This is a genomic window from Caballeronia sp. GAWG1-5s-s (genome assembly GCF_023631445.1).
Taxonomy (GTDB): domain Bacteria; phylum Pseudomonadota; class Gammaproteobacteria; order Burkholderiales; family Burkholderiaceae; genus Caballeronia.
On record NZ_JALQDC010000018.1, the window covers coordinates 1 to 55,420 of the forward strand.

Genomic DNA, 55,420 nt, shown 5'->3' on the forward strand with positions numbered 1-55,420 from the left:
TTCAATGCCTGTTACTGTTTTCGGTTGTTTTACCAACCGGTCGCTCACTCAACGTACTGACGATGATTAATCCGTCTCTCGACAGATAAACCTTCCTCTGATACTTCGCGTGAGACTCTTGATACTTTTGCTTGACCAATTCCGCAGAACCGGCCGCACTCCACCATCAAGCGCCCACACTTATCGGCTGTTAGTTTTTAAAGAGCAATCCGCCAAGACTTTCCACTTCGCCATCGAGCACTTTGCTCGGCACCGCTTCGTCTTGCGTCGCTGCATCAGCAGCAGAGAAACGAGATTATGAAGAATCTTTTTCTCCTTGTCAACAGCTTTTTTCTGCTTTCGCTTTCAAAACTGAGGACTTCGGAGACCGCCTGTTTCTTTGGCGGCGCTCATCTTGCGACGAGGAGCGGAATTCTAGGCCAAGCAAACGCCAATGACAAGGTGATGACGCGAGATTTTTTGCGGACCATTCCCGGACGCCTATTTCGCCGTCCCGAGGACGACGTCCAGGGGCACCGCAGCCGCCATCGCGGCGTATCCGGCGTCGCTCGGGTGAATGTGATCGCCACTGTCGAAACGCCGCTGCAGCGCGCTCGGCCGGGACGGATCGCGCAGCGCCTGATCGAAGTCGATGACGCCATCGAACGCCCGGCTCGCGCGGAGGGACGTATTGACCGCCGTGCGAATCGCCTCGCGCTCCGGTGGCAGCGACGCCGGCGTGAGCGTCGCGCCGTAGATCTTCAGCCCGCGCTGGTGCGCCTGCGCGATGAGTCGTTGATATCCCCGCAGCAGCGCGTCGGCGTTGACCTCGGTATGCGGCGCATCGCAGTCGAGGCCGCCGTGCGCCGGCATCGCAGCGAAATTAATGTCGTTGATGCCGATCAGCACGATCACCGCGCGCACGCCCGGCTGCCGCAGCGCGTCGCGATCGAAGCGGCTCACCAGCGCCTCGCCATAGCAAGGCGAATTGCTGAGCAGCCGGTTTCCGCTGATGCCCACATTGACGACCGCCGCCTGCCCGCCGTTTTTCTGAGCGATTTCGCGTGCGAGAGCGTCCGGCCAGCGCCGATTGGCGTTCAGCGTCGAGCGCATGCCGTCGGTAATGGAATCCCCGATCGCGACGACTGCCCGCGCCGTCGGATTCTCCACTGACACGTTCGTCAGCCACGCATACTGCGTGAAGCGAGTCCGGAAGGCTGCGGGAGAAGCGTCGTCCGTGCGGTCTCCGGGCGTCGAAACGTAATTGACCTGGCTTGCAACGCGATGCCACGCGACGAGTTTCTGTTCTTTCCCGATGAACATGCTGACCGCGAGCGGCTGACCGGCTGCCACGTCGAACGCGAGCGGATCACTCGTGGCTTGCCCGCCCGGCGCGACCGTCACCGTCTTGTTGCCGGCGAATAGCACGTGCCGGGCGCTGGCGCCCTGTATCGCGGGGCTGCTACCGCTGACGGCACGCGCAACGCTCATCGACTCGACAACGAGCGGCGCGGTTCCATACACGTTGCTGATGCGCAAGCGCATTTGCTTGCCGGTAAGCTGCGGATAGATCACTTGCCGGACGGTTCGGCCCCCGACTTCCGGCGCGCGATAAAGCGGCGGCAGATTCGCGAGTTGCGGAATCGATTGAAGCGCCGTGCCCCAGGCGCTGACCCAATGGTCGTTGGCGGGCGATCCGGCCGTCTCGGCGGCAACCGCAAGCGACGCGGCGGTGAACGGGAAAGCAAGCGCGGCCGCGCACAGTGCGGCGAGATACTTGGGCTTCATTCGGCGGTGGCGTTCGGAAAAGATCTAAATTGTGCCCGATCGTCACAGCGAACGCGCCGCCGAATCGGGAAGAAAACGCGCGTCACCGACCCGCCCGCATCGATTGGCCTCACAATGCAGCCAATCCTTTTCACGACGTACCTCTATGCAACCCGAAAGCTCCACGCCCCGACTCCATTGGGAAGAGGACGGCGAAAGCCGTTCTGCTCGCTGGCGCTCCGAAAGCGGTAATCAGCCGCCGAAGCGTCTCGTCATCGGTCACGATCAAATGACCGCGGATCACGCCTACCGCCTCGCCTGCGAGGGCACGGCCATTCTCTGGCGCGGCGATTTCCAGAACGCGCGGCAGCTCCTGCAGGCGATGGCCCGGCGCATCGACAACAAGCCGCGCAAGGCAAAGAAAGCGGCGTCGGACAAAGACAAACCGCTGTCCCCGATCGATACCTTCAACCTGCACCGTCTCGCGCAGTCGCAGCGGGCGCGCACCCTCGCGATGCTCGTGCTTCCGCTCGACGAGCAGTACGTCATCCCACTGCGCCGCGCGCCGGACGTGCGCGAAGCGTGCGAGGAAGCGTACGGCCCGCCGCAGGAGCCGTCCGTGGTCTCGTTGCGCGAGGTCCTCGGTCTGATCGGCGCGCACGAGTGGCGCAAGAAGGGCGTCGAGATCAAGGCGACGGGCGGCCGCATTCATCCGTACTACGGCGTCTTTTCGCCGGTGCGCGGCGAGTACATCGATCTGATCGCGAATCAGCCGTTGCCGTCGACATCGCTCGCGTTCGACGTCGGCACCGGTACCGGCGTGCTCGCGGCGGTGCTGGCGCGGCGCGGCGTGGAGCGCGTCGTGGCCACGGATGTCGATGCGCGCGCTCTCGCCTGCGCTCGAGAGAACATCGACCGGCTCGGGCTGCGCAAGCAGGTGCAGGTCGTCGAGGCCGATCTCTTCCCGGAAGGACGCGCGCCGCTCGTCGTGTGCAATCCGCCGTGGCTGCCGGCGCGCCCGAGTTCGGCAATCGAACACGCAATCTATGATCCGGAAAGCCGCATGCTGCGCGGTTTTCTCGGCGGCCTCGCCGCGCATCTGACGCCCGGCGGAGAAGGCTGGCTCATTTTGTCCGACTTTGCCGAGCATCTCGGGCTGCGCACGCGTGCTCAGCTTCAGGAATGGATTGACGCTGCCGGGTTGAAGGTCGATGGCCGCATCGACGTGAAACCGCATCATCCGCGCGCGACGGATAAGTCGGACCCGCTGCACGCGGCGCGATCGGCGGAAGTGACGTCGCTTTGGCGGCTGGTTGCGGCGTGAGGCGCGGGGTTGCCGGGATTCGGCTTGTTACTGAATGACGCTTGCGGCTTGGCCTCGTTGCATCCGGCGAGCGCTTGGTCCTGCGCGACGCTAGATTGCGTTCCTCGGAGGCGAATCGCGACGGTTCGACGCCAGAAATCCGGCAGCTTCTTGCACGTGGCTCGACGCATTGCGGCCGTTGCCGAACGAGCGTCAGAAGCCACTTCACCGCCCGAACGTTGATCGTCCACCTCGCAGCGCATGCTCGCGTCCGCTAGTCACGCTCGCTCGCGAAGCCACGCAAGCGCGCCCTTCCCCGCGACGAGCCCGCTCGCAAAGCACGCCGTCAACAGATAACCGCCGGTCGGCGCTTCCCAGTCCAGCATTTCGCCCGCGGCGAATACGCCGGGCAGCGCGGTGAGCATCGAGCGCTGATCGAGCGATTCGAACGCGACGCCGCCTGCGCTGCTGATCACTTCCGCAATCGGCCGCGGACGTCGCACGCGCAGCGGCAGCGCCTTGATGCACGCGGCGAGCGTGTCGAGGTCGGCGAATTCCTCTTTCGTCAGACATTCGCGCAACAGGCCGGCCTTCGCGCCCGCCAGATGCAGCCGGCTCTGCAAATGACTCGACAGAGACCGAGCGCCGCGCGGATGCCGCACCTCGTCCCGGACGCGCCCGGCCGACAGCTGCGGAAGGAGATCGACGAGAATGCGCGCGCCGGCGTCGCCTTGCTCCATCAGACGATCGCGGATCTGCGCCGACAACGCGTAGATCAGACTGCCTTCGATGCCATGCTCGGTCAGCAAGCATTCCCCGACCCGCCAGTCCACCGCGCCGTCCGCCCGTTCCAGCCCGATCGCGACCGACTTCAGCGGCTCGCCCGCGAAGCGTTCGCGAAAATGCGGCGACCAGTCCACGTCGAAACCGCAATTCGACGGCAGAAACGGCCGCACGTCGACGCCCCGCGCCGCCAGATGCGTCATCGCGCTGCCGTCCGAGCCGAGTTGCGGCCAGCTCGCGCCGCCGACCGCCAGCACGAGCGCATCGTGGCGCACGCGCTTTTCGCCATCGGGCGTCGCGAACCGCGATTCGCCCACGCCCGCGTCGGTCCAGCCGAGCCAGCGATGCCGCATATGCAGCCGAACACCCGACGCGCGCAGCCGATGCAGCCACGCCCGCAGCATCGGCGCGGCTTTCATGTCCGTCGGAAACACGCGGCCCGAGCTTCCCACGAAGGTTTCCACGCCCAGCCCGTGCACCCACTCGCGCAACGCGGCGGCGTCGAAGCGCGCGAGCAGCGGCGCAATGTCCGCGCGACGCTTGCCGTAGCGCGCGATGAACGCGTCGGCAGGCTCGGAATGCGTCAGATTCATCCCGCCCTTGCCCGCCATCAGGAACTTGCGTCCGACCGACGGCATCGCGTCGAACACATCGACGCTCGCGCCGCCGGCCGCGAGCGCCTCCGCCGCCATGAGCCCGGCCGGTCCGCCGCCGACGACCGCGACTTGCACGGATTCGATGTTTTCAACTGAGGTCATGCCAGGTCGCGAGGAAACGAGTAAACGAGTAAACGAGGAGCGACATTGTCGCATCGCGTTCGTTGGCTGGCGGACGAAGGCGTGCGCCCGGCCGTAAGTCATTAAATAACAAAAAAGAATTTGGTCGCCGCCCGCCAGCCGGATACGATCCGGCGATTCCTTGCGTCCACAAATTTTCTACATTCCGTCGATCATGTCCGTATCTATCGCGCCCGAGCGAACACCTTCCCGGGCCGGCGCCGCCGATGCGCGTCCCGTCATTCGCAGCGCCGCCGACGTCTCGAATCTCGTCAATCGCGGCGCGGCCATCGGCAGCGATGCGCGCATCGTCGTCGCCATCGCGCTCGGCGGCATCTTCCTCGATGCCTATGACCTCGGCGCGCTGGCATTCGGCGTCAAGGACATCGCCCGCGAGTTTTCGCTGACGCCGACCGGAACCGGTTTCGTCGCCTCGGCGATCACGTTCGGCGCGATCATCGGCGCGTTCTTCGGCGGCTATCTCACTGACAAGATCGGCCGCTACCGCGTCTTCATGGCCGACATGTTCTTTTTCGTCGTCGCCGCGATCGCCTGCGCGCTCGCGCCGAACGCCTGGGTGTTGGGCGGAGCGCGCTTCGTGATGGGGCTCGGCGTCGGCATCGACTTGCCCGTCGCGATGGCGTTCCTCGCGGAATTCTCGCGGCTGCAAGGGCGCGGGAACAAGGCCGCTCGCGTCGCGATGTGGTGCCCGACGTGGTACGCCGCCATCAGCATTTCGTACTTGCTCGTGCTCGGTCTGTACGCAGCGCTGCCCGCGCATAACGCGGGCTGGCTCTGGCGGCTGATTCTCGGCTTCGGCGCGGTGCCGGCCATCGCAATCATCGCCATTCGCAGCCGCTATATGAGCGAATCGCCCGTCTGGGCCGCGAATCAGGGCGATCTGCCGGCCGCCGCCGCGATCCTGAAACGCTCGTATGGCGTCGATGCACGCGTCGATCCGGACGCGCTCGCGGAATCGAAAGCGGCGAAACCGCGCGGCGCGACGTGGAGCAACTACGGCGCGCTGCTGCGCGGCGTGTATCTGCGGCGCACAGTGCTGGCGACGGTCATCGCGATTGCGTCGTCCTTCGCGTACAACGCGGTGGCGTTCGGTCTGCCGGTCATCATCTCGAGTTTCCTCGCGCAGTCGATGCTCACGACGATTCTCGCCTCGCTCGCGCTGAATCTCTGCTTCGCGTTTGCCGGCGGGCTGTTCGCAGTGCGCACCGTGCCGAAGTTCGGCGCGTGGAAGCTGACGGTCGTCGGCTACGCGTTCCAGCTCGTGGCGCTGGTCGGGCTGGCGGTGGTCGGCAAACCAGCGACGGGTGCGCAGGTCGTCATCGCGATCGCGCTGCTCGCCGCTTTCCTGCTCGGGCAAGGCGTCGGGCCGGGCTCGCACAGCATGACGTTCGCCTCGCTGAGCTATCCGACGTCGCTGCGCGGCGTGGGTGTCGGCTTCAATCAGACGTTGATGCGCGCCAGTTCGACCGTTTCGCTCTTCTTGTTTCCGGTGCTGTCGGCGGCGCTCGGAACGAAAGTGTTCTGGATCATCGCGGTGGCGCCGCTCGCCGGGCTTGTCGCGCTGATGGCGGTGCGCTGGGAACCGTCGGGCTATGACGTGGACGCCGAAGACTTCGAGGGACAACGCGTCGAGTAACGGGCTCGGAGCAATCTGGCTATGAAAAAGCGGTGCGACCGGGAACGGCCGCGCCGTTTTTTTTAGCGCATCGATGCATCGGCCAACCGCGTTAGCTTCAAGGGACAACGCGCCCATAGATGGCGATGCGCTGGGAACCGTCGGGCTATAACGTGGACGCCGAACACTTCGAGGGACAACGCGTCGAGTGACGCGTTCGGAGCAATCTGGCCGTTAAGAAGCGGTGCGACCGGAAACGGCCGCGCCGCTTTTTTGTAATGCCTCGATGCATCGGCTGACCGCGTTAGCTTCGAGGGACAACGCGCCCATAGATGGCGGTGCGCTGGGAACCGTCGGGCTATGACGTGGACGCCGAAGATTTCGAGGGAGAACGCGTCGAGTAACGCGCTCGGAGCAATCCGGCCATAAGGAAGCGGTGCGCCCCGAAACGGCCGCGCCGCTTTTTTTTCGCGCCTCGATGCATCGGCCAACCGCGTTGGCGTCCGATATGGCGAACACCACGGGATAAATCCACATTCAACGAAGCGGTGCGCCCGAAAACGGCCGCGCCGCTTGATCGCCTCAGGAAAAACCCGCCTATCCCGAAAAATGCGATTCACCGACCGGCCGGTCGGTTTATAATCGGCGCACAGCGACTTTCCTACGAGCGAGTGTCCGCCATGTACACCCAATCTCTCGACCTCCCCGGCCAGCCGACCGCGCCCGACGCGCCCGTCGACGCCTCCGCGCAGCAGCAACGCTTCGACGCGGTCATGCAAGCCGACGGCAAAATCGAGCCGCAGGACTGGATGCCCGAGGCCTACCGCAAAACGCTCATCCGGCAGATTTCGCAGCACGCGCATTCGGAAATCATCGGCATGCAGCCGGAGGGCAACTGGATCAGCCGCGCGCCGAGTCTCAAGCGCAAGGCGATTCTGCTCGCGAAGGTGCAGGACGAAGGCGGCCACGGCCTCTATCTATATAGCGCCGCCGAAACGCTCGGCGTCTCGCGCGACCAACTCGTCGCCGCGCTGCACGCGGGCAAGGCCAAATATTCGAGCATTTTCAACTATCCGACGCCCACGTGGGCCGATGTCGGCGTGATCGGCTGGCTGGTCGACGGCGCCGCGATCATGAACCAGATTCCGCTCTGCCGCTGCACGTACGGACCGTACGCCCGCGCGATGATCCGCATCTGCAAAGAGGAGTCGTTTCACCAACGCCAAGGTTTCGACGCGCTGCTCGCCATGATGAAAGGCACGCAGGCGCAGAAGGACCTCGTGCAGCAGGCGGTGAACCGCTGGTGGTGGCCGGTGCTGATGATGTTCGGCCCGAGCGACAAGGATTCGATCCACAGCGGGCAGTCGTTCGCGTGGGGCATCAAGCGCATTTCGAACGACGACCTGCGCCAGAAGTTCGTGGATGCCACCGTCGAGCAGGCCAAGATTCTCGGCGTCACGCTGCCCGATCCCGACCTCAAGTGGAACGCGGCGCGCGGCGCGCACGACTACGGCGAGATCGACTGGGAAGAATTCTGGCGCGTCGTCAACGGCGACGGTCCGTGCAACAAAGAGCGTCTCGCCACGCGCGTGAAGGCGCACGACGAGGGCGCTTGGGTCCGCGAAGCCGCGCTCGCCTACGCCGAAAAACAGAAGGCGCGCGCGCACAAGCAAGCCGCCTGAACGGGAGACATCGAATATGAGCAAGGAATGGCCGATCTGGGAAGTCTTCGTGCGCAGCAAGCAGGGACTGGATCACAAGCATTGCGGCAGCCTGCACGCCGCCGACGCCGCGACCGCGCTGCGCATGGCGCGCGACGTCTACACGCGGCGCCAGGAAGGCGTGAGCATTTGGGTTGTGCCGTCGTCGGCAATCACGGCGTCCGACCCGGCGGACAAGGGCGAATTCTTCGAACCGGCAGGCGACAAGATCTACCGGCATCCGACGTTTTTCGTGCTGCCCGACGAAATCAACCATATGTGAGCGCGCGACATGAGCACCGAACACCTCGCTTATGTGCTGCGCCTCGCCGATAACGCGCTGATTCTCGGTCAGCGCAACGCCGAATGGTGCAGCCACGGGCCCGCGCTGGAAGAGGACATTGCGCTGGCGAACATCAGTCTCGATCTGATCGGGCAGGCGCGGCTGCTGTATTCGCATGCGGCGACGCTCGAGTCGGCGTTGACGGGCGAGGCGAAGACCGAAGACGACTACGCGTATTTCCGCACGGAACGCGAATTCGCGAACTACACGCTGGTGGAGTTGCCGCACTTCGGCCCGCTCGCGGGCACGGCGCGCACCGAGCGCGATTACGCCGTGACGATCGTGCGCAACTTCCTGTACTCGGCTTTCATGGCCCACGTCTGGACTGCGCTTCAGGCTTCGTCGGACACGCAGCTCGCGGCGATCGCGGCGAAGTCGATCAAGGAAACGCGGTATCACGTGCATCACGCCCGCGACTGGCTCGTGCGTTTCGGCGACGGCACCGAGGAATCGCATCGCCGGGCGCAAGCGGCGCTCGACTATCTGATGCCGTACACGCGCGAGTTCTTTCACCCGGACGCGATCGAGCGCGCAGTGGCCGAAGCCGGCATCGCGCCGCTCGCGAGCGATTTCGAAGCCGTCTGGCGCGACGACGTGCAAGCCGCGCTCGACGAAGCCACGCTGCAAGCGCCCGCCGAGGTCAAGCACGTCAGCACGGGCAAGCTCGGCGAGCATTCCGAGCACATGGGCTATTTGCTCGCGGAAATGCAAAGCCTCGCGCGGCAGCATCCGGGCGCGAGCTGGTAATCATGGACGCGACGATAGAACGCGCGTGGTCCGTGCTTGAAGCCGTGCCGGACCCGGAAATTCCGGTGGTGTCGATCCGCGAACTCGGCATTCTGCGCGACGTGCGCCACGGCGACGACGGCGTGCTCGAAGTCGTCATCACGCCGACGTACTCCGGCTGCCCAGCGATGTCGCAGATCGCTGAGGACATCGCCGAGGCTATCGAGCGCGCGCAACTCGGCGCGCATCGCGTGGAAACGGTGCTCGCGCCGGCCTGGACCACCGACTGGATCACGGACGAAGCGCGCGACAAGCTGCGCCGCTACGGCATCGCGCCGCCGGCAGGCGCGTGCAGCAGCACGGAAAAGCCGATGCGGTTCGTGCCGTACAAGAAGGAAGTCATCGCCTGTCCGCGCTGCGGCTCCACGCACACGGAGACGCTCGCGCAATTCGGCTCGACGGCGTGCAAGGCGCTCTATCGCTGCCTCGATTGCCGCGAGCCGTTCGATTACTTCAAGCCGTACTGACCTCTCCACGACACGACTCTTATGGCGACTCCGCAATTTCACCCGCTGCGTATCCGCGACGTGCGCCCCGAGACGGCCGACGCGGTCACCGTGTCCTTCGACGTGCCACCGGAACTGCGCGACGCGTTTCGTTTCACGCAGGGCCAGTTCGTGACGCTGAAGACGCATATCGACGGCGAAGAAACGCGCCGCTCGTATTCCATCTGCGTCGGCGTGACAGATTACGACCGCGACGGCGAACTGCGCATCGGCATCAAGCGCGTGCGCGGCGGGCGCTTCTCGAACTTTGCGTTCGACACGCTCAAGCCCGGCCACGAAATCGACGTGATGACGCCCGACGGCCGCTTCTTCACGCATCTGAACGCGGATCATGCGAAGCATTATGTCGCGTTTTCCGGCGGCTCGGGCATCACGCCGGTGCTGGCGATCATCAAGACCACGCTCGACATGGAGCCGACGAGCCGCTTCACGCTCGTCTACGGCAACCGCAGCGTGGACGCGATCATGTTCGCCGAGGAACTGGAAGACCTGAAGAACCGCTACATGAGCCGGTTCTCGCTGTATCACGTGTTGTCCGACGATTTGCAGGACGTCGAGCTTTTTAACGGCGTGCTCGACAAGGCCAAGTGCAAGGCGTTTCTCGAATCGCTCCTGCCGCCCGGCGAAATCGACGAAGCGTTCATTTGCGGCCCCGGCCCGATGATGGACGCCGCCGAAGCCGCGCTGAAGGAAGCGGGCGTCGCGCCGGAGCGCATTCACGTCGAACGGTTCGGCACGCCGTTGCCGCAGGCGGGCGCGCCGCAAATCGAGATCACCGAGAACACGCCTGCGGCCGATCTGGAACTTGTCATCGACGGGAAAAAGCGCAAGCTGCGGCTGCCGTATGAAGGCGTGAGCGTGCTCGACGTCGGCCTGAAAGCGGGACTCGCGCTGCCGTACGCGTGCAAGGGCGGCGTCTGCTGCACGTGTCGCGCGAAAGTGCTGGAAGGCGAAGTCAAAATGGACAAGAACTACACGCTGGAGCAGCACGAAATCGACGACGGCTTCGTGCTGACGTGCCAGTGTCATCCGGTGAGCGAGCGCGTGGTCGTGAGTTTCGACGAACGCTGATTCCGCGCGGCAACCCACACCGGCGCGTTCCCGGATTGGCTAAACTGGGGATCGCTCCTCCCGAGCGGTCCTTCGTCTTTCCGGCAAGCCGACACCATGAATACGATTCACGTCACCAATGGCGACTGCGCGGCCGACGCTCTCACCAATGCGCTGCGGCTCGCCGAACGCACGGAACAGGTGATCGCGCTGCGCGACGATCTCGCTGTCGGGCCGTTGCAGGACATCGACGAATCGCCTGTCGCGCGCGCGGCGTTCTGGCGTCAGGTGTCCAACACGCCTGCCGATATCGAAGATCAATTGCAGAGCCAGCTTGCGCTGCTCGGACGGCTTGCGCGCGGCGACGGACAGGTCGTCGTCTGGCACGGCCAAAGCGCGGCGGATCAACTCACGCTTCGGCGCGTGGCGTACTTCCTGCGCAATGCGCCGCAGCGCCTGAACGAAGCGAAACTGACCTTCGACGACCTCGCCATCGAAGCGCCGGACGCGCATGCCGAAACCGTGCGCCGGGCGGACCGGGCGACGTCCGTCGGCATGTTTTCGCCGCGGCAACTACTCGCGAAGCTGCCGACAGCCGCGCCTATCTCCGTGCTGCGCATCAGCCGGCTCGCGCTCGAATGGCAGGAGGCGAAGCATTCCAGCGCGGAAAACCGTCGCCTGCGCGACAACATGCTGGTGTCCGGAACGTGGCTGGATGTCGATGAAACGCTGCTCGAACTCGCCACGTCCGATTGGCAGCCGGCAACGCGCATCGCCGCGGGCGCGATGGCGCGGCGCTTCGATTTTCTGGTGAGCGATTCCGTCGCGTTCTGGCGCTGTCGGGAACTGGTCACGGCGGGCCGGCTTAAAATACGCGGCACGCCGTCGGATATGGCTCACGCCGAATTGCGACGCTCATCGACTCAAGCCGAATAAGCCGAAAGAACGCTTCCGACACATGGCCCGCACCAAAGCGCCTGACCACGACACGCAACGCGAACAGATTCTCGAACTCGCCGCCGCCAAATTCGCGCAGACCAGCTATCCGAGCACGTCGATGTCGGACCTCGCCGCCGCGAGCGGCACCTCGAAGGCGCGGCTCTATCACTACTACGAGAGCAAGGAAGCGATCCTCTTCGACCTGCTCGACCGCTACACGAAGCGGCTCATGCTGATCATCGCGGAAGTGGAAGGCGCGAGCCAGCGGCGCGGCCTGGGCGAGCGCGAAGCCTTCGCGGAGCTCGTGCGCGCGTTTCTCGCGGAATACGAGACGTCGCATAGCCGGCACGTGGCGCTACTGAACGACGTGAAGTATCTCGAAGACGCGCAGCGCGAAGTGGTCCTCGACCGTCAGCGGGATATCGTCGCGGCGTTCACGCGCCAACTCGCCCGGGCCTATCCGAAGCGCGTGACAAAAGAGAACCAGACCGCGCTCACGATGATGGTCTTCGGCATGATCAACTGGACGTTCACCTGGCTGAAGCCGGGCGGCAAGCTCGGCTATCGCGATTTCGCCGAACAGGTCGTCGAGATGATCGAGCACGGACTCGCCGCCGATTAAGCCTGTGCTGCGCTGCGTCACTCTGTCCGCTGCCATCTAACCGCCTGATTCTGCGGACAAAAAGGCAAACCTAGAACGCCTCCTCCACTACTTTTAAGGGTTTTCCCGTACGCGTTTTCCTTGGAAGGGATAAAATTCGTTTTGCTTTGCAGCATACGAACAAGGAGAACACCGTGGAACTGACCTTCAACCGCACCGCGCCGCAGATTGCCGCCGCCGCTGATCGGCCGCTGCCGGACGCCGCGCGCTTGCCGGTTCTCGTTCGCGAGTTGTCCTCCGCCGATCGTGAGCGCCTGCTTACCCATTTCCTCGCGCTTGACGAAGACGACCGCCTGCTCCGCTTCGGGCAGATCGTGCCGGACCACGTCATCGAAAACTACGTTCAGAACCTGAACTTCACGAACGACACGGTGTTCGGCGTGTTCGGCAATTCGCTGGAACTGCTCGGCGTCGGTCATCTGGCGTATCTGCCGGCGGAAGGCGAGAAGCGCACTGCCGAATTCGGCGTCTCGGTGCTCGAAAGCGCGCGCGGTCGCGGCATCGGCAGCAAGCTGTTCGAGCGCGCCGCCATGCGCAGCCGCAATACGCAGGTTTCCGTGCTGTACATGCACTGCCTGTCGCGCAACGCGCGGATGATGCACATCGCGCGCAAATCGGGCATGAAGATCGAATACGCCTACGGCGAAGCTGACGCGTATCTCTCGCTGCCGCCTGCGGATCAGACGAGCATCATGGCGGAAATGCTGCAAGAGCAAGCCGCCGTGTTCGACTACGCGATCAAGCGCCAGGCGCATCGCGCGTCGCAGGTGTTCCGGGCGTTCATGCCGACGGCCAACGCGGCCTGAGTTCATCGGCAGCGCGGTTGGCGCCGCGAGCGACACCATGCGAAGGGCGGCTCAGGCCGCCCTTTTCGTTGTCCGGATGCGCTCAACGCAGCGGCAACGCGGTCGTCTCCTTGATGCGCTCCAGCGAGAAACTCGAACGCACGTCGATCACCGAAGGGTGATGCAGCAGTTGATCCTGCACGAAGCGCGAGAAGTGGTCCATGTCGCGCACCTGCACGCGCAGCAGGAAATCCATCTCTCCGGTCATCGCGTCGCAGGCCACCACTTCCGGCCACGACCGCACGGCTTCGCGGAAAAGATCGCCGTGCGTCGGGGGATTCGGCGTGCCGGCCGACGCGGGCATGCCGCCGCGCTTCTCCAGCCGCACGTTCACATAAGCCAGCAAGCCGAGACCGAGCTTCTTCGCGTCCAGCAGCGCGACGTAGCCGCGAATCACGCCCGTCTCCTCCAGCCGCCGGATTCGCCGCAAACACGGACTCGGCGAAAGATTCACGCGATCCGCGATCTCCTGATTCGACAGGCGCCCGTTTTCCTGAAGAATCGCGAGGATTCTTCGGTCGATCGTATCGAGTTCGGGCTCGGCCATTTTCGGTCTCCATTCGGCGAATCGGTGGCAGTTTCGTGCGCCATCTTAGGAACGCGCGATTTCTTTCGCAAGTTTTTGCCGCCGTTCGCTGGCTAAACTTCTCTCCACGTCGCGGCAAAGCGCCGCATAGAAAACGGGAGACACGCATGAGCGCTACCACCTGGGAGAACCCCGTCGGCACCGACGGCTTCGAATTCATCGAATACACCGCGCCGGATCCGGTGGCGCTCGGCAAGCTATTCGAGCAGATGGGCTTCACGGCGATCGCGCGGCATCGGCACAAGAACGTGACGCTGTACCGGCAGGGCGAGATCAACTTCATCGTGAATGCGGAGCCGGATTCGTTCGCGCAACGTTTCGCGCGCCTGCATGGACCGTCGATCTGCGCGATCGCGTTTCGCGTCGCGGACGCGGCGAAAGCGTACAAGCGCGCGCTCGAACTCGGCGCGTGGGGCTTCGACAACAAGACCGGCCCGATGGAACTGAACATTCCGGCGATCAAGGGCATCGGTGATTCGCTGATCTATTTCGTGGATCGCTGGCGCGGCAAAAACGGCGCAGAGCCGGGCAGCATCGGCGATATCAGCATTTACGACGTCGACTTCGAGCCGATTCCCGGCGCGAATCCGAATCCGGTCGGCCACGGACTGACCTACATCGACCATTTGACGCACAACGTACATCGCGGCCGGATGATCGAATGGGCTGAGTTCTACGAGCGCCTCTTCAATTTCCGCGAGGTGCGCTATTTCGATATCGAAGGCAAGGTGACGGCGGTGAAGTCGAAAGCGATGACCTCGCCGTGCGGCAAGATTCGCATTCCGATCAATGAAGAAGGCTCGGAAAACGCCGGCCAGATTCAGGAATATCTCGACGCATATCGCGGCGAAGGCATTCAGCACATCGCGCTCGGCACGGACAACATTTACGAGACGGTCGACGGCCTGCGCGCGTCGAACATTGCGCTGCTGGACACCATCGACACGTATTACGAACTCGTCGACCGGCGCGTGCCGAATCACGGCGAATCGGTCGCGGAACTGAAAAAGCGCAAGATCTTGATCGACGGCGTGCGCGACGAAATCCTGCTGCAAATCTTCACGGAGAATCAGATCGGCCCGATCTTCTTCGAGATCATTCAGCGCAAGGGCAATCAGGGCTTCGGCGAGGGCAACTTCAAGGCGCTGTTCGAATCCATCGAACTGGATCAGATGCGGCGCGGTGTGTTGAAGGACACGAGCGCCTAACAACCGAAAAGGCGCAAAAAAGGGACATGAACGCAGCGTTCATGTCCCTTTCGTTTCCTAGCGATGCTTTCAGGCGGCGTTCTCGTCGTTGCTGCGCTCGGAGTCGCGGCGCTCGCTGCCGCGCATCTGCGGCGTCTGCGTGCGCACTTGCGCGACGGGCGGAACCGACGTGGCCCCGAACGGCGTGCCGTTCGCCCGCGCGCCGCCCATCGGCGCGCTGATCGCGAAAAAGGCCGCCGAGACCATCAGGAAACTCTGGATGTGGCGTTGCTTCATTCTTTTCTCCTTCTGACTGCGTGTGTACGGCTGCCCGCCGTTCCGCGCTCTCGAAAACCGTGCGCGCGAAACTGCGCAAGCGCCCGTTTAGACAGGGCCACGACCGTGGGTTCCGCGCATCGGTCACATTTACACCCTGTAACAAACGTCTCGACGTTCCCCGCCGCGCTTCAACGTTTTGACGCAAACTGGTGCTAAGTGAGGATTTTTTAACGGGTTTGTACCACTGTCTCGAAAGCGCGGGCATCGGCAAACTTGAAGTCCCGGCCTGCGCGTTCACAAGACGCAACGGCCCGAATCATGCTTTGGCGATCCCAAACTCGGGTGGAGGAGCACACAGAATGAACGCCCCGCTAGACGCAGAACAAAGAGCTTCGCTAGAAGCCGCGCTGAAATCCGTCACGCTCGACGACAAATACACCCTCGAACGCGGCCGCGCGTACATGAGCGGCATCCAGGCGCTGGTTCGCCTGCCGATGCTCCAACAAGAACGCGACAGAGCCGCAGGTCTCAACACCGCCGGGTTCATCTCCGGCTATCGCGGTTCTCCCCTCGGTGGTCTCGACCAGTCGCTCTGGAAGGCGAAGAAGTATCTCGCCGCGCATCAGGTCGTGTTTCAGCCGGGCGTGAACGAAGATCTCGCGGCCACCGCCGTCTGGGGATCGCAGCAAGTCAACCTCTACCCGAGCGCGAAGTACGACGGCGTCTTTTCGATGTGGTACGGGAAAGGCCCCGGCGTCGACCGTTCCGCCGATGTCTTCAAGCACGGCAATTCGGCCGGATCGTCGCAGCACGGCGGCGTGCTCGTGCTCGCCGGCGACGATCACGCGGCGAAGTCATCGACGCTCGCGCACCAGTCCGAGCACATCTTCAAGGCGTGTGGGCTGCCGGTGCTGTTTCCGTCGAACGTGCAGGAATATCTCGACTTCGGCCTGCACGGCTGGGCGATGAGCCGCTACTCGGGCCTCTGGGTCGCGATGAAATGCGTGACCGACGTGGTGGAATCGTCGGCGTCGGTGGATATTGACCCGCATCGCACGCAAATCGTGATTCCGACCGATTTCGCGATGCCCGACGGCGGCCTGAACATCCGCTGGCCCGATACGCCGCTCGTGCAGGAAGCGCGTCTGCTCGACTACAAGTGGTACGCCGCGCTTGCCTACGTGCGCGCGAACAAGCTGGATCGCATCGAGATCGATGCGCCGCACGCGCGCTTCGGCATCATGACGGGCGGCAAGGCGTACCTCGACGTGCGTCAGGCGCTGACCGATCTCGGCCTCGACGATGAAACGTGCGCGCAGATCGGCATTCGGCTGTACAAGGTCGGCTGCGTGTGGCCGCTGGAAGCGCAAGGCGCGCAGGAATTCGCGCGCGGCCTCAAGGAAATTCTGGTCGTCGAAGAGAAGCGCCAGATTCTCGAATACGCGATCAAGGAAGAACTGTACAACTGGCCGGATGCGCAGCGTCCGCGCGTCTTCGGCAAGTTCGACGAAAAAGACGGCGCGGGCGGCGAATGGTCCGTGCCGATGGGCAACTGGCTGCTGCCCGCGCACTACGAGCTTTCACCCGCGATCATCGCGAAGGCCATTGCCGCGCGGCTCGCGAAGTTCGACCTGCCCGCCGACGTGCGCGCGCGCATTGCGGCGCGCATCGCCGTGATCGAGGCGAAGGAAAAGGCGCTCGCGCGGCCGCGCGTCGAAGCGGAGCGCAAGCCGTGGTTCTGCTCCGGCTGTCCGCACAACACGTCGACGAACGTGCCGGAAGGATCGCGTGCGATGGCGGGCATCGGCTGTCACTACATGACGGTCTGGATGGACCGCAACACGAGCACATTCAGCCAGATGGGCGGCGAAGGCGTGGCGTGGGTCGGGCAAGCGCCGTTCACCAACGACAAGCACGTGTTCGCCAATCTCGGCGACGGCACGTACTTCCACTCCGGCCTGCTCGCCATTCGCGCGGCGATCGCGTCGAAGGTCAACATCACGTACAAGATTCTGTACAACGACGCCGTCGCGATGACGGGCGGCCAGCCGGTCGATGGCGTGCTGACCGTGCCGCAGATCACGCATCAGCTCGCGGCGGAAGGCGCGGCGAAGATCGTCATCGTCACGGATCAGCCGGAAAAATACACGCCGGACGTCGGCCTCGCGCCGGGCATCGACGTGCATCATCGCGACCAGCTGGACGACATTCAGCGCCAGTTGCGCGAGATTCCCGGCACGTCCATCTTGATCTACGACCAGACTTGCGCCACCGAAAAGCGCCGCCGCAGAAAGCGCGGCGCGTATCCGGACCCGGCGAAGCGCGTTGTCATCAACGAGGCCGTGTGCGAAGGCTGCGGCGATTGCTCGGTGAAGTCGAACTGTCTGTCGGTCGAGCCGCTCGACACCGAATACGGCACGAAGCGGCAGATCAACCAGTCTACGTGCAACAAGGACTTCTCTTGCCTGAACGGCTTCTGCCCGAGCTTCGTGACCGTGGAAGGCGGCCAGTTGAAGAAGCCGAAGGCGACGAGCGTGGCCGGCGATGCGATGCCGCCCGTCCCGACGCCGGAGTTGCCCGACATCGGCCGGCCGTACGGCGTGCTGGTGACGGGCGTCGGCGGAACGGGCGTGGTGACGATTGGCGCGCTGCTCGGCATGGCGGCGCATCTGGAGCAAAAGGGCGTCACCGTGCTGGACGTGACCGGCCTCGCGCAGAAGGGCGGCGCCGTGATGAGCCACGTGCAGATCGCCAACCGCCCGACCGACATTCACGCGACGCGCATCGCGATGGGCGAGGCGGATCTCGTCATCGGCTGCGATGCGATCGTCACGGCAAGCGACGAATGCGGCTCGCGGATGCAGCCGGGTCGCACGCGCGTGGTCGTGAACAGCGCGCAGACGCCGACCGCCGCGTTCATCAAGGATCCGAATTGGCGCTTCCCGGGCGCGAGCGCGGAAGCCGATATTCGCGCGGCCGCGGGCGAGCATGTCGCGCTCGTCGATGCGAACCGCTTCGCCGTCGCGCTGATGGGCGATGCCATCTACACGAATCCGTTCGTGCTCGGCTATGCGTGGCAGATGGGCTGGGTGCCGCTGCGGCATGAGTCGATCGTGCGCGCCATCGAGCTGAACGCGGTGCAGGTCGAGAAGAATCTCGCCGCGTTCGAATGGGGCCGCCGCGCCGCGCACGATCTCCCGGCTGTCACGCGGCTCGCGCAAGGGACGCAGGATGCGACGCCGAGCAAGGTCATCGCGCTGCATACGCCGAAGGCGCTGGATGCGCTGATCGACAAGCGCCTCGACTATCTCTCGAAGTATCAGAACGCCGCCTACGCCGCGCAGTATGGACGGCTCGTCGCGCAAGTGCGCGCGGCGGAGGCTGAGCTTGGCGTCGGCGACTATCTGCTGACCGAGGCCGTCGCCAAGAATCTGCACAAGCTGATGGCCTACAAGGACGAGTACGAAGTCGCGCGTCTCTATGCCGATCCGGCGTTCATCGAAAAGGTGAAGAGCAGTTTCGAAGGCGACTGGAAGATCAAGATGCATCTGGCGCCGCCGTCTTTCTCGAAGAAGGACGCGCATGGGCATCTGGTGAAGAAGCAGTACGGTCCATGGATGATGTCCGCGATGCGCGTGCTCGCGCGGCTGAAGTTCCTGCGCGGCACGGCGCTCGACCCGTTCGGCCGCACGGAGGAGCGGAAGATGGAGCGCGCGTTGATCGGCGAGTATGAGGCGCTGATCAAGGAACTGATCGCTGGATTGACGCCGCAGAAGCTGCCGCTGGCGATCGAGCTCGCGAGCCTGCCTGATTCAATGCGCGGTTATGGGCATATCAAGGAGAACAACGTCAAGGCGGCGAAGGTGAAGTGGGAAAAGCTGCTGGCGCGGTGGCGTTCCAATGAAGGTGGGGAGAAGCGGCAGGTGGCTTGAATCTCGCCGCTTCACGCTCGAAGGCGGTTCGCGAAAGCGAATCGCCTTTTTTATTTCGATGCGTTCGCGCTGCCGAACATGGTGTCGATGAATCGGAAGGCTTCGTCGAGGCCGACTCGCTCGAACGGCGCTGCGTGATGCGCGTACAGCAACGGCGTTCCCAAACGATGAATCAACCTCACGTCCAGGCGAAACAGCGTACCGATCGGATACTGCGCACGCATGCTTTTGCTGCATTCGACGCGCAGGTCGGTGCTCAACCCTTGACCTGCTAGCGGACGCACGCGCACGGGTGACGCCGAGTTCTCGCGCCGCGCACGGAACGTTTCAACGATGATCTCCAACGACTGCTCCATTCTTTGATTCGTATCCCCAATTGAATCACGGGAGAGACCGTAGAGATTCGACCGTTCAAAATAAGACGCCATCGAAAAAAAAACGGCGATCCAGTCTCCCGAATCGCCGTCCATTACTTCTACGCTAAACCCGCGTTACTTCGCCTTCATCACGCTGGCATTCGCACTCGCCACCGCCGTCATATTGATGATGCGCCGCACGGTCGCCGCCGGCGTCAGAATATGAACCGGCTTCGAAGCGCCGAGCAGGAACGGCCCGACAGTCACGCCCTCGCCGCTCACCATCTTCAGCAAGTTGTACGTGATATTCGCCGCTTCCACGTTCGGCATGATGAGCAGATTCGCTTCGCCGGAAAGCGTCGTGCCGGGGAACGCCGCCTTACGCACGGTTTCCGACAAAGCCGCATCGCCGTGCATTTCGCCATCGACTTCGAGATCCGGCGCGCGTTCCGCGATCAGCTTGCGCGCTTCCGCCATGCGCTTGCTCGATGCGCTCGGCACGCTGCCGAAGTTCGAGTTCGACACCAGCGCCACCTTCGGCTGAATGCCGAATCGCTCGATTTCGCGCGCCGCCAGAATCGTCATGTCGGCGAGTTGCTCGGGCGTCGGCAATTCGTTGACGTACGTGTCGCTGATGAAGATATTGCGTCCTTGCAGCATCAGCAGATTCATCGCCGCGAAGTTGTCCGCGCCTTCCGCCTTGCCGAGCACCTGATCGATGAACTTCAGGTGATCCTGATACGTGTCGATGAGACCGCAGATCATGCCGTCCGCATCGCCCGTATGAACGAGGATTGCGCCGATCAGCGTGTTGAACTTGCGCAGCGCCGCCTTCGCGCTTTCCGGCGTCACGCCCTGACGCGCGGCGATCTCGTGATACGCCTGCCAGCTCTTCTGATAGCGCGGATCGTCTTCCGGATTCACGATCTCGAAATCGACGCCCGGCTTCAGCTTCGAGCCCATCTTCTGCAGCCGCATTTCGACGACCGCCGGCCGCCCGATGATGATCGGCTTCGCGATCTTCTCCAGCAGCACGAACTGCGCGGCGCGCAGCACGCGCTCGTCCTCGCCTTCCGCAAACGCGATGCGCGCCGGCGCGGCCTTCGCCGCCGCGAACACCGGGCGCATCACCATGCCGGTGCGGTACACGGTCGCGCCGAGCGTCTCGCGATACGCGTCCATGTCCTGAATCGGGCGCGTGGCGACGCCGGAATCGATCGCGGCTTGCGCGACAGCCGGCGCAATCTTGATGATGAGACGCGGATCGAACGGCTTCGGAATCAGATACTCCGGACCGAATTCGAGCGAGTGGCCTTCGTACGCCTTTGCGACTTCATCGCCCTGATCGGTTTCTTCGGCCAGTTCCGCGATCGCGCGCACGCACGCGAGCTTCATCTCTTCCGTGATGGTCGTCGCGCCGACGTCGAGCGCGCCACGGAAGATGAACGGGAAGCACAGCACGTTGTTGACCTGGTTCGGATAGTCCGAACGGCCCGTCGCGATGATGCAGTCCGGGCGCACCTTCTTCGCCTCTTCCGGCCGGATTTCCGGCTCGGGATTCGCCAGCGCGAGAATCAGCGGTTTGTCGGCCATGGTCGCGACCATTTCCGGCTTGAGCACGCCCGCGCTCGAACAGCCGAGGAACACGTCGCAGCCGTGCATCGCGTCGCCGAGCGTGCGCGCGTCGGTGCTCGCCTGATACCGCTCCTTCGACGCATCTAGATTGCCGCGCCCTTCGTAAATCACGCCCTTCGAGTCGACGACGATCGTGTTCGACTTCTTCAGGCCGAGATCGATGAGCAGGTCCAGACACGCGATCGCCGCCGCGCCCGCGCCCGAGCAGACCAGCTTCACGTTGTCGAGCGTCTTGCCGACCACTTTCAGGCCGTTGAGAATGGCCGCGGACGCGATGATCGCCGTACCGTGCTGATCGTCATGGAAGACGGGAATCTTCATGCGCTCGCGCAGCTTCTTTTCGATGTAGAAGCATTCCGGCGCCTTGATGTCTTCCAGATTGATGCCGCCGAGCGTCGGTTCGAGCATCGCGATGGCGTCGACGAGCTTGTCCGGGTCGGTCTCGTTCAGTTCGATGTCGAACACGTCGATGCCCGCGAACTTCTTGAACAGGCACCCTTTGCCTTCCATGACCGGCTTGGCCGCGAGCGGTCCGATGTTGCCGAGGCCGAGCACGGCCGTGCCGTTCGTCACCACGCCGACGAGGTTTGCGCGCGACGTGTACTTCTGCGCGTCGAGCGGTTCGTCGTAGATCGCCATGCACGCAGCCGCGACGCCCGGCGAATACGCGAGCGACAAGTCGAGCTGGTTGGAGAGCGGTTTGGTCGGCGTGACGGAAATCTTGCCGGGACGCGGATTCTGGTGATACGCGAGAGCGCTTTGCTTCAGTTGTTCGTCCATGATTAGCCTGAGACGTTAGAAATTTTTTGAACAGGGTTCACAGCCGGCGGCCGCTCGGCACTGTGGGCGGGATGTGAATCGATGGACCAATGTTGTTAGTCACCCGGCGCGTCGGATAGACGCAGCGTGCCGCCCGGCAGGGATGAAGCGGGCGAACGGAGCCTTGTTTTTGGCTGTTCAGTGTACACCGCGTATCCCAAATGGCGCGACGCAGCATTTCATGCGGAAGCGTTGCTGGGCGTGCGTTTCGTCGGAAGAAGAGGCGCGCCGCGCCTTTCAGTCGAGTTCCGCGCCGCGCTTTTCGGGGATCAGAAAGAGGGTCGCGGCGACATCCAGCAGATAGATGCTGGCGAGAAACGCGAGCGCCACCGCGAACGTATAGCGCGCCGCGAGCGCGCCCACCACGACCGGCCCGAGTCCGCCGACCGCCCGCCCGATGTTGAACAGCACGTTCTGCGCAGTGGCGCGCGCTTCGGTCGGATAGATCTCGGAAATCAGCGCGCCGTAGCCGCCGATCATCCCGTTGACGAACACGCCCATCGCCGCGCCGCCGATCAGGAGCGCGGCCGGGCTCGTCAGATTCGAATAGACGAAGACCATGGCGACCGCGCCGATCTGATACGCGAGAAACGCGGGCTTGCGTCCGAAGCGATCGGCCGCGATGCCGAACAGCCAGATGCCGAGCGCCATGCCGAGCACGGTCGCGGCCGTCCAGACGCCGGACTTCGTGAGCGAATAGCCGAACGTTTTCGACAGATAGCTCGGGAGCCAGATCATTAGCCCGTAATAACCGAAGTTCTGCACCGAGCACAGCACGATCACGCCGAGGCTCGCGCGCGCGGTCCGCGCATTGTTGAACAGGCGCTTCAGCGGCAACTTGCGCGCGGGGTTTTCGGTGCGGCGCGCGGTGAAAAGCGCAGGTTCGGCCACGCGCCGCCGCACCAGAAAAGAGACGACGGCCGGCAGCAAGCCGACGGCGAACATGCCGCGCCAGCCGATCATCGGCAGAAGTAGCGGCGTGAGGAGCGCTGCGGCGAGCACGCCGAGCTGCCAGCCGAGCCCGACATACGACGACACGCGTGCCCGCTGTCGCGCGGGCCACGCTTCCGCGACGAGCGCCATGCCGATGCCGAACTCGCCGCCCAGCCCGACGCCCGCCATCGTGCGATAGAACAGCAAGTCGCCGTATCCGCGTGCGAGCGCGCAGAGGCCCGTGAAGACGGCGAACACCAGAATGGTCCACGTGAGCATGCGCACGCGCCCGAAGTAGTCCGACAGCACGCCGAACACGACGCCGCCCGCCACCGCGCCCGCGAGCGTCCACGTGACGAGCGCGCCGGATTGCGCGGGCGTCAGGTGCAAGTCGGCAGCGATCGCGGGAAGCATGAAGCCGAGAATCAGCAGGTCGAAGCCGTCCATCGCGTAGCCGAGCACGGATGCGGCGAGCGCATGCCACGCGTGGCGAGGCGACGGAGCAGGCAAATCGGAAGAATCGGTCGGGCGGGAAGCGGGTCTCATCGCGAAAATGAATCGGAAGGCGCGGCGAGTGTACTGGCGAGCGGCCCGCCGTCACAACCGGAAAAAAGTCGCTCGGGACGCGTGCCGCCGCGCTGCTCGCCCCGCCGCGCAGGCTCGGGTAAAATCGCGGGTTAGCTGTGCATGGGACAACGCAGGCGCTTTCAGCGCCGGGTCCCGTCGACACGCGCGCAGAAAAACGCCGGACAGCCCTTCGAAAGACGGCTCGTCGGCGTCCGGTTCATGCGCCAGGGCCCTCGCGGCCGCCTTCCGCTTCCAGAAGCGCCACATCAGTCCAAGGATTCGCCCATGACAGGCTTCGATCGCCAGACGATCTCCGACACCACCGCCAAGATGCTGCTCGAAGTGCAGGCGGTGCACTTCAACGCGGAAAAACCGTTCATCTTCACGTCCGGCTGGGCGAGCCCGGTGTACATCGACTGCCGCAAGCTGATTTCGTATCCGCGCGTGCGTCGCGGCCTGATGGAAATGGCCGAAGCGACCATTCTGCGCGATGTCGGCTACGAGCAGATCGACGCCGTCGCGGGCGGCGAGACCGCCGGCATCCCGTTTGCCGCGTGGATCGCCGACCGTCTGATGGTGCCCATGCAGTACGTGCGCAAGAAGCCGAAGGGCTTCGGCCGCAACGCGCAGATCGAAGGTCTGCTGACTGAAGGCCAGCGCGTGCTGCTGGTCGAAGACCTGACCACGGACAGCCGCAGCAAGATCAACTTCATCAACGCGCTGCGCACGGCCGGCGCGACGGTGAACCACTGCTTCGTGCTCTTCCACTACAACATCTTCAAGGAGAGCGTGTCCGTTCTGAAGGACATCGACGTGGATCTCCACGCGCTCGCCACGTGGTGGGACGTGTTGCGGGTCGCGAAGGAACAGGGCTATTTCGAAACCAAGACGCTCGATGAAGTCGAGAAGTTTCTGCATGCGCCGGCCGAATGGTCGGCCGCGCACGGCGGCGCCACTGCCACGCCGCAATAATTAATCGTTGCTGTCAGGCGATTAAAACAAAAAGCCGCTGATTTGAGTCAGCGGCTTTTTTATTTTGGAAGATTGGCGTCTATAAGGATTTGGAATCCGGCAGCGGCGAATCTTCCAGTGTACCGTCGCCCGTATAGGCAGAGAGGTTCATTAATCCGTTGCTTTGCGCGTACTGGAATAACTCGGAATCTCGCTCGATGCCGAGTTTGCGCATTGCCGTGTTCTTCTGCGTGCTGATGGTCTTGATACTGCGCCGCAGTTGCCCCGCGATTTCCGTGATGGTCATGCCGGACACGAAAAGGCGCACCACTTCGAGTTCGCGCTTCGACAGAATGACGCCGCGCTGCTGCCCCGACGCGCCGATGCCCATGCTGTCGAGCGCCGCCTTCACCGACGGCCCGAGATATTCCTGCCCGCGCATCACATGCTGAATGGCCCAACCGATGTGGTTCATGTCGTCGGCCTTGTTGATGATCGACACGACGCCGACTTCGCGCAAACGTTTGAGCAAAGCCGGATTTTCGAGCATGGTCAGCACGACGAGCCGCACTTTCGGAAACTGGCGGCCGATGTAGCCGAGGAGCGGCATGCCGTCGCCGTATGAACCGCCGGGCATGGCGAGATCCGTCACCAGCACGTCGCACGGCGTTTTCTGCAATAGCTGGACGAGTTCGGTGGATTGACGCGCCTGGCCAACGACATCGACTTCCGGAAACTTGCTGAGCGCCTGCGCGGCGCCGAACAAAATCACAGGATGGTCGTCTGCAATGATGACCTGAATTCGCTGGCTCATTTATTCTTCTCCCAAATCCGGTCGACTGACTGCCACGCGAATCAAGTTCAAATGGTTCATATGTTGATCTACGAGTTTGAGTCTTCACCATCAGCCGCGCGCACAAAGAAAGACGACTGATTTCGCGCCATAGGTTTGGCCCAAGGATCAAGCTTTTAATGCTTTGTTGCAATGTTAAACTGCAACCTCCTACGAAGCGCATCACTGAGACAAAAAACATCGTTGCAGCCGGCGAAACGCTGCTATATGGGTTCCAGCCGCTGCCAGGAGTCAGCCATGCGCCTCGCATGTCGGATCGTGCGTTCCGGTCACGCTGTCGCTGCATTTACGCTCGGCGTCGCCAGCGCGGCGGCGCTGCTGTGTCATGCGCGCGGCGCGGCCGCGCAGGACGTCTTCTCCGTGACGAGCCCGGAACTGGCGCCGGGCAAGACCATCGGGCACGAACTGCTCTTCAACGATTCGGATTGCAAGGGCGGCAACCGCTCGCCGCAGCTTTCGTGGCGCGGCGCACCGGCGCAGACACGCAGCTTCGCCGTGACGATTCTCGATCCCGATGCGCCGGGGCGCGGCTGGTGGCACTGGGCCGTCGCCGGCATTCCGCCGACCGTGACGCACTTGCCGGCGAATGCGAGCGCCTCGGGCGCGCTGCGCAAGGTCGGCGCGGTCGAGGCGCGCAACGACTGGGACACGGACGGCTACGGCGGCCCCTGCCCGCCGCCCGGCAAGCCGCATCGCTACGTCGTGACCGTGTACGCGCTGAATAGCGACGACTTGCGCCTGCGTCAGGGCACGCCCGCGCTCATGTTCGATCACGAAATCCGCGCGACCGCCATCGCCAGCGCGCAACTGACCTTTTCCGTCGGACGATAGCCCCGCGCGATTGTTTCGCCGCGTGCATGTGAGCGTGCGGTAGCCCCGGTAGCACGGAAAACGGCTGCGCTAGACTGACTGCGTCCATGCGTCCAGGTTTCGGCCGCGCTGTGCGCCTTGCAGCGCCGCGAATAACGCATCCGGACACGACCGCCGCTCACCATGCAACACGCGCGTCGCTCGCGCGCGCCGCCACGCGCGGCTAGAGGGAATCATGCCGAACATCGTCATCGTCTATCACAGCGGCTACGGTCACACGAAGAAAGTCGCGGAAGCCGTGCTCGCCGGCGCAACCGACGCCGGCGCGAACGGCAAGCTGATGCCCGTCGGCGAGATGGACGACGCCGCCTGGGCCGAGCTCGAAGCCGCCGACGCCATCGTGTTCGGCGCGCCGACCTACATGGGCGGACCGTCCGCCGACTTCAAAAAATTCGCCGACGCCAGTTCCAAGCCCTGGTTCGAGCAGAAGTGGAAAGACAAGATCGCGGCGGGCTTCACCAACTCCGCGCACATGAACGGCGACAAGTTCCTGACCATTTCCTACTTCGTCACGCTGGCGATGCAGCACGGCATGATCTGGGTCGGCGCGGGCCTGATGCCGTCGAACACGAAAGCGGCCACGCGCAACGACCTGAACTTCGTCGGCGGCTTCACGGGCCTGCTCACGCAAGCGCCCGCGGATGCGTCGCCGGAAGAAGCGCCGCCGCCCGGTGATATCGAGACGGCGAAGACCTTCGGCGCGCGCATCGCCGCCGTCGCCGCGCGGTGGGCGGACCGTCCGGGCGCATCGGAAGCGGCGCCGGTCGCGTCGTGACGCGTCAGCGGCAGCCGCGCGGGGTTCGGCGGCTAGTCTCCTGATTCCGCGGACGCGCCCGTCCGGATCGACGATGCGTACGCTTCGCGTGCCACCGACCGTTACGAACCGGGCCGCGCCGGGGTAAAAATGCTGCGCTGCCCGGCTTCTCTCCTCAGTCTGCGAGCGTGCGCCGCTTCGATAACCCTGCTAATCCGCCAAGGACGTTGCCGTTGAATTCTGCGCAGGAATCGACATCAACCGGTCGCGAAATCGACTTAAAATGGCGGTTTTGCGGCGGCGCACGCGCGGCGGCCACGAACCAGCGAGATCGAGATGACCACGAAAGTATTTGTCGACGGACAGGAAGGCACCACCGGCCTGAAGATTTTCGAATATCTGTCGCAGCGCCGTGACATCGAAGTGCTGCGCATCGACGAGGCGAAGCGCAAGGATGTCGAGGAGCGTCGCCGCCTGATCAACGCGTCGGACGTGACGTTCCTGTGCCTGCCGGATGTCGCCTCACGCGAGTCGGTTTCGCTCGTGGAGCCGGGCAACGACCGGACCTGCGTGATCGACGCGAGCACCGCCTTCCGCACGCACGACGACTGGGCCTACGGCCTGCCCGAGCTTTCGCGCGCGCAGCGTGAACGGCTGCGCACGGCGAAGCGCATCGCGGTGCCGGGCTGCCACGCATCGGCGTTCGTGCTGTCCATGCAGCCGCTCGTCGCGGGCGGGCTCGTGCCGGCCGATTTCCACGCGCACGCTTATTCGATCACCGGCTACAGCGGCGGCGGCAAGAAGATGATCGCGGAATACGAAGCGGGCGACGACGTGCGCCTCAATAGCCCGCGCGCCTACGCGCTCGGCTTGACGCACAAGCATCTGCCGGAAATGTCCGTGCGCACCGGTTTGTCGCGCGCGCCGATTTTCACGCCGATCGTCGGACCGTTCCTGAAGGGTCTCGCGGTCACGACGTACTTCTCGCCCGACCAGCTCACGCGCGCCGCCAAGCCGCAGGACGTGCGCGACATGCTCGCCGAGTACTATGCGGGCGAGCCGTTCGTGCGCGTGATGCCGTTCGATGCGGACAGCAATCTGGACAACGGCTTCTTCGACGCCCAAGCCTGCAACGACACGAATCGCGTCGACGTCTTCGTGTTCGGCAACGACGAGCGGTTTGTCACCGTGACGCGGCTGGACAATTTGGGCAAAGGCGCGTCGGGCGCGGCGATTCAGTGCATGAACCTCGCCATCGGCGCCGACGAAACGACGGGGCTGGCGCGCTGAAGGCGTTGATTCAGACACCGTGTCGAGGACGAGCCGGCCTGCGGGCCGGCTTTTTCATGCGCCGCAACACGAAACCGACGGACGAAAAAAAGCCCGCCTAGGTCGGCGGGCTGAATCCATATCAGTGGAGACATGGAGGAGACAGGAACCACTATACCAAGAAATTTGGTGCGTTGCAACAAGCGTGCTTAGGGCTGAGTCATCGACAGGATGAATTGCAGTTGATCCGCCGAGATAGGTTTGACGAGGTGGATGTCGAAGCCCGCTTCCAGCGTCATATCGCGATGCTGCGGCTGGCCCCATCCGGTTAGCGCGACGAGCAGCATCGCGGCTCCATTCGGCGACTCGCGCAGCGCCCGCGCGGCGGCGAGGCCGTCGACGAGCGGCATGCCGAGATCGAGAATCACCACTTCGGGCGCGAACTGCGCGGCCACCTCCACGGCCTGCGCGCCGTTGGCGGCGAGCGCCACTTCGTGACCCATGCCGTTGAGCAGATTCGCGAGGCCGGCGAGCGCGTCGTCGTCGTCATCGGCTATCAGGATGCGCTTGGTCATGATGGCCTCACCGGTTGGCGGAGATTTCGAGCTTCAGCTTGTTGGAACCGGCTGATGCCGCCGTGATTTCCGTGCGCGCGCCGCGTGCACCGAGATAGAAATGCTGCCGCGCGGGCGAGTTTTGATCGTGCGTCGCGTCCGGCAGGCACGAGGCGATGTCCGCAGCCACGCCTTGCAGCGCGTCGGCGCTGGAGCCGGCGTGGGGCGTCCAGGTGCAGCGATAGTTCGCCTGCGAGGCGGCGCACTGCGCGTCGTCGCCGTAAGGCAACGCGAGCGGCCGGCCGTCGCTGGCCGTGAGCGAGGAGAATGTCGGCGATGCCGCGACGATGTGCTTGAGCGCATCGCAAGGGCTCGGCGTATCGTCGGCGCGGGCGGCGGTCGCGGTCGTCAGCACACCGCAATAAAGTGCGGCGAGCGCGACGCCTGAAATCTTCGCTTGCATCCGTGTCTCCTGTCGGCCGCAGTTAGGGCTTCAGCCCTTAGTGCGGTCTCATGCATCGCGGTCGGCCGCAGTTAGGGTTTTGCCCCTGGTGCGGTCCCATGCATCGCGGTCGGCTGCGCTTAGGGCTTTAGCCCTTCGTGCGGTCCCATGCATCGCGGTCGGCCGCACTTAGGGCTTTGGTCCTAGTGCGGCTCCATGCATCGCGGTCGGCTGCGCTTAGGGCTTTGGCCTTTGTGCTGCTTCATGCATCGCCGTCGGCCGCGTTGGGGGTTCGGCCTTTTTTGCAGCTCCGTGCATCCCGGTCGGGCGGCACTTAGAGCTTTCGCTTTTCGTGCTGCTTCATGCTTCGCGGTCGGCCGCAGTCAGGGTTGTAGTGCTTGGTTCGCGGTCGGCCGTACTTAGGCTTTAGCCTTCCGTGCAGCCCCATGCATCCCGTTCCGCCGTTTTCCGCAACTCAACTCCGTCCGAAACCAACGCCTCACAGTCCGCGCCTACGCACGCGCAGCGAGCCCATGCATCGCGGCTCTCGCAAACCGCGTGCGCCGCGGCTAACCCGTTAAGCGCAGACACGGCGTGCGCTGGAAAGCATCAGGCGCTTTCAGCGTCTCGGCATTTCCCAACGCGCGGTCTGCCGCCCGCTGCAGCGCGAACCTTATCGAAGTCCGCCCAAACTGCTCCGCCAAACACGAGCCTGCGAACGGTTTCGCCGCAAACATAAGACCGATGCCCGAGGCCACTATCCATCGCTCGCCTGCCCGCGTATGTTCGGCATCGAATCAAACTCCAACACAAATCGAGCAAACTGTGCGCCCGTTCGCTCGACGCTTCGAGCGCTAGCGCACATAACATCGGCGGTGAAGCTCAATGCCGCAGCAGCGCCATCATCGCGCCAAAGCCGACGAACAGGCCGCCCGTCAGCCGATTGAACGCCTGCGCGACCGCCGCGCTTTTCAGCTTCTCGCCGATGCGCGCGCCGAGGCCCGCATAGACCGTGAACCAGCTCACCTCGATCACCGCGAGCGTCGCGACGAGCACGGCGAACTGCGGCAGCACGGGCCGCGCCGCGTCGATGAATTGCGGCAGCAGCGCCGCCGCGAAGAGGATCGACTTCGGATTGCTGCCTGCAACGAGGAAGCCGTTGCGATAAAGCGCCGATGGCCCCGTCGACCGAGCACGCGCGCCGCCGCTTTCGTCGCGCACCTCGACCGCGCTCGCCTTCGCGCGCCAGCTCTTCACGCCGAGCCAGACAAGATACGCCGCGCCGGTGAGGCGCAGCGCATCGAAGAAACGCGGCCACGCCTCGAGAAACACGCCGAGCCCCGCCGCCGATACCGACAGCATCAAAACGAGCGCGCTCAGACTGTCGGCCATCGTCGCGACGGAGCGGCGCAGGCCGAAACGCGCGCCGTGCGTCATCACGAGCAGCATGTTGGGACCCGGAATCGCGGATATGACAAACACCGTGGCGACGAACATCCACCAGACATGCAGACTCATTGCGGTCTACCTAAGAAGAGCGGGACTGCGATTATGCCGCGTCTTCTCGTCTGGAAATCACTGTCCTGCGCGCCGCGCCGCCACTTGCCCCAGCACCGCGAAGTCCTTCTCGCCGTCGCCGTGAGCGAGGGCATCGACGAGGTTATCGCGCACCACGCTCGCCACGGGCAACGGCACGTTCACGGCTTCGCCGGCTGCAATCGCGAGGCGCACGTCCTTCAGCCCGAGACGCGCCTTGAAGAGCGCCGGTTCATAGCGGCGCTCCGCGATCATCTTCCCGTAGCCCTGGTACACCGGGCCCGGAAACAGCGAGTTCGTGATGACATCGAGGAAGGTCTGCGCCTCGATGCCGTGTCCCGTGACGAGCGCCGCCGCTTCGCCGAAGGTTTCGATCGCCGAGCCGAGCATGAAATTCGCCGCGAGCTTCAGCACGTTCGCGTGCTCCGGCTGCTGGCCGACGCGCCACGTCTTCTGGCCCATTGCATCCAGCACCGGCTGCACGCGTTCGATGTCCGCGTCCGCGCCCGCCGCGAGAATGTTGAGCTTGCCCGCCGCAGCGACATCCGGGCGGCCGAGCACCGGCGCCGCCACATAGCCGACGCCGTGCTGCGCGTGCAACTGCGTGAGTTCGACGGCGAGCGCAGTCGAGATCGTCGCCATGTTCACGTGCACGAGGCCCTTCGACGCATGCTTGAGCAAGCCGCCTTCGACGAGAACGGAGCGCAGCGCGTTGTCGTCGGCGAGCATGGAGAACACGGCATCGCCGGAGAACGCCTGCTCCGGCGTATCGACCACGGACGCGCCCTGGTCCGCCAATGCCCGGGTTTTCTCGCGCGAGCGGTTCCACACGCGCACCGAGTGCCCCGCCTTCAGCGCGTTGCTCGCCATCGCGCCGCCCATCTCGCCCAATCCGATGAATCCGATATCCATTGCCTGTGCTCCTTTCACTGAGTTCCCGTCGCGCCCACGGCGCGCGGCCGTGCGCCAGTAGAGCACATCGCCCGGCAGCACGCAGCGGCGCGCAATGCCATACTTGCTCGCATGGTCAACGCGCGCTTTCATTTTCACGATGAACTGAACGACTTCCTCGCCCGGCCGCAGCGAGGGCGAACGTTCGAGTGCGCGTGCCCGCCGACATCGTCGACGAAGCACATGATCGAAGCGCTCGGCGTGCCGCACACCGAAGTCGGCTTGATCGTGCGTAACGGCGTGCCCGCTGGCTTCGACGCGCAGATCCAGCCCGGCGATTGCATCGAGGTGTATCCGGCGGGCCACGCGCCGCCCGATGTCGCGGATGGTGGCTCGTTGCTGCGCCCGCCTTTGCAGCCGGCGAATGTGCGCTTCATCGCGGACGCGCATCTCGGCGGGCTCGCGCAACTGCTGCGGCTCGCGGGCTTCGACACGCGCTACGACAACAACTTCCCGGACGATGAAATCGAGCGCCTCGCGCACGAAGAATCGCGCGTCGTGCTCACCCGCGACCGTGAGTTGCTCAAGCGCCGCACCGTGCTGCACGGCTGCTACGTGCGCGCGCTGCAACCGGACGAACAATGGCGCGAGATCGCGGACCGGCTGAATCTCGCCGCCCATGTGCGCGCGTTCCGCCTGTGCCTGATGTGCAACGCGCCGCTGCGCGCCGCCGCGCCCGACGAGGTCGACGGCCGTGTCCCCGACGGCGTGCGCGAACGCCACACGCGCTTCGTCACCTGCGATGTCTGCCGGCGCGTGTTCTGGGAAGGCTCGCATTGGCGGCGCATGCGCGCGCGCATCGACGCGATGGCGGAAACCGGTCCGGCTTGAAGCGAGCACGGGCAAGCGCCGCAGCCGGGCCAGTACAATACGGCTCCATCGACACTGCGGCCCCGGAGCATTACGTGAACAAATTCCAGCTGGAACAAAACAAGGCGTTCAAACTTGCCAACGATCTCAAGCAAGGCGGGCGCGCACGCGTGGGCGCGGCCGATGCGCCGAAAGCCGACCGACGCGAGCAGCGCAAGCTGGATCAGGCGAAAGGCCTCGTCCCCTTTGCGTGCAAGCTCGACGAAAAGCTCGTGAAGCAACTGAAGGAACGCGCCGAAACGCACGAAGGCGGCATGACCGAAGCGCTCGCCGAACTGCTGGTCGCAGCGGGCCTTTCGCGCTGAGCCTCGCTCAGACGCTCCCTTCTTTCTCGATCACGAGAATGCGCGCCGCGCCGACCGGCTCGGCGTAATGCTCGTCGCCGGCTTGGGCGTGGAAGATATCGCCCGCCTTCAGCGTCAGCGTGCGCTCGCCTTCTGCGTCGCGCACGTGCATGCGCACCACGCCGTCCATCACGGCGAACACCTCTTCGCCGTCATTCACGTGCCACTTGTACGGCGCATCCGTCCAGTGCAGACGGCACGACGTGCCGTTCATCACGCAGATATCGAGCGCGCCCCACGCGCGCTCGGCCGTGAACTTGCCGCTTTCGATCACTTTCATGCAATGCCGCCTAGCGAGTGAATTCGCGCGCTTCGTCGACGTCGGCGTGGCGCGTCGCGGGAATCGCCGCCACCGCGATCAGCGAGAGCACGACGCCGCCCATCACATAGAACGTCGGCGCGAGTTGCGAGCCAGTGACGCGAATGAGCCACGTCACGATGAATTGCCCGAAGCCGCCGAAGATCATCACCGCGATGTTGTATGCGAGTGAAAGGCCGGTCGAGCGCAGGTGCGCGGGAAACAGCTCGGAGAGCAGCGCGCCGAACGGCCCGTAGTAGCCCGACAGCACGATCGAGAGCGCGGCCTGCACGATCACGAGACGCATCACGCTCGGCTCCGCCGCGAGCCACGCGAAGAGCGGATAGATGATGACGAGCGTGATCCCGAGCGACCACAGCGTGAGCGCCTTGCGTCCGATGCGGTCGGACCACGCGCCCGCCACCGGCGAGAGCACCGTCAACAGCAGATTGCCGACGATCAGCGCCGTGAACGACTGGCCGTACGGCAGCTTGAGTTGCTTGACGGCGAACGTCGGCAGATACGCGATCAGCACGTAGACCGTCACCGTCAGCGCGATCACCGCGCCGAGACCGCACAGCACTTCACGGCCATGCGTGCGGAAGACCTCGCCGAGCGTCGCGCGGCGCGCGGTCTTCTTCACGTGCATGAACGCTTCCGTGTCCGACATGTTGCGGCGGATATACAAGCCGATCGGCCCGATCACGAGCCCGATGATGAACGGCACGCGCCAGCCCCACGACTCCAGCGCTTGCGGCGACAGCCCGCGCGAGATCGCCGCGCCCACGACCGCGCCGAGCAAGAGCGCCGCCGCCTGACTCGCCATCTGGAAGCTGCCGTAGAAACCGCGCTTGGAGAACGGCGCCGCCTCGATCAGAAGCGCGGTGGAACTGCCGAACTCGCCGCCCGCCGAGAAGCCCTGCAACAGCCGCGCGACGACGATCACAATGGGCGCGCCGATGCCGATGGCCGAGTAAGGCGGCACAATCGCCAACAGCAGAATGCCGAGCGTCATCAGCGCAATCACGAGCGTGAGCGCCGGTTTGCGCCCGGCGCGGTCGGCGTACAGCCCGAGCACGATGCCGCCCACGGGCCGCATCACGAAGGCCACGCCGAAGCTGGCCGTGGTGAGAAGAATCGACGAGTAGTCGTTGTCGCTCGGGAAGAAGAGCCGCGCGATCACCACCGTCATGAAGCCGAATACGACGAAGTCGTACCATTCCAACGCGTTGCCGATCACCGCCGCGCTTACCGCGCGCGCATTTAATGGTCTGTCTGCCATGCAAATCCCTGTAGATTGATCGATCGGCGCCGGGCTTGCGCGGCCGGGATATTTTTTCCTTGGCGAGTGTAAAGACCGCGCGTGGCCTTATCAAGCGACAAGCAACGAAGAAAAGCGCGCCGGGCTTCGCAGCCGGGCGCGCTTCGTCGTGGTCGTCGGTTCTAGGTCAGGCCTTCTTCGCGTAGGCGCTGCACCACCCCTTCGCGGCGACCTGCTTGCCGCCGAACATCGGGCACGGCGCGAACGGATCGGACGCCTTGCCCTGATAGAACTGGCAATTGCCGCAATCCTGGCCCGCTGCGTACTTCGGGAACTTGGCCTTGTCGACCTTGCTCGCGTCCATCTTGTAGCCGAGCGCCTGCGCGGTCGGATCGCTTTCCTCGACCTTCGGCGCATCGGCGAAAGCGACGCGCGAGCCGAGCGCGAGCGTCGACGCAACGCCTACGCTCGTCATCAGAAATGTGCGACGGGATGTCTTCATGGTGACTCGCTCCATGTTGTATTGGGGGAAAGCGCCGTTCTCACGACGGCGATGCCCGAGCATAACAACACACAAGCGTTTCGATGAGGACAAATGTCGGAGATAAGCGTTAATGAACGCTCAGCGCAACATGTCGGCGACCCGTTCGCCAATGGCGAGCGACGCCGTCAGCCCCGGCGATTCCATGCCGAACAGGTTCACGAGCCCCGGCACGCCATGCGCCGATTTGCCCTGGATCATGAAATCCGCCGCCGCCTGGCCGGGACCGGAGAGCTTCGGCCGAATGCCGGCGTACGCCGGTTGCAGCGCGCCGTCGGGCAAGCCGGGCCAATACGCGCGAATGGCTGCATAGAAGGAATCGGCGCGACGCGGATCGACGTCGTAGTTGATCGACGGCACCCATTCCACGTCGGGGCCGAACTTCGCCTGCCCGCCCATATCGATCGTCAGATGCACGCCGAGTCCCGCTTCGTTCGGCATCGGATAGATGAGGCGCTCGAACGGCGCGCGTCCGCTCACGCTGAAGTAGTTGCCCTTCGCGAAGTAGAGCGGCGGCACGTGTCGGTCGTCGAGGCCGCGAATGCGCCGCGCGATGTCGTTCGCATGCAGCCCCGCGCTGTTGATCAGATACGACGCCCGGAAACGCGCCGGCGCCTGCCCGCCCGTCTCCACGATGAAGCAGCCTTCGCGCGCCTCGATGCTCACAACCGGCGTATGAAACACCACTCCCGCGCCATGATTTTCGGCGTCGCCTTGCAGCGCGAGCATGTACTGATGACTATCGACAATGCCCGTGCGCGGCGAATACACCGCTTCGACGCATTGCAGTTGCGGTTCCATTTCCTTCGCTTCTGCGCCGCTGATTCGCACGAGCCCTTCCACGCGATTCTCGACGCCCTTCTGCTCGATCGCCGCGAGCTGCGGAATCTGATTGCGCGCCGTGGCGACGAGCAGCTTGCCGCACTGCCGGTGCGGCACGCCGTGCGCCTCGCAGAACGCGTACAGCATTTCGCGCCCGCGCACGCACAGTTCCGCCTTCAGCGAGCCGCGCGGATAGTAGATGCCCGCGTGTATCACCTCGCTGTTGCGCGAACTCGTGCCGATGCCGATGGCTTCGCCCGCTTCCAGCACCATCACTTCGCGCCCGCGCAATGCGAGCGCCCGCGCGATGGCGAGCCCGACGACGCCCGCCCCGATTACCACGCATTCGATCCGATCCATGTCCTTTCCCGCGCCTTCTCGATGCGACCTATTCTACGTGCGGGATTATTGCGCGTCGCACAATAACGCACGCAGCGAGCAGCGTTTTCCGGTGCAATTCGGAAAAAGGCAAGAATCTGGCCGCCAGATGCTGAAAATAGCGCGGTTCGACGGCGTTTCGCGCGAATCGCGAAACCGCGGCTGATTAGAAGCCCATGAATTTGCGGCGCGATTGCCGGTCCAGTTCGATGTCGCGCGCCTCGACATGGTGTCTGCCGTCGATGCGCGCGTTGCCGAACGCGTTCAACATCGCGCGCCGCATGCCGCGCGGCGACGCCTGCGTGAGCGCATCGAGCGGCGCGTCGCCGAGCGTTTCGGGAAAGCGGCTGCCCCACGCGTGCGCCTCGCGAATCTCCGCGTAGATGGCCTGCGCGATGCGCCGCGCGCCGTCGCGGTCCGGCGCCGGAATCTCGTACACGTTCATGCGGTTGAGAAGCGGCTCGGGAATCGCGCGCGCGTCGTTGGCCGTGGCGATCCACACGACATTGCCCGCGTTGATCGGCACCTCGGCGAATTCGTCGATGAAGCTCTGCGCCGTATCGTGTTCCAGCAAAGCGTAGAGCGCGCCGAGCGGATCGTATTGCGTGTCGCCGGTGGCCTTGTCGATTTCATCGACGGTCATCACGGGGTTCGCGTAGCTGCCGTTCACGAGCGCGTCGAAGACCTTGCCCGGCTTCGCATTGCGCCATTGCGACGACGCGCCGGAGAGAATCCAGCCGGCCGTGAGCGAGCTCATCGCGACATAGTGGCACGACGTGCCGAGCAGCCGCGCGAGCTGCTTCGCGAAATGCGTCTTGCCGATGCCCGGCTCGCCGAGCAGCAGCATCGGCATGAGTTCGAGGCGGTCTTCGGTTTCGAGGCACAGCGCGATCTGCTTGCGGATATCGTCGAGCGGTTCCTCGAAATTCGGCAGCGATGCCGCGAGATCGTCGATGGAAGGCATGCGGTTAGGCTTCACGCAGAAGCGCAGGTTGCCCACCTTCAGCATCTTTTCGTAAGTTGCGCGCAAGGCTTCGCTCGCGCCCTCGGAGAGATCGTTCAGCGCAGTCTCGACGTCGTCGAGACTGTAGACCTTGCTGAACGACGCCACTGCCAGTTCTTGTTTGACCACGGCCGTCGTCATGTCGCACCCCGTCTTTTTTCGCTTCGACGAGTTCAGTGTATCGATGAAAGAATCACGCGCAAGCGAGCAGTCGCGGGCGTCTGCTGCCAATTTTGAGAAAGCGGAGCGTGCACCGCGCACGCGAGTATCATCGTCGCGATGCCGCGGCGGGCGGGTTCAGAACGTGCTCATCAAGCCGCGAGGTTGGAATCGACGGGACGCGGCCTCACATGATCCGTTGATGCGCCGAACCGCGCCCCGTCCGTCTTGTCAGAACGAAGTCGCCGGGCAACACGCGTTCGGCGGCCGCCGCGCCGTGTGAGTGCGCGCGTCGGCTGCCATCCGATTAGCCCGAGCGCCGGAGAAGCTTTCAATGACTAAAACGAATCGCATCGCATTTCCGCGTCTCATCCGATCCGCGCTCGTCTCCTGCGCGTGTCTCGCCGCGAGCCACGGCGCTTTTGCGCAGAGCACGCCGCAGCCGGTCAACTGGGAGTTGCAAGTGGTGCGCGACGGCCAGCAGATCGACTCTTTCTCTGCCACCACGAACGTCGGTCAGGCGAAAACCGATACGCATCACAACATCGTGCAGAACCGCGTCGGTTGCGCGGACAAACCGGCCGGCGATATCGACCTGCAACGCACGCTCACTGTTTCGCCGACACACGCGAGCGCCGACGACATCACGCTCGCCATCGAGGCGCAGGAAACGCTGGAAAGCGACACCTCTCAGACGTCGGCCTCGGGCTGCAAGGTGCCGCCGACGCCGCGTCAGGTGGCCGCGTCGCATCCCGGCCTCGTGTTGAAACCGGGCGAATGGGCGCAGTGGCAGATCATCGACAGCAATCCGTCGCTGCTGTACCGGGTGCGCGCGAGCCTGGCTTCGTCAGCGCCGGCGCAGTAAGCCGGCGCACCACGCACACAAAAACGAACGCATGCGAAATCCAGAACATCTTCCGCCAGCACCGTCCGCGAATGCGGTCACGCCGGATTTCACGGCGGTGAGCTGGAATCTGCACAAGGGTCGCTCGCCACTCGGCCTGCGCGCATGGAACGCCATGCAGCGCTGGGTGCAGACCACCAACGCGGACGTCTATTTTCTTCAGGAAGCCATGGCGCGGCGGCTGCCGCAGCCGGTGCTCGCAAGCGGCTTCGGCAAGCCGCTTTCCGCGCCGCTCGACGATGTCTGGCATTGCCAGGCCACCGAAATCGCCACCGCGCTCGAATTGCAGATCGCGCTCGGCCCGAACGTCTTCAAGCCGTCGTGGCGGCACGGCAATGCGATCCTTTCGCCGCATCCGCTGGATCTGTCCGGACGCTGGGACATCTCGGCGCATCGGTTCGAAAAGCGCGGGCTGCTCGTCGCGCGCGCGACGTTCGCGGGACACGCGATCACGCTCTTGTGCGCGCACCTCGCGCTGACGCGCGCCGCGCGGCTGCGTCAGATGAACTGGATCGCGCACTGGATCGCGAAGGAAGCGCCCGAAGGCCCGCTCGTGCTGGCGGGCGATTTCAACGACTGGCGCAACGATTCCGTACCGCTATTCGGCGAACTCGGCATGAACGAAGTGGCGACGATGCTCGGTGAATCGGGGCGCACCTTTCCGGCGTTCTCGCCGGCGCTCGCGCTCGACAAGATGTTCGTGCGCGGTCTGAAGCCGGTGCAGTGGATCGTGCCGACGCAGGATACCGCGTGGCTCTCCGATCACTTGCCTTATATGGCGAAGCTGCGTATCGCGGATTGAAGCGCAACTCAGGGGCGCAAATCAGGGACGCGTAAGCAGCGCCTCGAGATCGTTGATGGAAACCGGCTTGGTCAGATGATGATCGAAGCCGGCGTCGAGCGCGGTCTGCCGGTCTTCCGCGCTGCCGTAGCCGGTGAGCGCGAGCAGAAGCGCGTCGCGGGTCGCATCGCGTTTGCGCATCTCGCGCGCCACGTCGAGCCCGTTCATGCCCGGCAAGCCGATGTCCAGCACCACGACGTCCGGCCGGAAGTCGTCGATGGAGTCGAGCGCGCACACGCCGTCGGACTCGGTGCGCACTTCGTGGCCGAGCGCCTCCAGCAGCATCGACAGGGCGAAGGCCGCATCGGCGCTGTCATCGACGAGGAGGATACGGCGGCCGAGCGCGCCGTGATTCGTTTCGGCGTTGAAAGTCATGCGCAGTCTTCGCATCTTAATGAGATAGTCGGCCGACTGTAGCACATGCGGCACGGTCGGACAGGGAGAGACCGCAATGCCGCCGCGCGACGGCTCTGCTATCGTGATTCTTTCGGCTGCGCCCGCACTGCCATGTTCGATCTCTTCGACGACATTCCCAAGCCCGATATCGCGTGGCATCCGGACTGGATCGACGCGGACGCCGGCTCCGACCTGATGGCCGCGCTGATCGACGAAGTGCGCTGGCAGCAGGACACCATGAACACGCCGGGCGGCCGCGTGCCGCTGCCGCGCCTCACCGCGTGGCAAGGCGAGCCCGACGCGGTGTACGTCTATTCGGGCATCCGCAACGTGCCGCAGCCGTGGACGCCCGCCGTCGCGCAGTTACGCGACGCCGCGCAGGCCACGTGCGGCGCCCGCTTCAACAGCGTGCTCATCAACCGATACCGCGGCGGGCAGGACAGCATGGGCTGGCACGCCGACAAGGAGCGCGAGCTCGGGCCGGAGCCGGTGATCGCATCGGTCAGTCTGGGCGCGACGCGCACATTCGAATTCCGCCACGCGCGCACGCACGCCACCCACGCGCTCTCGCTGACACACGGCAGCCTGCTCGTGATGCGCGGACGCACGCAACGGGAATGGGTGCATCGCGTGCCGAAAGAGCCGGGCGCGCGCGGCGAGCGCATCAATCTCACGTTTCGCTGGGTGGACGCGTCCAAAGCCCGCAAGTGAGCCGCGCAGACGGCACCATCAAGGCCGCCGCGCGATGAAGTCGATCTCCACGAGCGCATCGCGCGCGAGCCCGGTCACGCCGATGCAGGTGCGCGCCGGCAACGGCTTCGGCAGGAAATACGACCGGTAGACGGCGTTCATCGCGTCGTAGTCGCGCTTGAATTCCGTGAGGAAGATGCGCGCGCTCACGACGTGATCGAGCGTCAGGCCGAGGCCGGTCAAGACGAGAATCAGGTTGTTCATCACGCGCCGCGTTTGTGCCGCGACGCCTTCGGGCAGCGGCGCGCTGTCGTCGTCGGGATCGGTCGGCATCTGGCCGGTGAGAAACACCCAGCCGTCGGCTTCAGCCGCGTGCGAGAACGGGCCAACAGGCGTCGGCGCGCCGTCGATCATCGAGAATTTCGGTGGATGGCTCATGGCGTGGTATCGAGTGCAGGGTCCGCTACGTTAGCGCGTCAAAATTGGCGCGGCTTGCAGGAAGGACTGCCGGCGCGCCGCAAAAAAAAACGCGGCGAACCCTTCGGCCCGCCGCGTCATCCCGTAGCGTCTTGCATTACCAGCCGTGGCGATCGTGCCAGCGCTCTTCGCGCCGCTCGCGCCGCCATTCGTGCTCGCGCCATTCGCGCCGCTCACGCCATTCGCGCTCGCGCCAGCGGTCGCCGCCATTGCCATAGCCGTAGCCGTAGCCGTATCCATAGGCAACGGGCACAGCCGGCTGCACGTACACCGGCTGCGCCGGCGCGTAGTAAGGCACCCCGTAGGCCGGCACGCCGATTCCCACTGCGACATCGACGTGCGCGGACGCCGTAGCCGACGCGGCCAGCGCCGCCATGCCTGCGAGCCCGATAACCGTACCAAGAAGTTTCTTGTTCATTTCGCTTTCCTCCCTGCACCGAGTGCCGTGTGAGTCAGATGCAGTCTAGAGAGCGACGCCTGACACAGGTGCAACAGCGATGCCAGAAAGGTAACGCGACGTAACGGCATGGAGCGCTAGCGGACGCGCTTGCCGGTCTCGTCGATGATCACTTCGCCGTCTTCCTTCGCGAACGGTCCCTTCTGCGGCGACGGCAGCAGGTCGATCACGAGTTCCGACGGACGGCACAGCCGCGCGCCGAGCGGTGTATCGACGAACGGCCGGTTGATAAGGATCGGATGCGCGAGCATCGCGTCGATGAGTTGATCGTCGCTGAGCAATGGATCGTCGAGTCCGAGTTCCGCGTACGGCGTGCCCTTTTCCCGCAGCGCTTCGCGCACGCTGAGGCCCGAACGGGCGATCAGCGCGACGAGCGTCTCGCGGCTCGGCGGCGCCGTCAGATATTCGACGACGTTCGGCTCGATGCCCGCGTTGCGGATCAGCGCAAGCGTATTGCGCGAGGTGCCGCACTTCGGGTTGTGATAGATGGTGACGGTCATGGCGCGCTCCGTGTGACTGTGGATGCTCGCATTCTAGGGCCGCGCGGCGCGGCGCGTACACGGTGCATGTCGCGCGCGCCTGCGTCGCGTCATGTCGCCGACCGGATCGCGAGCGTATAAGCGAATCTGCTGTTCATTGCAGAAACGCGGCCTATAACTTGAATTGCGTGCGGCGCGCAGGTTGCTGAGCGCGATGCAGCGACATGACACCGTGCCGCGAGTCATTGCGCCAGCGCCGCCACCGCGCGATACCGATGCGCGGCCCGCGCGCCAGCGCGTCACTATCAAGGAGCACAACATGAAATCACGTCTCGTCATGGCGGCCGTCGCCGCCTCGTTGCTTGCTACCGCGGGCGTCGCCTCGGCGCAGCAGAGCTACTATCGGACCGCACAGGTGCCGGGCCAGGCCACGCCCGACACGTGGACGCAGTCCGCCGACACCCAGAGCCAGACCGGCGACATGTCCTACGGCGGCGTTTCCTCCACGCGCAGCGATATGGGCTCGGCCGCCACGCGCCGCGACCCGATCTCGAAGCCGTGCACGCGCGGCCCGCAGTGCGACATCTTCTTCGGCAACTGACGAACGCTTGCGTTAGCTTCGGTGCATCGAGGGCGCCTCTTTCCGTCCACGCGGACGCGCCCCTTCTCACTCTCCCAGCCGAGACCGCCCTCATGCATCGCGATGCATTTCTCGCCCAGCTTTCCGCCGAAGGCTTTCACGAAGTCGTGACGGTCACGCGCGAACCGGACGTCTCGCTCGACATACACGCACATCCGTTCGAAGCGAAGGCGCTCATCGTCGAAGGCGACATCACCTTGCGCGTCGGCGGCGAGGCGCGGCTGTATCGCGCGGGCGATGTCTTTCATCTGCCGGCCAACGTCGAGCATTCCGAACAATACGGGCCGCAAGGCGTGAGTTATCTCGTCGGTCGCAAATAGCGCCAAGCCGCGCGGCGCACGCTCGTGCCGCTTACATGCCGGTTCGCCGAGGGTTCGCTACACTCGTGTCATCCAGCGATCTTGCATGAGACCGGAGAGGCCCGATGGCGGCGAAGAAGAAGACGGAGAACGCGGCACGCATTCGTGTCGGTATCGGCGGATGGGATTTCGAGCCGTGGCGCGGCACGTTCTATCCCGAAGGTCTCACGCACAAGCGCGAACTCGAATACGCGAGCCGCGCGCTCACGAGCATCGAGATCAACGGCACGTTCTACCGTTTGCAGAAGCCGGACACGTTCGCCAAATGGCGCGATGAAACGCCCGACGACTTCGTGTTCTCGCTGAAGGCGCCGCGCTATGCCACGAATCGCCGGGTGCTCGCCGAAGCGGGCGATTCCATCGAACGGTTCTTTGCGAGCGGCGTGCTCGAATTGCAGGACAAGCTCGGCGCGATCAACTGGCAGTTCGCGCCGACAAAGCACTTCGATCCCGAGGACTTCGAGCGCTTCCTGAAGCTGCTGCCCGCCACCGTCGAAGGCCGCGCGCTTCGTCACGCCGTGGAAGTGCGGCACGAGAGTTTCGCCGATGCCGCGTTCGTCGCGCTGCTGAAAAAGTACGGTATCGCGGTGGTCGTGGCGGGCGATTCCGACTATCCGCAGATCGCGGATATCACCGCGCCGTTCGTGTATGCGCGCATCATGGGCACGACCGAAAAGCAGAAGCTCGGCTACTCGAAGGCGGCGCTCGATCGCTGGGCCGCGCGCGCAACGGAATGGGCGGCGGGCGGGGCGCCGGAGGACTTGCAGATGGTCGGCAAGGCGCCGTCGAAGGCGTCGGCGCGCGATGTTTATCTCTACGTCATCAGCGGACACAAGGCCGCTAATCCTGCCGCCGCGATGGCGCTCATCGAGCGGTTGAACAAAGCGGCGTAGCGGGGAGTAGCGCGACGGCGTGGTCGACGCGCGAGGCGACGCCGCTCGTTGTCGTAGTGTCGTAGTTTCGGTCAGACCTGCGGCGCGCCAGCAATCAGGCGGGCGCTTGGTGCCGCACGGCCCCGCTTTCGCCGACGCTTCGAGCGCCGACCCGCGGCGCGCGAATCGGGCGGACACCGCGAACCGGAGCGCCCTTACTTCGCTCCCTGCCCGATCTCGTGGTTCGCCAGAAGCTCGAGCGCCCGCACCATGCCCGAGTGATCCCACGCCTTGCCGCCGTGCGCCGCGCACGCGTTGAAGAGCGCCTGGCACGTCGCCGTGTTCGGCAGCGAGACGCCGAGCGATTGCGCCGTCGAGAGCGCCAGATTCAAATCCTTCTGATGCAGTTCGATCCGGAAGCCCGGATTGAACGTGCGTTTGGTCATGCGCTCGCCGTGGACTTCGAGAATCCGCGACGACGCAAAACCGCCCATCAACGCCGTGCGGACCTTCTCGGCATCGACGCCCGCTTTCGACGCGAGCAGGAGCGCCTCGCCGACCGCCTCGATGGTCGCCGCGACGATCACCTGATTCGCGACCTTGCAGACCTGTCCCGCGCCGACATCGCCGATCAGCGAGACGTTCTTGCCCATCATGTCGAACAGCGGCTTCACCTTGTCGAACGTGGCCTGCGCGCCGCCGACCATGATCGTGAGCGATGCCGCTTTCGCGCCGACTTCGCCGCCGGACACGGGCGCATCCAGATAATCCGCGCCGCGCTCGCGAACTTTCGCGGCGAACTCGCGCGTCGCGATCGGCGAGATCGAGCTCATGTCCACGACGATCTGACCGGCGCGCAGCGATTGCGCGACGCCGTTCTCGCCGAAGAGCACGCGCTCGACATCGGGCGTGTCCGGCACCATCAGGAACACGATATCGGCTTTCTCGGCCACTTCTGCCGGGCTGTTGCACGCGGTGGCGCCTGCTTGCGTCAGCTCGGCCGGCACGCCGCTGCGCGTGAACGCGGCTAGCTCCACGCCGTTCTTGACGAGATTCGCCGCCATGGGATGCCCCATGATGCCGAGTCCGATGAAGCCTGCTTTCGTCGTCATGAATCTGCTCCTTTTATTCGGGTTCCAGTCGGGCGAGCGTGCCGCTCGCGCCCTATTCTGCGATGAAGTGTTTTTTCACGGCCTGCGCCGCGTTTCTGAGCATGCCGAGATCGGCGCACACTGCGACGAGCGTACAGCCCATCGACAGATAGCGCTCGGCGTCCTGCTGCACGGGCGCGAGAATGCCGCTCGCCTTGCCGGCCGCGTGCGCGCGCTCGAAGACATGCGCGATGGCCGCCTGCACGTCCGGATGATTTGCGTTGCCGAGCTGACCGTACGCGGCGGCCAGATCCGATGGACCGACGAAAAGCGCATCGACGCCGTCGACGGCCGCGATTTCGTCGATGGCATCGACGGCTGCGCGGCTCTCGATCTGCACGGCGACGCTGATATTGTCGTTCGCCATCTTGAAGTAGTTTGCGACCGTGCCGTAGCGGTTCCCGCGATGCCCGACCGACACGCCTCGAATCCCTTCGGGCGGATAGCGCGTCGCCGCGACCGCGCGCGTGGCGTCGGCGGCGCTATCGACGAACGGAATCAGGAAATTGACGAAGCCGGCATCGAGCAGCCGCTTGATGCCGACGGGCTCGTTCGCGGGCGGCCGCACGACCGGCGCGCTCACGCTGTCCTTGAGCGACATCAGTTGCGGGATGAGTGTGAGCGTGTCGTTGGGCGCGTGCTCGGCATCGAGCAGCATCCAGTCGAAGCCGACGACGCCGAGCAGTTCCGTGACGATCGGACTGGCCAGCGACGCCCAGCAGCCGATGAGCTTCTCGCGGGCGCGTAGTGAAGTCCTGAAGGCGTTGGGCAACGGTTGGTACGGGGTCGACGACGGCATGGTGCCTCCTTGAGGTGGCTGCGCGCTTCCGGATGTTGGCGGCTGGGGCTCAGTTGTCTGACGTCTTATCTAGCGTACCGTCATTGATGTGCGTTAGACCAGCCGAGTTAACCCGCATCCGCGCCATTGCACGGCGCCTCTGCGGCCTACCTGTCATACGACGTCTTACTTTTGTGCCGTTCCCGCTTCTTTGCTACAAGCCTCGATTCTCAGCAGCCCAACCACGCGTCTAAGTAAACAAAAGAATCGCATATGTATACGTGGTAGTAGTTAACAAGCCTCACTTGAAACAGTGGATAACCCGCTTCTCCCGTTTCGCTTCAGACACTTGCGAAGTAAACAACTTCGGTATGGCAGCGCAGTTTACGGCGCGACGAGAGGACAACTTTCAGCGCCTCCGACGGGGCGCAGACTTATGCAGAAACGGCGAACAGGTTTCGCTGTGCGGTGGTCACAGGGTTGTCCACAGCGACATAGTTGTCGGGCAGAAAAAAAGCGCCTCCGAAGAGGCGCTTTCGAGCTAGAGAGCCGACGCTACCAACTCACTCCACCGTCACCGACTTCGCCAGATTCCGCGGCTTATCGACATCCGTACCCCGCGCGCAAGCCGTGTGATACGCGAGCAACTGCAGCGGCACGACATGCAGAATCGGCGACAGCGCCCCGTAGTGCTCCGGCATCCGAATCACATGAATCCCATCCTCGCTGACGATGCGCGTATCGGCATCCGCGAACACATAAAGCTCGCCGCCACGCGCCCGCACTTCCTGCATGTTCGACTTCAGCTTCTCCAGCAGCGCGTCGTTCGGCGCGACGGTCACAACCGGCATCGCCTCCGTCACCAGCGCGAGCGGCCCATGCTTCAGTTCGCCCGCCGGATACGCTTCCGCGTGGATATACGAGATCTCTTTCAGCTTCAGCGCGCCTTCGAGCGCGATCGGGTAATGCAGCCCGCGCCCGAGGAACAGCGCGTTCTCCTTGCGCGCGAACTCTTCCGACCACGCGATGATTTGCGGCTCCAGCGCCAGCACGCTATTCAACGCCGCCGGCAAGTGACGCAACTGACCGAGATACGCCGCTTCCTGCTTCGCATCGACGCGGCCGCGCATCTTCGCCAGCGTCACCGCCAGCACGAACAGCCCGACGAGCTGCGTCGTGAACGCCTTGGTCGACGCCACGCCGATTTCCGTCCCCGCGTGCGTCAGAAACGCGAGTTCCGTCTGGCGAACCATCGCGCTCGTCCCGACATTGCAGACGGCGAGCGTATGCGCGTGTCCGAGCGATTGCGCGTGCTTGAGCGCGGCGAGCGTATCGGCGGTTTCGCCCGACTGCGAGATCACGACGACCAGCGCCTTCGGATTCGGCACCGACTCGCGATACCGATACTCGCTCGCAATCTCGACTTGCGTCGGAATCTTGGCGATGGATTCCAGCCAGTACTTCGCCGTCAGCCCCGAGTAGTAGCTCGTGCCGCACGCGAGAATCAGGAGACTGTCGATGCCCGAAAACACGTCGGCTGCGCCATCGCCGAAGAGACGCGGCTCGAAACTGTCGGCTTGCGGAATCGTGTCCGTGATCGCGCGTGGCTGCTCGAAAATTTCCTTTTGCATGAAATGACGATACGGCCCGAGTTCCACCGCGCCGCCGTAAGCCGTCACGACGCGCACTTCACGCTCTGCGGGCAGGCCGTCGCGGTCGGCGATCTTCACGCCATCGAGCGAAATCTCGACGACATCGCCTTCTTCCAGAAACGCGAAGCGGTCCGTGCTGCCGGCAAGCGCGAGCGCGTCCGATGCCAGAAAGTTCTCGCCTTCGCCCACGCCCACGACGAGTGGCGAACCCTGGCGCGCGCCCACGACCGTATGCGGCTGATCCTTGTGCATCACCGCGATGGCATATGCGCCGTGCAGTTGCTTGACGGCCTCGCGCACGGTCTGGAACAGATCGCCGCGATACATGCTGTGGATCAGATGCGCGATGACTTCGGTATCCGTCTGCGACACGAACTCGTAGCCCTTGTCGCGCAGCATCGCGCGCAGTGACTCGTAGTTCTCGATGATGCCGTTATGCACCAGCGCGACGGTATCGCGCGAAAAGATCGGGTGCGCGTTGTCGGTGACGGGCGCGCCGTGCGTCGCCCAGCGCGTATGCGCAATGCCCGTCATGCCGCCGATGCCCGTTTCCCGCACTTGCGCGTCGAGATCCGACACGCGCGCGACGCTGCGCGCCCGGCGCGGCTCGCCGTTGCTCAGCACGGCCACGCCGCACGAGTCGTAGCCGCGATATTCGAGCCGCCGCAATCCTTCGACGAGCACCGAGACGATATTCCGTTGCGCAACCGCGCCGACAATTCCGCACATGTCGTTATTCCTTTGATGTCAAAACCGAACGCACAATGAAAAAAAGCCGAGCCCTCCGGCCCGGCCTCGCGCGCTTCACACTTTCTTTTTGGTGGGCCGGATGTAGTCCGTCTTGCTGACCTGGCGCTTCTCGTTCAGCACCAGTTCGCCTTCGCCGACATCCTTCCAGACGGTCGTGCCCGCCGCGATGGTCACGCCGCGTCCGACGCGCACCGGCGCCACGAGCTGCGTATCCGAGCCGATGAACACGTCGTCGCCAATCACGGTGCGATGCTTGTTCGCGCCGTCGTAATTGCAGGTGATGGTGCCCGCGCCCACGTTCACGCGCGCTCCGATATCCGAATCGCCGATATACGTGAGGTGATTCGCCTTCGAGCCGCGGCCCATCACGGCGTTCTTCACTTCGACGAAATTGCCGACGTGCGCTTCGTCGCCGAGCACGGCGCCCGGACGCAGCCGCGCGTACGGTCCGAGCACGACGTTCGCGCCGGCCGTGCCGCCTTCGATATGCGTGTACGCCTCGACGCGCGTTCCCGCGCCGATCGACGCATCGCGAATCACGCAGTTCGGCCCGATGCTCACGTTGTCGCCAAGCGTCACGCGGCCTTCGAACACGCAATTGACGTCGATGGTCACGTCCGCGCCGCATTCCAGCGTGCCGCGCACGTCGATGCGCGCAGGATCGGCGAGCGTCACGCCCGCTTCCAGCAACGCATACGCGACGTTGCGCTGGTGAATGCGCTCCAGTTCGGCCAGTTGCACTTTGCTGTTCACGCCGAGCGTTTCCCATTCGGCGTCCGGCTGCGCGGTGACGACTTCGACGCCCGCTTCGATCGCGCGCTCGACCACGTCCGTCAGATAGAACTCGCCTTGCGCGTTGTCGTTCTTCAGCGACGCGAGCCATTGTTCGAGCGTGCGCGTCGGCGAAACGACGATGCCCGTGTTGATCTCGGTGATGCGCCGCTCCGCGTCGCTCGCGTCTTTCTGCTCGACGATCTTTCGCACCGCGCCGCCCGCGTCGCGCACGATGCGCCCGTAGCCGGTCGGATCGTCCACCGTCACGGTCAACACGCCGTAGCGTTCGCTGCCGGCGGCATCGAGCAGACGCTTCAGCGTGCTGGCGCGCGTGAGCGGAACGTCGCCGTACAGAACGAGCGTCGGCACGGAGGCATCCAGAAGCGGCAGCGCCTGCTGCACGGCGTGCCCCGTGCCGAGCTGCTGCTCCTGCACGGCGAATTGCACGTCCGGCGCGCCGACGGCTTCGCGCACCTTCTCGGCGCCGTGTCCGACCACCACGACGAGGCGCGTGGGCGACAGCGTGCGCGCCGTGTCGATGACATGCGCGAGAAGCGGCCGGCCCGCCAGAGGATGAAGGACTTTCGGCAGGGCGGAGCGCATGCGCTTGCCCATGCCGGCAGCCAGGATCACGATGTTCATCGCTTGAGTCTTGCAGGGTTCAGGTCGCGCCAATATAGCATGCGAACTTTTTCGAAAACGCCCGCGGAAGCCGCGCCGCGTCTCGTTCTACAGGCTTTCACAGATCGTCGAACTGAACAATTGAAATGGCGTTTCGCGATGCTCACGGTTCGCTTGCGCACGGTTCTTCGTCGAACGCGATATCGCCTTGCGGATCGGCCTCGCCGGTGGCGCGCAGGCTCGCGAACGGAAAGAGCGCCGGATCCATCAGATGCGACGGCACCACGTTCGAGAGCGCATTGAACATGTTCTCGACGCGCCCCGGAAAACGCTTGTCCCACTCGCGAATGAGCGCCTTCATCTCCGCGCGCTTCAGGTTCGGCTGGCTGCCGCACAGATTGCACGGGATGATCGGGAATTCTCGCAGTTCGGCGAACTTTTCAAGGTCCGTTTCCTTCACGTAGGCTAGCGGACGAATCACGACGTTCTTGCCGTCGTCGGATTGCAGCTTGGGCGGCATGCCCTTCAGCTTGCCGCCGTAGAACATGTTGAGCAGAAGCGTTTGCAGAATGTCGTCGCGATGATGCCCGAGCGCAATCTTCGTCGCGCCCAGTTCGCCCGCCACGCGATACAGAATGCCGCGCCGCAGCCGCGAGCACAGCGAGCACGTCGTCTTGCCTTCCGGCACGAGCCGCTTGACGATGCTGTACGTGTCCTGATTCTCGATGTGAAACGGAATGTCGAGCTTGGCTAAATACTCGGGCAGCACGTGCTCGGGAAAGCCGGGCTGCTTTTGATCCAGATTGACGGCGACGATGTCGAAGTCGATCGGCGCGCGCTCGCGCAGGCGCATGAGGATATCGAGCATCGCGTAGCTGTCCTTGCCGCCGGACAGGCAGACCATGACCTTGTCGCCCTGTTCGATCATGTTGAAGTCGCCGATCGCCTGCCCGACCTGACGCACGATCCGCTTGAAGAGCTTGTTGTTCTCGTACGCTTCCTTCTGCTGGCGCTTGGTCAACGCCTCGCGCGCGGGCTTTTGCTCTTCTGCGTGTTCCATGGCTTCACGCGCGTTCATGCTCGTTCCTCTTTGATGCGAAAGACTTCGACGCCCACTGCGTCGCAGTCGGGATAGACGTCGGGCTTTTGCGTCGATACCGCGACCGCGCGCACGTTCGGATGCGCAAGCAAGGCGGCGGCGACGTCGTCGCACAGCGTTTCCTGAAGGTGAATGTGGCCGCGATTCACGCGCGCCGCGATGGTCGAGCGCATGAAGTCGTAGTCGACGACTTCGGAGAGCTTGTCCGCGACGGGCGTGGACAGCGCGAGCGGCACGAACAGCTCGACGTTGAACACCACGCGCTGCTCGCCGCGCTTTTCGAAGTCATGCACGCCGATATTGATGCGCACTTCGTAGTTGCGCAGAAAGAGCCGCCGGCAATCGGTCAGCCGGGGATGAGAAAGTGCGGCAAGCATGGCGTTATCCAATAGTTATACGTGGCGCGTTTCAGGATTTCTCGGCGCCGATCATGTACATCACGTCGCGCGGGCTCGGCACGAGATGCTGGCCGCCATCGACGACGAGCGTCGTGCCCGTCACGCCGTGCGCGTTCGCCAGATAGCACGCCGCCTGCGCCACGTCCGCAACCGTCGATGCGCGCCTGAGCGGCGTCACGCGATGCGCCGCTTCGAACGATTCGGGCGTCTGCGCGGCGGAGATCAGCGTGAGGCCCGGCGCGAGTCCGACCACGCGCAGTTTTGGCGCGAGCGCCTGCGCGAGCGCGACGGTGGCCGTGTCGAGCGCCGCCTTCGTCAGCGTGTACGACAGGTAATCCGGGTTCATGTTGTAGAGCTTCTGGTCGAGCACGTTGATGACGACGGCGCGTAGCGATTCGTCGTCTTCGGCGGCATCGGGCGTGGCTTCGTGCAGCGTGCGCGCGAGCGTGAGCGGCGCGGCGACGTTGACGGCGGTCATCTGCATGAGCTTCGCGTAGCCGAAGTCGGCGGCGGTGTCTTCATCGAAACGCGATGCGCAGTTCACGACGCAATGCAAAGCGCCGAAAGTTTCGACGCACGCTGGCACGAGCCGCGCGACTTCGGCTTCGATGCCGAGATCTGCGTTTAGCGCGACCGCGCGCCGCCCGAGCGATTCGATGTGCGCCACGGTTTCACGCGCTTCCTGCTCGGAGCGGCCGTAATGCACGCCGACGTCCCAGCCTTGCCGCGCGAATTCCAGCGCGATGCCCCGCCCGATGCGCTTTCCCGCGCCCGTCACGAGCACGGCGCGCTTGCGCTGCGTGGATGACGCCGACGAGAGCGGCGCATTCACGCCCGAAGACGGCGAATTGGCGGGAGAAAGCGGCGTGGAGGCGCTCATTTACAATACTGGGATGAATCCGAATCGACCAACCGATAGTTTACCTGCTCCCGGCCCGGACGCGCTCGCGCAATCGGCCGCGCTGACCGAAGTGATCCGCGAACGCATCGCGGCGGCGGGCGGCTGGCTGCCGTTCGACCAGTACATGGAACTCGCGCTTTACGCGCCCGGCCTCGGCTACTACAGCGGCGGCGCCATGAAATTCGGCCGCCGCGCCGACGATGGCAGCGACTTCATCACCGCGCCCGAGTTGTCGCCGCTCTTTGCGACGACGCTTGCGCGCCCCATCGCGCAGGCTTTGCAGGAGAGCGGCACGCGGCGCGTGATGGAATTCGGCGCGGGCACGGGCAAGCTCGCGGCGGGTTTGCTGACGGCGCTCCCCGACCTCGGCGTGGAGATCGACGGTTACGCGATCGTCGATCTCTCCGGCGAACTGCGCGAGCGTCAGCGCGCGACGATTGAAGCGCAAGCGCCTGCTCAGGCCGCGAAGGTCGAATGGCTGGACGCGCTGCCCGATGCGTTCGAAGGCGTGGTGGTCGGCAACGAAGTGCTGGACGCGATGCCGGTGCGCCTCGTCGTGCGCAAGCTGGGCGCGTGGCACGAGCGCGGCGTGGTGGTTCAGAACGAAGGCTTCGCTTTCGATGATCGCGCGGTCACGCCGGATGCACAGATCGAGTTGATCGACGCGGCCATCGACGAAGCGAACGACGACGAGCCGTTCACCGAATATCTGACGGAGACGCACGAGGCGGCGCTCGCGTTCACGAGGACGGTTTGCACGATGCTCACGCGCGGCGCGGCGTTTTTCATCGACTACGGCTTTCCGCGGCGCGAGTTCTATCACGCCCAGCGCGCGACGGGCACGTTGATGTGTCATTACCGGCATCGCGCGCATGCGGACCCGTTCCTTTATCCTGGATTGCAGGATTTGACGGCGCACGTCGAGTTCACGGGCATCGCGGAGGCCGGCGTGGAAACGGGCGCGGATTTGCTTGGATTCACGTCGCAGGCGCGGTTTCTGATGAATGCCGGCATTACCGATGTTCTCAGCGCGCTCGATCCTGCGGATGTGAAGCGATTTCTTCCTGCGGCGAACGCGGTGCAGAAGCTGCTTTCGGAGGCGGAGATGGGCGAGCTGTTCAAGGTGATCGCGTTTTCGCGCGGCATCGAAGGGACGCTCGATGCATTCGCTGCGGGCGATCGTTCGCACGCGTTATGAGGCTGCGGTCATGATTCGCTGGGTAGTCACGACGTTTATCGCGCTTGCCATTCTTTCCGGGTCGATGCCTTGGCTTAGGAAGTTTGGCATCGGGCGGTTGCCCGGGGATTTTACTTTGCGGATTTTTGGGCGGGAGTATTCGTTTCCGTTTATGTCCACGGTCGTGATTTCTATTCTGCTTTCTTTGATTGCGCGGGCGCTTTGATTGTTTGCGTTTCGGCGCGGCGCGGCGGGGCTAGCTCCGCAATGGCGCTTGTGGTCTTCTGCCGCTTCCTTTCGTTCCACAAAGAAAGAAGCGCACCGATCCCCAACACAAACCCAACGTTCAAGAAGAAGAAAGCGCCCCCGAGCGGCCCCCGCTCAACACGCTCCCGACCGCCTCCACCCGCGCCTCATGCACCGCATCCTTGATCCTTGAAGGCTCATGCGCGAACCGCTGCGCCACAGCCCCCGCATCGACCGACCGCGCCGCGACAAGCGCCTCCCGCAGCCGCTCCGCCTGCGGATACTCCTTCTGCTCGAGCCCCAGCCGCCCACGCGCATCCGCGACGCACGCCTGTAGCGCCTCGGCAAAGCGCGCCGGCTTGCGCAGCGCATCGGTGCGTTCGAAAAGCCGCACCAGCGCCGCCGCGCCCATGTCCATCACGCGATGAATATTGCCGTGCTCCCGCGCAACGAGCAGCGCCAAATCGCGGCATTCGTTCGGCACGCGCAAGCGTTCGCACAACGGCTTCAATAAATCGACACTGCGTCCCTCATGCCCGAGATGCCGCGGCAAGATATCGTCCGGTGTGGTCGCCTTGCCCAGATCGTGCGTGAGCGCGGCGAAGCGCACCGGCAGCGCATAGCCCTGCGATGCCGCATAGTCGACCACCATCATCACATGCACGCCCGTGTCGACTTCCGGGTGATAATCGGCGCGTTGCGGCACGCCCCAGAGCGCATCCACTTCCGGCAGAATCCGCGCGAGCGCGCCACAACCGCGCAGCACCTCGAACATGCGCGACGGCCGCTTTTCCATCAGCCCGCGCGAAATCTCCTGCCACACGCGCTCGGGAACGAGCGCATCGACTTCGCCGGCTTCGACCATCTTCTCCATCAACGCTTCCGTGTCCGGCGCGACGGTGAAATCCGCGAAGCGCGCCGCAAATCGCGCGAGCCGAAGTATGCGCACCGGATCTTCGATGAACGCATCGCCCACATGCCGGAAACGCTTTGCGCTCAGGTCGCTCTGTCCGTCGAATGGGTCGATCACCGGACCGGTCAACTCGCCTGCCGCGTTGACCTCGCGCGCCATCGCGTTGATCGTCAGATCGCGGCGCGCCAGGTCTTCCTCCAGCGTCACATCCGGCGAATAGTAGAACTGAAAGCCGTGATAGCCCGCCGCCGTCTTGCGCTCGGTCCGGGCGAGCGCGTATTCCTCGTGCGTCACCGGATGTAGAAATACCGGAAAGTCCTTGCCGACGGGCTTGTACCCTTGCGCGACCATTTGCTCGGGCGTCGCGCCGACGACCACGTAATCGCGGTCCACCACCGGCACGCCCAGCAACGCGTCGCGAATCGCGCCGCCTACCGCGTAAATATTCATCGCGCGTTGTCCTTCCTTGCATCATCGATCCAGGCGGCCACGGCGGGCAGCGCCGTCACGCGAGCCGCGTACTCGCGCGCGCCTTCGCTGATGGCGGGCGCATACGAGTTGAAGCGCATGACGACGGGCGCGAACATCGCGTCCGCTATGCAGAAATCGCCGAACAGGAACGGCCCGCCCGATTGCGCGAGACAGCCGGTCCAGATGGCATCGATCCGCGCGATATCCGCGAGCGTGCCGGGCGTCGCGCCGATGCCGGGCTCGCGCGTCGCGATCTGCATCGGCATGTTCTGGCGCAGGTCGGCGAAGCCCGCATGCATCTCCGCGCTGATGCTGCGCGCATGCGCGCGGGCGGCGGCATCGCGTGGCCAGAGCGCATGCTGCGGATATCGCTCGGCAAGCGTTTCCATGATCGCGAGCGAATCCCACACGGTCTCGCCGCTATCGGTGATGAGGCACGGCACTTTGCCCGACGGCGTCACATCGAGAATCTTCGCCTTGGTGCCGGGCTGGCCGAGCCGGATGAGCGCTTCATCGAACGGAATGCCGAAATGCCTGAGCAGCACCCAGGGACGCATGGACCAGGAAGACGAATTCTTGTCGCCGATAACGAGTTTCATGCGGTCCGAAATCAACGGTGCGCCGTGGCGCGGAAAGTATTGAAGCGCGAACGCGGCGACATGCCGGTCAGATACAGCGGCGCGATGGCCTCGATGCTCGCCGGCTCGCCGATGCCCAGTTCCGGCGCGAGCGGCCCGCTCGCGATGCTCGGCGTTTTCATCGAGTCGAGGTTGTCGCGCGACATCAGCGGTTCGCCGGGCGCCATTTCCAGCGTCATCGCCTGGAGACGGCCGAGACTCTCCGGCAGCTTGACGATGCGCGCACGCTTGCCGATGGTCGCGCCCGCGAAGCGCACCAGTTCCGCGAGCGTATAGACGGCGGGGCCCGCCAGTTCGTAGACCATGCGGTTCGCGGCGTCGAGGTCGAGCACGTTGACGATGGCCTTCGCGACATCGCCGACGAAAACCGGCTGGAATTCCGCGTCCGCGCAGGCGAGCGGAATCACCGGAAAGAGCCGTTCCAGAAACGCAAACTGGTTGAGCAGATTGTCCTCGGGACCGAAGACCACCGAACTGCGGAAAATGGTCCAGTCGAGGCCGGACTCGCGGAC

At 64.4% G+C, this 55,420-nt stretch carries 56 protein-coding genes and 1 pseudogene (1 of these 57 cut by a window edge); 26 read left to right on the plus strand and 31 right to left on the minus strand.

All coding sequences use genetic code 11. The features are described 5' to 3' along the window. Positions 1-480: 480 nt before the first annotated feature. Positions 481-1,767 carry an SGNH/GDSL hydrolase family protein gene (locus tag NCR34_RS12980; protein WP_248320643.1) on the minus strand — a complete coding sequence of 429 codons (1,287 nt, stop codon included), beginning with the start codon at positions 1,765-1,767 and terminating at the stop codon, positions 481-483. Between the two features lie 145 nt (positions 1,768-1,912). On the opposite strand from NCR34_RS12980, the gene NCR34_RS12985 reads away from it, so the two are divergent. Continuing rightward, positions 1,913-3,070, plus strand: a complete 1,158-nt coding sequence (locus tag NCR34_RS12985) for a methyltransferase (protein ID WP_248320644.1) — start codon at positions 1,913-1,915, stop codon at positions 3,068-3,070. Between the two features lie 257 nt (positions 3,071-3,327). On the opposite strand, the gene NCR34_RS12990 is transcribed toward NCR34_RS12985, so the two are convergent. Beyond that, on the minus strand, positions 3,328-4,590 hold the full coding sequence (locus NCR34_RS12990; protein WP_248320645.1) for a TIGR03862 family flavoprotein: 1,263 nt from the start codon (positions 4,588-4,590) through the stop codon (positions 3,328-3,330). Between the two features lie 193 nt (positions 4,591-4,783). Between NCR34_RS12990 and NCR34_RS12995 the strand changes: the two genes are divergently transcribed. The 9 genes from NCR34_RS12995 (at position 4,784) to NCR34_RS13035 (ending at position 13,035) form a co-directional block, all read left to right on the plus strand. Further along, a complete protein-coding gene (locus tag NCR34_RS12995) occupies positions 4,784-6,265 on the plus strand; it encodes an MFS transporter (protein WP_248322353.1) in 1,482 nt (493 codons plus the stop codon). 659 nt (positions 6,266-6,924) lie between these two features. Then, on the plus strand, positions 6,925-7,926 hold the full coding sequence (gene paaA, locus NCR34_RS13000) for a 1,2-phenylacetyl-CoA epoxidase subunit PaaA (RefSeq protein WP_248320646.1): 1,002 nt from the start codon (positions 6,925-6,927) through the stop codon (positions 7,924-7,926). Between the two features lie 16 nt (positions 7,927-7,942). Then, positions 7,943-8,227, plus strand: coding sequence for a 1,2-phenylacetyl-CoA epoxidase subunit PaaB (gene paaB, locus NCR34_RS13005; RefSeq protein WP_159837210.1), 285 nt, complete (start codon positions 7,943-7,945; stop codon positions 8,225-8,227). 9 nt (positions 8,228-8,236) lie between these two features. Further along, positions 8,237-9,034, plus strand: coding sequence for a 1,2-phenylacetyl-CoA epoxidase subunit PaaC (paaC, locus tag NCR34_RS13010; protein WP_248320647.1), 798 nt, complete (start codon positions 8,237-8,239; stop codon positions 9,032-9,034). 2 nt (positions 9,035-9,036) lie between these two features. Further along, the gene (gene paaD, locus NCR34_RS13015) at positions 9,037-9,540 is read left to right on the plus strand and encodes a 1,2-phenylacetyl-CoA epoxidase subunit PaaD (protein ID WP_248320648.1); all 504 of its coding nucleotides are present in this window, start codon (positions 9,037-9,039) and stop codon (positions 9,538-9,540) included. Between the two features lie 21 nt (positions 9,541-9,561). Continuing rightward, positions 9,562-10,650: a 1,2-phenylacetyl-CoA epoxidase subunit PaaE gene (gene paaE, locus NCR34_RS13020; protein ID WP_248320649.1), complete on the plus strand. Its 1,089-nt coding sequence runs from the start codon at positions 9,562-9,564 to the stop codon at positions 10,648-10,650. 96 nt (positions 10,651-10,746) lie between these two features. Continuing rightward, positions 10,747-11,565 (plus strand): DUF1835 domain-containing protein, encoded by an 819-nt coding sequence (locus NCR34_RS13025; RefSeq protein ID WP_248320650.1) that lies wholly within the window; start codon positions 10,747-10,749, stop codon positions 11,563-11,565. Positions 11,566-11,587: 22 nt separating this feature from the next. After that, the gene (locus NCR34_RS13030; protein ID WP_206467158.1) at positions 11,588-12,190 is read left to right on the plus strand and encodes a TetR/AcrR family transcriptional regulator; all 603 of its coding nucleotides are present in this window, start codon (positions 11,588-11,590) and stop codon (positions 12,188-12,190) included. Positions 12,191-12,369: 179 nt separating this feature from the next. Beyond that, positions 12,370-13,035 carry a GNAT family N-acetyltransferase gene (locus tag NCR34_RS13035; RefSeq protein WP_371747420.1) on the plus strand — a complete coding sequence of 222 codons (666 nt, stop codon included), beginning with the start codon at positions 12,370-12,372 and terminating at the stop codon, positions 13,033-13,035. Between the two features lie 82 nt (positions 13,036-13,117). On the opposite strand, the gene NCR34_RS13040 is transcribed toward NCR34_RS13035, so the two are convergent. Continuing rightward, on the minus strand, positions 13,118-13,621 hold the full coding sequence (locus NCR34_RS13040; protein WP_175938279.1) for an Lrp/AsnC family transcriptional regulator: 504 nt from the start codon (positions 13,619-13,621) through the stop codon (positions 13,118-13,120). Between the two features lie 146 nt (positions 13,622-13,767). Between NCR34_RS13040 and hppD the strand changes: the two genes are divergently transcribed. Further along, positions 13,768-14,868 (plus strand): 4-hydroxyphenylpyruvate dioxygenase, encoded by a 1,101-nt coding sequence (gene hppD / locus NCR34_RS13045; RefSeq protein ID WP_248320651.1) that lies wholly within the window; start codon positions 13,768-13,770, stop codon positions 14,866-14,868. A 69-nt stretch (positions 14,869-14,937) separates the two neighbouring features. On the opposite strand, the gene NCR34_RS13050 is transcribed toward hppD, so the two are convergent. Further along, the gene (locus NCR34_RS13050; protein WP_248320652.1) at positions 14,938-15,144 is read right to left on the minus strand and encodes a hypothetical protein; all 207 of its coding nucleotides are present in this window, start codon (positions 15,142-15,144) and stop codon (positions 14,938-14,940) included. A 341-nt stretch (positions 15,145-15,485) separates the two neighbouring features. On the opposite strand from NCR34_RS13050, the gene NCR34_RS13055 reads away from it, so the two are divergent. Then, a complete protein-coding gene (locus NCR34_RS13055) occupies positions 15,486-19,058 on the plus strand; it encodes an indolepyruvate ferredoxin oxidoreductase family protein (protein WP_248320653.1) in 3,573 nt (1,190 codons plus the stop codon). Between the two features lie 50 nt (positions 19,059-19,108). On the opposite strand, the gene NCR34_RS13060 is transcribed toward NCR34_RS13055, so the two are convergent. The 3 genes from NCR34_RS13060 to NCR34_RS13070 form a co-directional block, all read right to left on the minus strand. Continuing rightward, complete coding sequence (locus tag NCR34_RS13060) at positions 19,109-19,528, minus strand: hypothetical protein (RefSeq protein ID WP_248320654.1); 420 nt, start codon at positions 19,526-19,528, stop codon at positions 19,109-19,111. Between the two features lie 21 nt (positions 19,529-19,549). Beyond that, complete coding sequence (locus tag NCR34_RS13065) at positions 19,550-21,829, minus strand: NADP-dependent malic enzyme (RefSeq protein WP_250500058.1); 2,280 nt, start codon at positions 21,827-21,829, stop codon at positions 19,550-19,552. Between the two features lie 276 nt (positions 21,830-22,105). Beyond that, positions 22,106-23,347 (minus strand): MFS transporter, encoded by a 1,242-nt coding sequence (locus NCR34_RS13070; RefSeq protein ID WP_248320656.1) that lies wholly within the window; start codon positions 23,345-23,347, stop codon positions 22,106-22,108. 306 nt (positions 23,348-23,653) lie between these two features. Between NCR34_RS13070 and NCR34_RS13075 the strand changes: the two genes are divergently transcribed. Next, the gene (locus NCR34_RS13075; RefSeq protein ID WP_175938293.1) at positions 23,654-24,340 is read left to right on the plus strand and encodes an orotate phosphoribosyltransferase; all 687 of its coding nucleotides are present in this window, start codon (positions 23,654-23,656) and stop codon (positions 24,338-24,340) included. A 79-nt stretch (positions 24,341-24,419) separates the two neighbouring features. Here the strand turns inward: NCR34_RS13075 and NCR34_RS13080 are convergent, their stop codons facing one another. Beyond that, a complete protein-coding gene (locus NCR34_RS13080; RefSeq protein WP_248320657.1) occupies positions 24,420-25,133 on the minus strand; it encodes a response regulator in 714 nt (237 codons plus the stop codon). 276 nt (positions 25,134-25,409) lie between these two features. Here NCR34_RS13080 and NCR34_RS13085 point away from each other — a divergent pair, with 276 nt between their 5' ends. The 3 genes from NCR34_RS13085 (at position 25,410) to argC (ending at position 28,086) form a co-directional block, all read left to right on the plus strand. Further along, on the plus strand, positions 25,410-26,003 hold the full coding sequence (locus tag NCR34_RS13085) for a YbhB/YbcL family Raf kinase inhibitor-like protein (RefSeq protein WP_248320658.1): 594 nt from the start codon (positions 25,410-25,412) through the stop codon (positions 26,001-26,003). A gap of 214 nt (positions 26,004-26,217) precedes the next feature. Continuing rightward, positions 26,218-26,817: a flavodoxin family protein gene (locus NCR34_RS13090; protein ID WP_248320659.1), complete on the plus strand. Its 600-nt coding sequence runs from the start codon at positions 26,218-26,220 to the stop codon at positions 26,815-26,817. Between the two features lie 315 nt (positions 26,818-27,132). Beyond that, positions 27,133-28,086 carry an N-acetyl-gamma-glutamyl-phosphate reductase gene (gene argC, locus NCR34_RS13095; RefSeq protein WP_248320660.1) on the plus strand — a complete coding sequence of 318 codons (954 nt, stop codon included), beginning with the start codon at positions 27,133-27,135 and terminating at the stop codon, positions 28,084-28,086. A gap of 188 nt (positions 28,087-28,274) precedes the next feature. Here argC and NCR34_RS13100 read toward each other — a convergent pair whose 3' ends face one another. The 4 genes from NCR34_RS13100 to NCR34_RS13115 form a co-directional block, all read right to left on the minus strand. Beyond that, complete coding sequence (locus NCR34_RS13100; protein WP_248320661.1) at positions 28,275-28,640, minus strand: response regulator; 366 nt, start codon at positions 28,638-28,640, stop codon at positions 28,275-28,277. Positions 28,641-28,647: 7 nt separating this feature from the next. Continuing rightward, positions 28,648-29,082 (minus strand): hypothetical protein, encoded by a 435-nt coding sequence (locus tag NCR34_RS13105; RefSeq protein WP_248320662.1) that lies wholly within the window; start codon positions 29,080-29,082, stop codon positions 28,648-28,650. Positions 29,083-29,943: 861 nt separating this feature from the next. Beyond that, the gene (locus NCR34_RS13110; RefSeq protein WP_248320664.1) at positions 29,944-30,579 is read right to left on the minus strand and encodes a LysE family translocator; all 636 of its coding nucleotides are present in this window, start codon (positions 30,577-30,579) and stop codon (positions 29,944-29,946) included. Positions 30,580-30,636: 57 nt separating this feature from the next. Beyond that, entirely contained in the window at positions 30,637-31,641 is a 1,005-nt protein-coding gene (locus tag NCR34_RS13115; RefSeq protein WP_371747351.1) for an NAD(P)-dependent oxidoreductase, read from the minus strand. On the opposite strand from NCR34_RS13115, the gene NCR34_RS13120 reads away from it, so the two are divergent. Next, positions 31,621-32,379, plus strand: a complete 759-nt coding sequence (locus tag NCR34_RS13120) for a Mut7-C RNAse domain-containing protein (RefSeq protein ID WP_248320666.1) — start codon at positions 31,621-31,623, stop codon at positions 32,377-32,379. The genes NCR34_RS13115 and NCR34_RS13120 overlap by 21 nt on opposite strands. Before the next feature lie 74 nt (positions 32,380-32,453). Beyond that, positions 32,454-32,723 (plus strand): hypothetical protein, encoded by a 270-nt coding sequence (locus NCR34_RS13125; RefSeq protein WP_175938313.1) that lies wholly within the window; start codon positions 32,454-32,456, stop codon positions 32,721-32,723. A gap of 7 nt (positions 32,724-32,730) precedes the next feature. Here the strand turns inward: NCR34_RS13125 and NCR34_RS13130 are convergent, their stop codons facing one another. From NCR34_RS13130 to NCR34_RS13150, 5 genes are all read right to left on the minus strand, one after another. Further along, the gene (locus NCR34_RS13130; protein WP_206467172.1) at positions 32,731-33,042 is read right to left on the minus strand and encodes a cupin domain-containing protein; all 312 of its coding nucleotides are present in this window, start codon (positions 33,040-33,042) and stop codon (positions 32,731-32,733) included. Positions 33,043-33,052: 10 nt separating this feature from the next. Beyond that, complete coding sequence (locus NCR34_RS13135) at positions 33,053-34,342, minus strand: MFS transporter (RefSeq protein ID WP_248320667.1); 1,290 nt, start codon at positions 34,340-34,342, stop codon at positions 33,053-33,055. 166 nt (positions 34,343-34,508) lie between these two features. Further along, positions 34,509-34,823, minus strand: a complete 315-nt coding sequence (locus NCR34_RS13140) for a high-potential iron-sulfur protein (RefSeq protein WP_248320668.1) — start codon at positions 34,821-34,823, stop codon at positions 34,509-34,511. Positions 34,824-34,943: 120 nt separating this feature from the next. Next, positions 34,944-36,044, minus strand: coding sequence for an NAD(P)/FAD-dependent oxidoreductase (locus tag NCR34_RS13145; RefSeq protein ID WP_248320669.1), 1,101 nt, complete (start codon positions 36,042-36,044; stop codon positions 34,944-34,946). A 184-nt stretch (positions 36,045-36,228) separates the two neighbouring features. Continuing rightward, on the minus strand, positions 36,229-37,206 hold the full coding sequence (locus NCR34_RS13150) for an AAA family ATPase (protein WP_248320670.1): 978 nt from the start codon (positions 37,204-37,206) through the stop codon (positions 36,229-36,231). A 352-nt stretch (positions 37,207-37,558) separates the two neighbouring features. Between NCR34_RS13150 and NCR34_RS13155 the strand changes: the two genes are divergently transcribed. Then, the gene (locus NCR34_RS13155) at positions 37,559-38,089 is read left to right on the plus strand and encodes a hypothetical protein (protein ID WP_248320671.1); all 531 of its coding nucleotides are present in this window, start codon (positions 37,559-37,561) and stop codon (positions 38,087-38,089) included. 31 nt (positions 38,090-38,120) lie between these two features. Further along, positions 38,121-38,930 carry an endonuclease/exonuclease/phosphatase family protein gene (locus tag NCR34_RS13160; protein WP_206467178.1) on the plus strand — a complete coding sequence of 270 codons (810 nt, stop codon included), beginning with the start codon at positions 38,121-38,123 and terminating at the stop codon, positions 38,928-38,930. Between the two features lie 21 nt (positions 38,931-38,951). On the opposite strand, the gene NCR34_RS13165 is transcribed toward NCR34_RS13160, so the two are convergent. After that, complete coding sequence (locus tag NCR34_RS13165) at positions 38,952-39,344, minus strand: response regulator (RefSeq protein ID WP_206467179.1); 393 nt, start codon at positions 39,342-39,344, stop codon at positions 38,952-38,954. Between the two features lie 132 nt (positions 39,345-39,476). On the opposite strand from NCR34_RS13165, the gene NCR34_RS13170 reads away from it, so the two are divergent. Further along, the gene (locus NCR34_RS13170) at positions 39,477-40,076 is read left to right on the plus strand and encodes an alpha-ketoglutarate-dependent dioxygenase AlkB family protein (protein WP_248320672.1); all 600 of its coding nucleotides are present in this window, start codon (positions 39,477-39,479) and stop codon (positions 40,074-40,076) included. Positions 40,077-40,094: 18 nt separating this feature from the next. Here NCR34_RS13170 and NCR34_RS13175 read toward each other — a convergent pair whose 3' ends face one another. The 3 genes from NCR34_RS13175 to arsC form a co-directional block, all read right to left on the minus strand. After that, a complete protein-coding gene (locus NCR34_RS13175) occupies positions 40,095-40,493 on the minus strand; it encodes a RidA family protein (protein ID WP_248320673.1) in 399 nt (132 codons plus the stop codon). A gap of 136 nt (positions 40,494-40,629) precedes the next feature. Further along, positions 40,630-40,950, minus strand: a complete 321-nt coding sequence (locus NCR34_RS13180) for a hypothetical protein (RefSeq protein ID WP_248320674.1) — start codon at positions 40,948-40,950, stop codon at positions 40,630-40,632. Positions 40,951-41,066: 116 nt separating this feature from the next. Then, positions 41,067-41,489 (minus strand): arsenate reductase (glutaredoxin), encoded by a 423-nt coding sequence (arsC, locus tag NCR34_RS13185; RefSeq protein ID WP_175938337.1) that lies wholly within the window; start codon positions 41,487-41,489, stop codon positions 41,067-41,069. Between the two features lie 298 nt (positions 41,490-41,787). Here arsC and NCR34_RS13190 point away from each other — a divergent pair, with 298 nt between their 5' ends. The 3 genes from NCR34_RS13190 (at position 41,788) to NCR34_RS13200 (ending at position 43,360) form a co-directional block, all read left to right on the plus strand. Beyond that, positions 41,788-42,069, plus strand: coding sequence for a hypothetical protein (locus tag NCR34_RS13190; RefSeq protein WP_248320675.1), 282 nt, complete (start codon positions 41,788-41,790; stop codon positions 42,067-42,069). Positions 42,070-42,161: 92 nt separating this feature from the next. Continuing rightward, positions 42,162-42,428 carry a cupin domain-containing protein gene (locus NCR34_RS13195; protein ID WP_248320676.1) on the plus strand — a complete coding sequence of 89 codons (267 nt, stop codon included), beginning with the start codon at positions 42,162-42,164 and terminating at the stop codon, positions 42,426-42,428. 104 nt (positions 42,429-42,532) lie between these two features. Continuing rightward, a complete protein-coding gene (locus tag NCR34_RS13200) occupies positions 42,533-43,360 on the plus strand; it encodes a DUF72 domain-containing protein (RefSeq protein WP_248320677.1) in 828 nt (275 codons plus the stop codon). A gap of 194 nt (positions 43,361-43,554) precedes the next feature. On the opposite strand, the pseudogene NCR34_RS13205 reads toward NCR34_RS13200, so the two are convergent. The 7 genes and pseudogenes from NCR34_RS13205 to NCR34_RS13235 form a co-directional block, all read right to left on the minus strand. Then, positions 43,555-44,487, minus strand: a pseudogene (locus tag NCR34_RS13205) (2-hydroxy-3-oxopropionate reductase); the annotation flags it as partial. A 16-nt stretch (positions 44,488-44,503) separates the two neighbouring features. Continuing rightward, on the minus strand, positions 44,504-45,289 hold the full coding sequence (garL, locus tag NCR34_RS13210; protein WP_248320678.1) for a 2-dehydro-3-deoxyglucarate aldolase: 786 nt from the start codon (positions 45,287-45,289) through the stop codon (positions 44,504-44,506). Positions 45,290-45,831: 542 nt separating this feature from the next. Then, a complete protein-coding gene (gene glmS, locus NCR34_RS13215; protein ID WP_175938455.1) occupies positions 45,832-47,649 on the minus strand; it encodes a glutamine--fructose-6-phosphate transaminase (isomerizing) in 1,818 nt (605 codons plus the stop codon). A gap of 75 nt (positions 47,650-47,724) precedes the next feature. Continuing rightward, entirely contained in the window at positions 47,725-49,086 is a 1,362-nt protein-coding gene (gene glmU / locus NCR34_RS13220; protein WP_248320679.1) for a bifunctional UDP-N-acetylglucosamine diphosphorylase/glucosamine-1-phosphate N-acetyltransferase GlmU, read from the minus strand. Positions 49,087-49,228: 142 nt separating this feature from the next. Next, a complete protein-coding gene (gene ttcA / locus NCR34_RS13225; RefSeq protein ID WP_248320680.1) occupies positions 49,229-50,143 on the minus strand; it encodes a tRNA 2-thiocytidine(32) synthetase TtcA in 915 nt (304 codons plus the stop codon). Continuing rightward, positions 50,140-50,541, minus strand: coding sequence for a dihydroneopterin aldolase (locus tag NCR34_RS13230; protein ID WP_175938461.1), 402 nt, complete (start codon positions 50,539-50,541; stop codon positions 50,140-50,142). The genes ttcA and NCR34_RS13230 overlap by 4 nt, the downstream gene beginning before the upstream one ends. A 31-nt stretch (positions 50,542-50,572) precedes the next feature. Continuing rightward, positions 50,573-51,442: an SDR family oxidoreductase gene (locus tag NCR34_RS13235; protein WP_248320681.1), complete on the minus strand. Its 870-nt coding sequence runs from the start codon at positions 51,440-51,442 to the stop codon at positions 50,573-50,575. Positions 51,443-51,455: 13 nt separating this feature from the next. On the opposite strand from NCR34_RS13235, the gene NCR34_RS13240 reads away from it, so the two are divergent. Then, complete coding sequence (locus NCR34_RS13240) at positions 51,456-52,661, plus strand: class I SAM-dependent methyltransferase (RefSeq protein WP_248320682.1); 1,206 nt, start codon at positions 51,456-51,458, stop codon at positions 52,659-52,661. Between the two features lie 10 nt (positions 52,662-52,671). Beyond that, positions 52,672-52,866, plus strand: a complete 195-nt coding sequence (locus NCR34_RS13245) for a DUF2905 domain-containing protein (protein ID WP_175940549.1) — start codon at positions 52,672-52,674, stop codon at positions 52,864-52,866. Between the two features lie 120 nt (positions 52,867-52,986). Here NCR34_RS13245 and NCR34_RS13250 read toward each other — a convergent pair whose 3' ends face one another. The 3 genes in view from NCR34_RS13250 to NCR34_RS13260 are tightly spaced (at most 11 nt apart) and all read right to left on the minus strand, a layout consistent with a single transcriptional unit that may run on beyond the window. After that, positions 52,987-54,249, minus strand: coding sequence for a multifunctional CCA addition/repair protein (locus NCR34_RS13250; RefSeq protein ID WP_250500059.1), 1,263 nt, complete (start codon positions 54,247-54,249; stop codon positions 52,987-52,989). Beyond that, entirely contained in the window at positions 54,246-54,869 is a 624-nt protein-coding gene (locus NCR34_RS13255; protein WP_248320684.1) for a glutathione S-transferase family protein, read from the minus strand. Before NCR34_RS13255 ends, NCR34_RS13250 begins: the two co-directional genes overlap by 4 nt. A gap of 11 nt (positions 54,870-54,880) precedes the next feature. After that, positions 54,881-55,420: the 3' portion of a complex I NDUFA9 subunit family protein gene (locus NCR34_RS13260; RefSeq protein WP_206467196.1), read on the minus strand. It continues 417 nt past the right edge of the window; 540 of the gene's 957 nt are visible here — the last part of the coding sequence; its start codon lies off the right edge, out of view; it ends in the stop codon at positions 54,881-54,883.

Bases quoted from the DNA above. Each gene is read 5' to 3' on its own strand.
- NCR34_RS12980 (WP_248320643.1), bottom strand. From the start codon at position 1,767: ATGAAGCCCAAGTATCTCGCCGCACTGTGCGCGGCCGCGCTTGCTTTC.
- NCR34_RS12985 (WP_248320644.1), top strand. From the start codon at position 1,913: ATGCAACCCGAAAGCTCCACGCCCCGACTCCATTGGGAAGAGGACGGC.
- NCR34_RS12990 (WP_248320645.1), bottom strand. From the start codon at position 4,590: ATGACCTCAGTTGAAAACATCGAATCCGTGCAAGTCGCGGTCGTCGGC.
- NCR34_RS12995 (WP_248322353.1), top strand. From the start codon at position 4,784: ATGTCCGTATCTATCGCGCCCGAGCGAACACCTTCCCGGGCCGGCGCC.
- paaA (WP_248320646.1), top strand. From the start codon at position 6,925: ATGTACACCCAATCTCTCGACCTCCCCGGCCAGCCGACCGCGCCCGAC.
- paaB (WP_159837210.1), top strand. From the start codon at position 7,943: ATGAGCAAGGAATGGCCGATCTGGGAAGTCTTCGTGCGCAGCAAGCAG.
- paaC (WP_248320647.1), top strand. From the start codon at position 8,237: ATGAGCACCGAACACCTCGCTTATGTGCTGCGCCTCGCCGATAACGCG.
- paaD (WP_248320648.1), top strand. From the start codon at position 9,037: ATGGACGCGACGATAGAACGCGCGTGGTCCGTGCTTGAAGCCGTGCCG.
- paaE (WP_248320649.1), top strand. From the start codon at position 9,562: ATGGCGACTCCGCAATTTCACCCGCTGCGTATCCGCGACGTGCGCCCC.
- NCR34_RS13025 (WP_248320650.1), top strand. From the start codon at position 10,747: ATGAATACGATTCACGTCACCAATGGCGACTGCGCGGCCGACGCTCTC.
- NCR34_RS13030 (WP_206467158.1), top strand. From the start codon at position 11,588: ATGGCCCGCACCAAAGCGCCTGACCACGACACGCAACGCGAACAGATT.
- NCR34_RS13040 (WP_175938279.1), bottom strand. From the start codon at position 13,621: ATGGCCGAGCCCGAACTCGATACGATCGACCGAAGAATCCTCGCGATT.
- hppD (WP_248320651.1), top strand. From the start codon at position 13,768: ATGAGCGCTACCACCTGGGAGAACCCCGTCGGCACCGACGGCTTCGAA.
- NCR34_RS13050 (WP_248320652.1), bottom strand. From the start codon at position 15,144: ATGAAGCAACGCCACATCCAGAGTTTCCTGATGGTCTCGGCGGCCTTT.
- NCR34_RS13055 (WP_248320653.1), top strand. From the start codon at position 15,486: ATGAACGCCCCGCTAGACGCAGAACAAAGAGCTTCGCTAGAAGCCGCG.
- NCR34_RS13060 (WP_248320654.1), bottom strand. From the start codon at position 19,528: ATGGACGGCGATTCGGGAGACTGGATCGCCGTTTTTTTTTCGATGGCG.
- NCR34_RS13065 (WP_250500058.1), bottom strand. From the start codon at position 21,829: ATGGACGAACAACTGAAGCAAAGCGCTCTCGCGTATCACCAGAATCCG.
- NCR34_RS13070 (WP_248320656.1), bottom strand. From the start codon at position 23,347: ATGAGACCCGCTTCCCGCCCGACCGATTCTTCCGATTTGCCTGCTCCG.
- NCR34_RS13075 (WP_175938293.1), top strand. From the start codon at position 23,654: ATGACAGGCTTCGATCGCCAGACGATCTCCGACACCACCGCCAAGATG.
- NCR34_RS13080 (WP_248320657.1), bottom strand. From the start codon at position 25,133: ATGAGCCAGCGAATTCAGGTCATCATTGCAGACGACCATCCTGTGATT.
- NCR34_RS13085 (WP_248320658.1), top strand. From the start codon at position 25,410: ATGCGCCTCGCATGTCGGATCGTGCGTTCCGGTCACGCTGTCGCTGCA.
- NCR34_RS13090 (WP_248320659.1), top strand. From the start codon at position 26,218: ATGCCGAACATCGTCATCGTCTATCACAGCGGCTACGGTCACACGAAG.
- argC (WP_248320660.1), top strand. From the start codon at position 27,133: ATGACCACGAAAGTATTTGTCGACGGACAGGAAGGCACCACCGGCCTG.
- NCR34_RS13100 (WP_248320661.1), bottom strand. From the start codon at position 28,640: ATGACCAAGCGCATCCTGATAGCCGATGACGACGACGACGCGCTCGCC.
- NCR34_RS13105 (WP_248320662.1), bottom strand. From the start codon at position 29,082: ATGCAAGCGAAGATTTCAGGCGTCGCGCTCGCCGCACTTTATTGCGGT.
- NCR34_RS13110 (WP_248320664.1), bottom strand. From the start codon at position 30,579: ATGAGTCTGCATGTCTGGTGGATGTTCGTCGCCACGGTGTTTGTCATA.
- NCR34_RS13120 (WP_248320666.1), top strand. From the start codon at position 31,621: ATGGTCAACGCGCGCTTTCATTTTCACGATGAACTGAACGACTTCCTC.
- NCR34_RS13115 (WP_371747351.1), bottom strand. From the start codon at position 31,641: ATGAAAGCGCGCGTTGACCATGCGAGCAAGTATGGCATTGCGCGCCGC.
- NCR34_RS13130 (WP_206467172.1), bottom strand. From the start codon at position 33,042: ATGAAAGTGATCGAAAGCGGCAAGTTCACGGCCGAGCGCGCGTGGGGC.
- NCR34_RS13135 (WP_248320667.1), bottom strand. From the start codon at position 34,342: ATGGCAGACAGACCATTAAATGCGCGCGCGGTAAGCGCGGCGGTGATC.
- NCR34_RS13140 (WP_248320668.1), bottom strand. From the start codon at position 34,823: ATGAAGACATCCCGTCGCACATTTCTGATGACGAGCGTAGGCGTTGCG.
- NCR34_RS13145 (WP_248320669.1), bottom strand. From the start codon at position 36,044: ATGGATCGGATCGAATGCGTGGTAATCGGGGCGGGCGTCGTCGGGCTC.
- NCR34_RS13150 (WP_248320670.1), bottom strand. From the start codon at position 37,206: ATGACGACGGCCGTGGTCAAACAAGAACTGGCAGTGGCGTCGTTCAGC.
- NCR34_RS13155 (WP_248320671.1), top strand. From the start codon at position 37,559: ATGACTAAAACGAATCGCATCGCATTTCCGCGTCTCATCCGATCCGCG.
- NCR34_RS13160 (WP_206467178.1), top strand. From the start codon at position 38,121: ATGCGAAATCCAGAACATCTTCCGCCAGCACCGTCCGCGAATGCGGTC.
- NCR34_RS13165 (WP_206467179.1), bottom strand. From the start codon at position 39,344: ATGACTTTCAACGCCGAAACGAATCACGGCGCGCTCGGCCGCCGTATC.
- NCR34_RS13170 (WP_248320672.1), top strand. From the start codon at position 39,477: ATGTTCGATCTCTTCGACGACATTCCCAAGCCCGATATCGCGTGGCAT.
- NCR34_RS13175 (WP_248320673.1), bottom strand. From the start codon at position 40,493: ATGAGCCATCCACCGAAATTCTCGATGATCGACGGCGCGCCGACGCCT.
- NCR34_RS13180 (WP_248320674.1), bottom strand. From the start codon at position 40,950: ATGAACAAGAAACTTCTTGGTACGGTTATCGGGCTCGCAGGCATGGCG.
- arsC (WP_175938337.1), bottom strand. From the start codon at position 41,489: ATGACCGTCACCATCTATCACAACCCGAAGTGCGGCACCTCGCGCAAT.
- NCR34_RS13190 (WP_248320675.1), top strand. From the start codon at position 41,788: ATGAAATCACGTCTCGTCATGGCGGCCGTCGCCGCCTCGTTGCTTGCT.
- NCR34_RS13195 (WP_248320676.1), top strand. From the start codon at position 42,162: ATGCATCGCGATGCATTTCTCGCCCAGCTTTCCGCCGAAGGCTTTCAC.
- NCR34_RS13200 (WP_248320677.1), top strand. From the start codon at position 42,533: ATGGCGGCGAAGAAGAAGACGGAGAACGCGGCACGCATTCGTGTCGGT.
- garL (WP_248320678.1), bottom strand. From the start codon at position 45,289: ATGCCGTCGTCGACCCCGTACCAACCGTTGCCCAACGCCTTCAGGACT.
- glmS (WP_175938455.1), bottom strand. From the start codon at position 47,649: ATGTGCGGAATTGTCGGCGCGGTTGCGCAACGGAATATCGTCTCGGTG.
- glmU (WP_248320679.1), bottom strand. From the start codon at position 49,086: ATGAACATCGTGATCCTGGCTGCCGGCATGGGCAAGCGCATGCGCTCC.
- ttcA (WP_248320680.1), bottom strand. From the start codon at position 50,143: ATGAACGCGCGTGAAGCCATGGAACACGCAGAAGAGCAAAAGCCCGCG.
- NCR34_RS13230 (WP_175938461.1), bottom strand. From the start codon at position 50,541: ATGCTTGCCGCACTTTCTCATCCCCGGCTGACCGATTGCCGGCGGCTC.
- NCR34_RS13235 (WP_248320681.1), bottom strand. From the start codon at position 51,442: ATGAGCGCCTCCACGCCGCTTTCTCCCGCCAATTCGCCGTCTTCGGGC.
- NCR34_RS13240 (WP_248320682.1), top strand. From the start codon at position 51,456: ATGAATCCGAATCGACCAACCGATAGTTTACCTGCTCCCGGCCCGGAC.
- NCR34_RS13245 (WP_175940549.1), top strand. From the start codon at position 52,672: ATGATTCGCTGGGTAGTCACGACGTTTATCGCGCTTGCCATTCTTTCC.
- NCR34_RS13250 (WP_250500059.1), bottom strand. From the start codon at position 54,249: ATGAATATTTACGCGGTAGGCGGCGCGATTCGCGACGCGTTGCTGGGC.
- NCR34_RS13255 (WP_248320684.1), bottom strand. From the start codon at position 54,869: ATGAAACTCGTTATCGGCGACAAGAATTCGTCTTCCTGGTCCATGCGT.